A 57671-nucleotide genomic window follows, 5' to 3' on the forward strand; every position below is an offset into this window, starting at 1 on the left:
CAGAAACTGGCCATTTGGTTTCCTGGGAGAATGATATTAGATTTGATGTAGCAATCATGCCCAGTCAGGCTCCGGCCCCATGGGGCCGAAGCCTGACTGGGCATGACACAGTTTATTTTACAGACCCTCTGCATCATTGTCTTCAAGAATCAGAATTTTGGGATCGGTCATCATTGTGGCTACCTTTCAGATATTATATTTTACGGTGTGTGGCCTGATTGCTTTACCGGCATTGTTATTTTTTGGCTAATGCGACGGCTGACTCAGGATCATCCAATACAAACCGATCTCTTTAATCGCATTAAAAAAGTTATCACTATCCACCGGTTTAACGATATAACTATTGGCACCAAGTTCAAAGCATTTTTCTATGTCCGGCCCTTCATTTGATGAAGTAAGCATAACTACCGGTATCGATTTGAGAACAGGGTCTGACTTAACTGTTTCCAATACCTGTATGCCCGATACCTTTGGCATTTTAAGATCAAGCAAAACCAGTTTGGGATATTGTTTTTTACTACGCTCCGCATAAATACCACGGCAATATAAAAAATCGAGTGCAACAGCACCATCTATAACATGATGAAGCTTGTTAGAGAAACCACTTTTAGAAAGTGCCCTGATGGTTAAGACAGCATCATCAGAGCTATCTTCCACGAATAAAATTTCAACATCGTCGTAATTCATAATGTGTTCTTTAAATAGATTTTGGTAAACTAAAATAAAAGCAGGTGCCTTCGTCTAAAACTGATTCCGCCCAAACAGTGCCTCTGTGTCTGTTTACGATCTTCTGCACAATAGCCAGCCCAATTCCGGTTCCTTCAAATTCCTCCTGTGAATGCAAGCGCTGAAATACACCGAATAATTTATCATAGTATTGCATGTCAAATCCCGCCCCGTAATCCCGAACGGAATAAACTACCATATTCTCGCTCTCGTAAGCATTAATTTCTATTTTGGTTGTTTGCCTGTATTTGGAATATTTAATAGCGTTTGAAATTAAGTTAACCCAGACTTGCTTAATTAAAGATTTATCTCCCTTAGCAGGCAGGAGGTTACCGATAATGAAGACGGGGATATTATCCCCTCCTTCAAAGATTAGTTCATCCCTAACTGCTTGTACAAGATCAATCATGGACACTTCAGCAACGGTAACCTGTTTTCTTCCCAGTTTAGAGAAAGCAAGCAGATCATCGATCAGCAAGCCCATTTTTTTGGAATTGTTTATGATAGAAAGCAAAACCTTGTTTCCTTCATCATCAAGCTTGTCGGCATAATCTTCAGCAAGTATTCTGGAATAACCGTTAATGGCTCTGATCGGGGCTCGTAAATCATGAGAAACAGAATAGGAGAATGAGCCCAACTCTTTGTTAACTGTTTCCAACTCGGCTGTACGGTCAATTACTTTTTGTTCTAATTCTTCATTTAATTTGCGAATATCGTCTTCTGCCTTCTTTAATTCATTGTTGGCGGTTAGTAATTCTTGAGCCCTTTTTTCCTTCTCCGTATTTTGAAAAGCCAGCTCTTTATTAGCAATGATTAATTCGGCTGCACGGGCTTCCTTTTCGGCGTTCTGAAAGGCAAGTTCCTTATTAGCGATGATCAATTCGGCAGCGCGCAATTCCTTCTGTTCGTTTTGAAAAAGAAGCTCTTTGTTGGCGATGATCAATTCGGCAGCACGGTCTTCTTTTTCGGCATTTTGAAAAGCAAGTTCTTTATTCGCTATGATCAATTCTGCCGCTCTTAATTCCTTCTCGTCATTTTGAAAAATAAGCTCTTTATTCACTATGATCAATTCGGCTGCGCGGTCTTCTTTTTCCTGTTGTTGGAAAGCTATTTCCCTATTAGCAATTGATAATTCATCTGCATCTGTTTTTTTCATGCCCTAAACTTGCGATCTATTTAATGTGATTATGAACAAGATAAAAAAGTTGAAATAGCCCCTATGATAAAGTACGCAAAGCTAATATAATATCCGCTCACCGTTTAGAAACCTATATGTGACAACTATAAAACATTTTTGCATGCGTGCAATAAATTCATATTACTACCAATACGGGCGATCAATAACGTCTGATAATCAATTATGAGATAGGTGTCGATACCGGGGCAGAAAAAGGCGCTGCATTTTGGTTTATACTGCCAAAGGATATTTAGCCCAATATTAACTTTCTGATTTACAAAAAATTAAGTGTAATTTACGTTTCTTCTCTATTTAGTTTAAATCTTTTACTAAATCAACCCTTACCATGCCAGTAAACGAACCCCACCACATCATTGCCATTGGCGCCTCTGCAGGCGGCATGGAAGAGATCAATACTTTTTTTGACCATACCCCGCTGGATGGCGTCGCTTATATTATTGTACAGCACCTATCTTCAGATTTTAAAAGCAGGATGGTTGAACTGTTGGCTAAACACAGCAAGCTGGAGGTTGTAGAAGCAGCAAATGGTGCTGCCGTTGAGGTCAACAAAGTATTTTTAATTCCGCATGATAAATTCATGACGATTAAAGAAAACAGATTGTATTTAACGCCAAAGGGTAAAACCAAGGGCCCGCATATGACCATTAACAGGTTCTTTGTTTCACTTGCTGTTGAGTGTGGTAAAAAAGCTATCGGTGTTATTCTTTCGGGACTTGGTTCTGACGGCACCGACGGTATTAAATCTATTAAAAAAGGCGGGGGAATGGTGATCGCACGCAATCCCGAAACATCGGAATTTGGAAGTATGCCTGCACATGCGATAGCAACGGGCATGGTAGATTTTATTTTAGAGCCAGATCTAATGCCGGTTGCTATTGAGGATTATGTAAAATATGGCACTAAATTATTTTCGGATTCAAAAGATGATGAAAAGAACATCAAGGCAATTGTCGGGCTTATCAAAGAAAAAATGCCTTTCGATTTTACCGATTACAAGTTGACGACTTTGTTAAGGAGAACAAAACGCCGGGCTGCATACTCCAACTTTACCACCCTTGGTAATTATTTGGATTTTTTAAAAACTGATCAAACAGAGGTTCAAACGTTAGCCAAAGATTTTTTGATCAGTGTGACATCGTTTTTCAGGGATAAAGAAGCTTTTAATTATATCCAGGCTCAAATTTTTCCGGATTTATTAAAAAGGCTTGAACCCGATGAAGAACTAAAAATGTGGGTGGCAGGCTGTGCTACCGGCGAAGAAGTATACTCCCTGGCTATTTTATTGGCAGAATTGTTAAAGGACAGTTATAAAGGACTTATTATAAAAATATTTGCGACTGATATTGACAGCGCCGCATTGTTGCACGCCGGAAAAGGGGTGTATAGTCCCACGATTGCCAAAGATGTATCTGCGGAACGGCTGAAAAAATACTTTATAAAAGAGGGTGCTAACTACAGGGTGACACCTTTCATTCGCAAAATGGTCATATTTGCCCAGCATGACATGGTAAAAAATCCGCCATACTGCAATATGCAATTTGTAAGCTGCCGTAACATGCTCATTTACATGACCTCGGTTTTGCAAAAGAAAATCTACACCATGCTGCTTTTCGGGTTAAAAAAAGATGGCTATTTATTTTTAGGCTCAAGCGAAAACCCCATGCCTATCATGAAGAACCTGGAAGTGGTCAACAAAAAATGGAAGATATACAAGAATCTTGAATCCAAGCGGGTATTACGTTTTGATGCTTTTATGTTACCGGAAGTAACAGAGGTCAAACGCACAGCGTCGCCATTCTCCAGAAACAACACCGGAAAAAATATCACCGCTAACCTGGCGGAAGCTATGCAGGTCGATCTTGCTTATCAAATGGATTATCTCGCGGTTTGCGTTGATGAACATAACCAGGTAGTCAAATCATACGGGGATACCACCAAGTATCTGCTTCAGAAACATTTTACTGCTGATCTGGTTGAACTCTTGCCAAAACCTTTGGTTGTTGCATTCAATACACTGCGGAAGAAGGCGGAGAAAACTAACGAGAAGGTTACCATAACCGAAATAAAGATAAAAAACGGTCAGTACGTCAGGGATATAAATGTTACCGTAAGCCCTCTAATCGTTAAAGCAGGCGAGCAAAATCTATTTATGGTTACTTTCAGCGAGAACCGATCCGTCACATCTTCTCAGGAAGCTACTGTTTTTGACGAAAAAATTTACCTGGATGAATACACCGTCAACCTGGAAGAAGAATCTAAAGAGTTAAAGGACAAACTTCATAATGCTTATGAGCAACTGGACGCTTCCAATGAAAATATGCAGTCTTTTAATGAAGAGTTATTATCCGCTAATGAGGAAATGCAAAGTTCTAATGAAGAAATGCAATCCGTAAACGAAGAATTGGACACTATCAATGCTGATTACCAATTGAAAAACAAGGAATTGCTGGAGATCAATGATGACCTCAATAATTATTTCAGAAGTAACCTTAATGGTCAATTGTTTATCAATAACGAACTATTACTCATGCGCTTTTCCCCGGGGACAGTCAAGCAGATCAATCTGCTGGAAAGCGATATAGGCAGGCCTCTAAGTAATATCTCTACCAATATTAAATTTGAAACCATACTCGATGATATTAAAGAAGTTATATCCAAAGGAAACGTTATCACTAAAGAAATAGAAACTAATAATGGTAAATGGTATCAAATTATGACCATGCCATATGTGCATTCAGATCATAAGAACAGCGGCGCGATTATCACGTTTAACGATATCACTGAATTAAAAACAACACAATTAGACCTGGATAAAAAGAATAAAACCTTGCAAAGGATCAATGCTGACCTGGACCACTTTATCCATGCGGCGTCTCATGATCTCTTAGCGCCATTGGGTAATATTGAAACCAGTATTAATATCATGAATAAAATTAAGCTTACTGATGTTAAGCTGACGGACTTTTTGAAAATCATCAACGGCTCGATAAAAAAATTCAGGGAGCTGATAACAGATATAGGTACTATTGCCAAAGTCGAGAACGACATGATAAAAATGGAAGTTGTTGATCTCGATGACATTATCAATAATATTGAGTGGAGTTTAGAAAATAAGATCAAAGATTCAGGGGCAATCATCAACCGAGATTTAGAAATTAAACATATCTATTTTTCAAAAAAGAACCTGCGGAGCATCCTTTATAATTTAGTCTCTAACGCAATTAAATTCCGGCGCGACGAAATACCGGTTATCAATATTCGCACAGAAAAAAAAGGTGATTTTATTTTACTATCTGTACAGGATAATGGTAAAGGTATTCCAAAAGGCGGACTTGATAAAATATTTGACATGTACGGTCGATTAAACCAGGAAGTTGAGGGCCACGGCATAGGATTATACCTTGCAAAAAAAATAGTCAATGCTGCAAGCGGGAATATTGTGGTGGAAAGTGAGCCTGGTCAGGGCAGTAAATTTATGATTTATTTAAAAGAAGAGCCGGAGCATATCGCAGTTAACGCCTCTTTGAATTACGGATAAGCAGGATCGATTAATAGGTATCCCTATTTGACCATCCTTAAAATTATTCAGTAGTTGGCAAAAGCTCCGGCATCAATTCTAATATTGAGTATACCCAAGTCTAATCACATATGAAAATAGCCATCTTTAGTACCTACCGATATGATGAGGAATTTTTGAATCGGTTCAATACCGGTCATGACCTTATTTTTTTTACTGTGTCATTAAACGAACAAACGGCAGAACTCACCAAAGGATTTGAGGCCGTTTGCATCTTTGTGAATGATCTGGTCAACGAATCCGTACTCAAACGGATCCAGGCTAACGGTGTAAAACTGATCGTCCTGCGCTGCGCAGGCTTCAATAATGTCGACCTCAAGGCCGCGAAAGTGTTGAATATTCCAGTATTGCGCGTCCCTGCCTACTCACCTGAAGCGGTAGCCGAACACGCGATGGCCATGATCCTGACCTTAGACCGCAAAACCCATAAAGCTTATAACCGGGTTCGGGAAGGTAATTTTTCAATAGAAAAGCTAATTGGGTTCAACTTACATGGGCGAAAGGTAGCCGTCATCGGTACAGGAAAGATTGGGCAGGCTTTCTGTCGCATACTGAAAGGATTTGGCTGCTTGGTCAGCGCTTGTGATCTGTTCCCTGATACCGACCTGGCCGGGCAAGGTGTGATTTACGGAACCCTTGAAGAAACAGTGGAGGGAGCGGATATTGTTTCTTTGCATTGCCCCTTATCGGATACCACCCGGCACCTCGTCAATACCGAAACCTTGAAACTGTTTAAACCCGGCGCAATGCTAATTAATACCAGCAGGGGCGCCCTGATCGATACAAATGATGTGATAGAGGCATTAAAAAGTGGCCAACTGGGGTATCTTGGACTGGATGTGTACGAACAGGAAACCGCACTCTTCTTCCATGACCTCTCTGAAGATATCATACCGGACGAAATGATCAGCAGGCTTATTTCCTTCCCAAATGTGCTGATCACCTCTCATCAGGGTTTCTTTACCCAGGAGGCGATGGAACAGATTGCCAGGGTTACTTTTGTTAATATCGATGCATTTACAGATGGAACGGAACTGCTGAATGAAGTTAGCATCTGATCAGGATTACTGCCAATACCATTTCCTCTTGAACTTCTATTCATCAACACGCAAACATATTGATACCCTTAGTGTTCCCTTTTAAATAATATGGGAACTTTACAACACATAGAACACCAGATCTCGGCGATCAACGATCTGATCAAGATAAATAATGACCGCGTTGCCGGTTATCAAAAGGCGCTTTCTGCAGGTACAGATGCCGACCTACAAACGCTGTTTGAGAAATATATTCAACAAAGCCAGGATGCCGTTCGCGAACTCCATGAACAGATCCATACGCTGGGCGGCTTACCGTCCGATGGGACCACTGTTGCCGGTAAGTTTTACAGGACGTGGATGGATGTGAAATCTGTCTTTAGCGGTCCTGACAGGCATGCGATATTGTCAGACTGCGAACGGGGCGAAGATGTGGCCAAAGGTGCGTATCGTTTGGCATTGGATGATAAGGAACTGATCTGGGAAGATCCGGCCCTGGTAAAATTACTTACCGGACAGTTCGATGATCTCAAAGCTGCGCATGATAAGGTTAAAGCACTACGTGATTCGAAATAAATAGTTGATCTGTTAAGCACCCTTTCGTAAAATCCTTTGAACATGTTGGTACAGAGTTGTGTGATAAGAGTGCTTTGATCATTTTATTACGTAACCTTTATCATGCTGGATATTCCGCTGAAATAGACCAATGATTCATAGGTAATGAACCGGCTTTTCTGTTGACCCTTGCCTTTTAGTTGGAGATGCAGCTCATGTGCACAGCTCAGCATAGTTGTGGATTTTTGGCGCACTGGGTTTCTTGGCAGCGTTCGCGAGCCTTGCAGCATACGGAAGTCGCTGTGTATAGATCGGCGTATGCTGGCCGAAAGGCGGCGCATGACTGTCCAATGCCGTATGAACCGGTGTAAAGGGTTCTGCATTTAATTCAAATGGCGTTATTGTGAGGATAATAACGGGAAAAACTTAGCAGAAAGCGAAAAAGCATCAGCACCAAAATGTTTGTCTTTTACTTTAAAAGATTGTTTTGTGGTTTTGCAGCAATCGTCACCTTTGGATATTAGTTTTTCACTTCTTGATCCGCGCCAATGGTCAGACTGGTTGTTTTCAAAATACCAGAGCAATAAAAACGGCTGGCCGACACCCCGATAGCGGAGAGCAGGTAAACAGCGGTTAATAAAACGATGGTGATCTTTTTCACAAGGCTAAGATAAGTATTTTGATGTTCTTTATATTTGTAAGGTTTTGCTAAAACCTTACAAATAATCGTGTTATGTAAATTAACGTGAGTTCGGATAAGGAAACGAAAGAGAAGAGGATTCGATAATATATAATCAATTGAATGTCAATAAGTAAGCATATTTTGTTATATTTAAGTGTCGAATTTAATTATCACATCCTATGCTTACTCCCGATAAAATTATCGAAATATTCGTTAAAGTAGATGACTTCTGCAAAGAATTTGATCCGATACTCAAAAACAGCCGTGTAGAAACAGATATTGTTAAGACCAGGAACAGGTCGGCATCCCTTTCAGATAGTGAGGTTATCACCCTATTGATCGCTTTCCATAGTGGTCATTTTACCAACCTGAAACATTTTTATCTGAACCATATCTGTCCCTATTATAAAGCTTATTTTCCCGGTCTGGTGTCTTATAACCGCTTCGTAGAACTACAGCAACGGGTGGCTGTTCCGATGATGCTGTTCCTGAAAACACATTGTTTGGGAGCATCCAGAGGTATTAACTTTATTGATTCCACACATATCAAAGTATGCCATAACAGGCGTATCCACAACCACAAGGTATTTACCGGCGTGGCAGAAAGAGGCCAGTGCTCTCTTGGCTGGTTCTTTGGGTTTAAACTGCATCTGATTATCAATGATCAAGGTGAGATATTGTCCTTTTACCTTACAAAAGGCAATGTTGATGACCGGAATGTAAAATTGATGACTTCCATGACTCAAGATATATTTGGCAAATTGTTTGGTGATAAAGGCTATATATCAAAAGCTTTAGCAGACTTACTTTGGGGTAATGGCATACAAATGATTACTAAACCAAGAAAAAACATGAAGGAGTTTAATATCTCCCAAGCTGATAAGATCATGCTCCGTAAAAGGGCCATTATCGAATGTGTTAACGATGAACTTAAAAACATCTGCAAACTACAGCATACCAGGCACCGGTCGGTCAACAACTTCTTGATGAATACGATGGGCGCACTTTGTGCCTACCATTTCTTTCCTAAAAAACCATCCCTGAATATCGTTTTTGAAACTCCGGACAATCAATTACTTTTAGCCGCTTAACCCGAACTCACGTTAAATTAATTTAATGGAGGGTGACGACACGTCAGACCCTCCTTTAAATTTTTAATAAGTCAATGTTAAACCACCGCCCAATCCCATATCACTATCATAATGCGTTGACAGGGAGAAATATTTGGTAACGATATAGCGAAGTCCGGCTGCGTACTCTTTATCAGTATTCACCATAATGTTAAAGCGCATACGGCTTGAAATAGGAATGTCATCCCGTCCTAACTGGAAGCGCAGTTTGCCGTCACCGTCAATACGTGCATCCGCAACAAAAAGCATTGGCAAGGTATAAGCCACACCGGCTACTACGGTATGTCGGTCATTCTTGTTGCTTATCTGGCCGAACAAGTTTTTGTAGTCACTGCCAAATATGTTTTTTTCGTTGGGATTGAACTTTTTATAATGATAATCAAAACCAATATAAGGATATAACCACTGGTTACGACCAATATAACGGCCGACCATAGTTTCACTTTCATAACCCATCATAGCATCGGTGCCTAAATGCCACATGGTGCTGGCTTTCCAGCGGGTGTTGGAGAGCATAAATTGTGCATCGCTTCCATTACTTTCCAATCCGAGTTTGCCCATGAAATGCGGCATTTGGTCGTCCATATTTAACATCCTCCGCGCCAGCTTAGGATCAGGTATTTCCGGGTTAGGTGGTGAGTTTTCATAACTGAATATTCTGCCCATACCGCTCATCATGTGGTATAGAATATGGCAATGAAAGAACCAATCTCCGCCAGGTTCAGACGCGTTGAACTCTACGGTATCCCGTTCCATGGGCATAATATCCACCACATTTTTCATCGGTGCGTTTTCTCCCTGCCCGTTAATTATCCTGAAATCGTGGCCATGCAGGTGCATCGGGTGGCGCATCATGCTGTTGTTGTATAGGATGATCCTTAGATTTTCACCTTTTTTGATCAAGATCCGATCTGATTCGGATACCGTTTTGTTATCCATCGTCCATACGTAACGATTCATATTGCCGGTAAGATCAAATTTAAGTTCCCTCATCGGGCCTTTGGGTAATGTCGTATTATGAGGGTCACGGAGCATCCCGTAGTTAAGAGTCACAATATCCGAGTTGTCGGCCGCCATATTCATACCAGCCATGCTTTTATCATTTGCCATCTGCATAGCTGGCATAGCACTTTTTTTATCGTCGGCCTGTGGTTTATCCGCCCCGGTTATTTCAGGATACATTACGGTATTCATGTCCATGGTTTGGTTCTGCATCTTCATCCCATCCATTTGTACCATGTTACCGCTCATGTCCATCATGTCATTCATCATTTTCATACCGGCGAAGTATTTCAGTTTCGGCATTTTTTCTGCATAAACCTTTTCCCCCTTGCCTAACCAAAGTGAAGCTGATTTGGTGCGGTCTTCAGGAGTAACCAAAAACTCATAACTTTTGCTTTCCGGAATGGTGACTACTACATCATAAGTTTCAGAGGGTGCGATAATCAGTCTGTCCACTTCAACCGGCTGAACGTCATTACCGTCAGAAGCGACCACCGTAACTTTACCACCGGCATATTTAAGCCAGAAGTAGGAAGTAGCACCGCCATTGGCTATACGCAGCCTTACCTTGTCCCCGGCTTTATATTGGGGCTGCTCATTTTGATCTTTGCCATTGATCAGAAATTTATCGTAGTAAACATCACTCACATCCATTGCATTCATGCGCTTCCACTCATTCGCTACTTTAGTTTTAAAATGACCTGCTTTGATCGCCTCCAGATAACTCTGTGTAGTGCCTTTTTGTATCGCGAACCAATCGGATGCCGCGTGTAAACTACGGTCAACCTCTTTAGGGTTCATGTTTGTCCATTCGCTTAACACCACCGGTAACGTTGGGATATTCCATTCTTTCCGCTTATTCATGATAAAGGCACCATAGATGCCTATCTGCTCCTGCAAGCCTGTATGACTATGGTACCAGTGGGTGCCGTGCTGCTTGATCGGAAATTTATATAAGTGCGTTTCACCCGGCATGATCGGCATTTGTGTCAGATTAGGTACGCCGTCATAACGGTTGGGTAAATAAAGCCCGTGCCAGTGTAGTGAGGTTTCCTCTTTCAATTTATTATGCACATATATCTCGGCGGTATCGCCTTCGGTAAAAATCAGTGTCGGCATGGGAATGCTGCCATTCACAGCAATTGCCCTTTTTGGCTTACCTGCATAATTGACGATAGTATCTGCTATATAAAGATCATAACGAACAGTACGTGGCGGCACATTATTGACCAGTGTTTTGATGGGCCCTAACTTTGCTTTTGCGGTTTTCATATCAGTGGCCATTTCACCGGCATCGTTCATATTCATGCCATCCATTTTCATTCCGCCCATATCAACTGCTTTTTTACCGGTATCTTTGGCCATTTGCATACCATCCGACTTTTCAGCGGGTGACTTTTTCTGATCCATTTTCATCCCATCCATTTTCATTCCACCCATGTCATCAGCTTTTTTGTCGGCACCATTGGGCATTTGCATCCCATCAGGCTTCTCAGCGGGTGACTTTTTCTGATCCATTTTCATCCCGTCCATCTTCATACCACTCATATCGTCGTCCTTTTTACCGGTTACTTTGGCTGGTGTAGTTGCCGCCTTTTTCGCCATAGCTTTAGGTTTTTCTTTAACCAGTTTCATTCCGCATTTAGGGCAATTACCCGGCTTGGTCGAATGGATTTCCGGGTGCATTGGGCAGGTATAGGTGATCGGCTGTTTTTTTTGCATACCAGCCATATTTTGCATATCGTTTTGAGCGAACGCGACTTGCTTAAAGCAAAGCATCATCGCCACAAATAGTATTTTTTTCATCTTTAATTTTTTAGTAAAGGGCTATCGCTGTTCTGTTTAACCCAATTCATGAGTGTTGCTTTATCTTTTGTTGAAAGAATGGCATTCCTGTGAATGAGCGTATAGGAAGATAAGGGCATCGAGCCTTCTTCTAAACTTTCACCGATAGCCCTTAATTTACTTCTTTGTTTCCTGGAGGAATAGATCCCAAACTCATTAAAATTCAGCTCTTCCTTCCCCTTGCTGACGTGCCCGTCCATCATCAGCCTGATTGGCTGGAACCAGGAATACAGCGGATATTCGGTATGATTGCTATGGCAGTCATAACATGATGTTTTAAGAATGGCACCGACGTTTACCGGAACCGCATATACTTTGCTGATATCATTTGCCGGCATAGGTTCGCTTTCATTGTGATCGCGGGGGATGAACTGGATAATGATAAACAGACCAAATATTATAATTAACGAAATCTTAATTACACGTTTCATAACGGCTATTTTAATTCTTCCTGGATGGTACCACAGGTTGACATACTTGAACCCATATAGGGGTTTTTGATCTCTTTGGTTTCACTCAACCAGATGGCACCCTTTTTATCATTATACATTGGGCAATGGTCTACAAACAAAGGTTGTGCTGCGCCGAATAGTTTAACCAGGTCATACATATCCTTGCTTAACATATCAAAATGCTCCCGTTGATGTGGTAGTTTACCACCACTCATCCCAATATGCTCGGCCATTTCTTTTGCATCATCGGCGATGTCAGTAAAGGCTTTCTTTTGGGTGGGTGTTAATACGGATTGATCAAGTTTTGCAAAACCCGTTGATAGCGCTTTTCCAGCGGTAGCCGCATCGGTGCTATTATCTTTGGTCAGCGCGTTTTTTAGTTGTAAATAGTTTCCAACCATTTCCTTAACAGAAGCAGTAGTTTTGGGATCAACGCCTCCTTTTGCAGTAGTTGATTTTGTGTCGGCCGGTGCAGTATTTGTTGAAGCGGTCGTGTCCTTTGTGCTGTTAGCAGCTGATTTATTCGTGTTACTACAGGCGATCATTGAAAATGAAGCCAGGCTGATCAATGAAACAATGATTAGATTTTTCATGGTATGATTATAAATTATTGACCACCATGTGCAAATGAAAGCACAGGTGATCAAGTTATTAAGAAATAATTAGTTAATTTATTTGTTCAGGGTTTCGGTAACCTTACCGCAAGTAAGCATTTGGCTACCATAGTAAGGGTTTTTGATCGCGTCTTCAGAAGATAACCAATAACTCTTTTTCATCGGGCAATAAGAGTAATAAACAGGCTTATCGGTTAATTTTACAGCTTTAGCCAGTTTAAAAAAGTTAGCTGAAAAATTAGCGAAATGCTCCCGCTGATGGGCGATATCCTTACTCTCAGAAATATGCCTGGCATCGAACGCCAACTTTTCCTGTGCCGCCATAAAAGTTGACCTATCCGCTGTGGGCAGTGATTTCATATCAACACTGTTAACAGCTTTTAAAAACTCTCCTGCATGGGTAGCGGCATCGACACTGTTTGATTTGATCAAAGCATCTTTTATATCGTAATAAGATACCAATAAAGGGGTAAGCGAGGTTGACTTAGTATCCTGCGCAAAAAGTAGTTGGGTAGAAACCGTTGCTATTAAAGCAACTAATAAAAATATCTTTTTCATGATCTGAATTAATTATTAATGTAATAGAAAAATTGGAACATGGCAGAGCCATAGTTCGGAAAATCTATTAATTAATCAAATCTGAAAGCTTTGCAGCGCGATGCGGATAGGATATGTGGGAGGCCGTCGTCGTCCGTCAATCGATACGAATTGATTGGTTAGACTAACTGAAACCAGCTTTAAAAAGAATTGGTGATAAGTACCAATGTAAGTAAAGGGTGCCAGTAAAATAATGTGGCTTGACTGTGGAGTTACCTTGGCTAAAGTATTAAAATTGTTAACCGCTCCCTGACAACATGGATCATTGTTAGCCATAGCGGTTCCAGTAAATAATGGTTCTTCATGAGCTAAGAGCTGGGATAATTTGCGATGTTCATGATGATGTTCGGTAGCTTCATCGCCATTGTGGTGGTGATCGGTAACTTCAGCACTTGTATCATGGTGTTCTGTAGTTTCCTCCTGTTCATGAATAGACATACGTAAAGCGCAAGCAAACCCGGTAACGGTGTTTAGCAGGAATATGAATAATAATAAAAGCGCTTTACTTTTCATCTTCAGTCACAAAGTTAAACAACAGGCGTTTAAATTGTTTTATATAATTACGTTTTAAATTATATCCTATTGTAGGTTCTGTTAAATGACTGTCCGAGCTATCTTTTGCATGATAGAATGATTATCGCCAAATTTACATAAGGCATCGCAGTGTTGCCGCAGATCGCTAAAACAAATATACTTCATTTGCATATTTCCTTGCCTGATCGACGGTCGCGATAGCTGCATGATCACATCTTTTTCCCGCTGATCCGGCACCACGAGGTATAAGACCTCTTCCTTGTTATTCACACTGCAACTTAGATCTGTCAGTCTCAAAATACCGGAATAGATACTGGTACTCTTTTCGACCTCAAAAGCAGCGATAACTTTTGCCGTTCCTTTTTCAAACCATAGCACATCTATTAATTTAACAGTATTTAATACTTCTTTCTCTAATGTCAAGTCCGGGAAATCTGCCAGTGAAATAAAAGTAAACTTGTTACCGTTCCATGATTTAGAACGGTCATTGGAAGCTGCGATCACATCATATCCGAGGGAATGACCAATCTTCAATAAATGGTTCTGCATTTCATTGTGCAAGTGTTCGTCCTCAGTTTCAACCCGTTTGTCCTTATGCCGCTTTGCGATCAACTTTTCAAGCCTTGTGCGTTCCGTTTCTGAAAGGTATTCATCTTTACCTAACAACAGCTTTTGTGTTCCCACCTCGAATAACAAGCCTGCGAATGCACCCATATCTAAAGACAATTCATTGCAATGCTTGCGATTCATATCCATGATGATTTCCCTGATCTTGAGGTATTCGCTCCAGCTACCTAATTTCTTTTTGTCTTTGAAAAGATAGTTAAACCCATTAATGATCGCCGTATTAAATGGAGGCATCAAAGTTGGATGTAAAAAATATAGGATGCTTGCCACAGCAGGCCCCAACCCTTTGATCTTTAAAGCATCCAGTTTTTCAATTTCCCTGATGATCTGTTCTTCATTTTTTGCGTTGATACAGTTCTCCAAAAATTGGCCAAATGCTATCTTATTATTCTGGTTCTCATAAATATCAGGTATCCGTAATTTAGGTTTCCAATAAAAAGGATGCGATGCCCCTTCAAAAACTTGCTTTTGCTCTGTAATGCAACTTAATACAAATTCAAGTGACGTTCCTTTAAAATCGTTACCAAATCGCCTGGTCTTAATATCATCAATAACTTGTAATACCCCCCTGCGAATAGAGCGAAATGCTTTTAACCGTTCTTCGTTATTGATGAACCAGGTATTATAAACCGATTCCTGATCGCTTTTATATTGTGCAATAATGGATTGTAAATGTTCACTCATAAGTAGCGGATAAAATAAAGGTATCCGCAGTAAACGGATACCCTAAATTAGAAAAGTTCAGACAAATATATCTAAGCGATCAAAATAACCTGGAAATTATAATTCTCGTACCGCCCTTATCCTCCGAACAATCTCCTTTACCAGTTCCTGTTCGTCAATCGCCCCGGCGACAATTTCATGTGCGGCTACTTCAGGAACTTGGAGATAAGCGGCGATAGCCCCGTTGATATGAATATCAAAGCCCTCGCCATTTTGTACGATACCGACGACATCATCCTCCGGGCCGAATATGAAATATGGCGAGATATCATACAATGGGTGTTCCATGATCGCTGCAAGCTGCTCGTCGCTCATATACATGGTGCTTTCTGGATCATGAAGATCTTCCTCCTTTAAAACAGGCTGATTGTCAGCGTCATCAAACCATTCTTTCACATGATCCTGGATAATCTTCACCAGCTGCGCAATTTCCGTTTCGGCAAAGGCCTGTCCTTCATAACGCCATTCAAAAAAATTTTCGTTTAAAAATATCAGGTTGCCTGCAAACCCCATGTAGGTATCCATATCTACATCGGCGGTCTTATGTTTGAAAGGCTTGGGGATTACATAAAATAGCTGGAAAACACCTGTAATACTGGCGCGCCCGTTGAAGCCTGGAATGGTGCCGGGTACGATCTTGATCTCGGCATTCCCGCCAGATTTTTTTTGGATGGTATAAATAATATGCTGCTTCATATTCCTTGCCCCAGTTGAAGGTCTGACAATAAGCGGTAGCCGTTAATTGCGAGGAATGATTTGTATTGCAATGCAAATACGTACTTTATATTGACACACTCTTGTTCAGGGAACGCAGGTGTGCCGAGCAAACTTTCCAATAGAAAATGTGCCGCATTTAAAATTAAATGGGAATTCATGGTGGTAATTCAAGCTAAAAATGAGATAATAGGTATCCTTACCGGCAGGTCCGGCATTAGCTTGAATCAGATTAGAAGGGATTGGTTGGAAAGATAAATTGGCTGGCTGCGCAGAAAAGGTGGCCCGTTGGGCCTTGGCCAGCTAACCTTGTTCGCAATTTTTAACGGAATGTACAGACAGCTTTCAGTTTGCAAAAGCAATATACCTAAATCTGTCGGATGAAAACTAAAATGTGAACCGATCTTCGCATTTTCTTTTACGACATAAGTGCCATGATGGTAACAGCAGTTGCATTCACCATTACGGCAGTCTTCATCGCCTTCTTTTTCGTTATGTGCTTGGTCCTTATCTGTAACCTGAGCCTCTTGTCTATTTTCTAATCGAGTGGCAAGGTAGTCCGTAGCACAATGTAGCAAACAGGCATAGGCACCTGTTGAAAGCAACAGGTAAAATAAGGTCATGGCTATAGCACAAATTCTTCTCATGTAAGCGACAGCAATCAGTATTTAAAGATATCGATTAAAAAAGGTATTTACTGGATTAGAATATGTTTAATGCTGATTTATAAAAAAAATTAATGTTATTATAACAGTAGTGCTTAAAGACAACCTGTTATTTACCCATACGGGCCAGTATTTTTTTCATTTCGGCAATTTCCTTTTCCTGGGCTGCAATAATCCCGTCTGCAAGTTTTCTTACTTCCGGGTCTTTAATATGCGCGTTTTTGCTGGTTATAATTGCTATGGAATGATGTGGGATCATCCCTTTCATATATTGCACATCGCCAACAAAAGTCTGGGTCCGGACGCCAACAAGAGAAAGAATGAAAACCGCAACACTTGATAGAATGATAATGGTATTCAGCTTACGGTTTTTATACATAATCCGCATCATCGCTAACATCAAAACAGCCATAGCAGCTACCATCATTAATGTCATATAAAGGCGGGTCAGGCTTAAATAAATATGATCGGCCTGATCAACATTTAAAAACAGCACTCCGTACATGATGATAAATGACAAGAACAGCATCCAAACAAACATCTTGTAATTTCCCTTTTCCATGATTAAAGCTTTATCATTGAACCAGATACATGATTAATTTGTTTTGTAATGAATTAAATTTTATCAATGGCTTTTCTTTTCATTTTTTCAGAAGCCTTGAATTGGCTAGGCGTTAAACCGGTAATCGTTTTAAACTGCGTAGACAAGTGGGCACTGCTGCTATATCCCATTTTCCAGGTGATCTCGTTTAAATTTAATTCATTGTATTCCAACAATTCTTTTACTTTTTCTATTTTTTGCTGGATAATAAACTTTTCGATGGTGATGTCTTCATACTCAGAAAATAAACGGCTCAGGTAAGCATAGTCTTTAAAAAGCTGGGAAGAAAGCAGGTCTGAAAAATTGATGTGGCTTTTTGACAAGTCGGTATAATGAACTTGCTGAATAACCAGGTTCTTTATACGTTCAACGATCTGCTGCTTTTCGCTGTCGATCAGCTCAAAGCCCATTACCTTTAAAGAGGAAGCTATTTCCAGTAAAGTCTGTTCATCAGGATCAGGATCAATGGTTGCCTTCCCCAAAACAATGTCTGTTACCCGGAAATGTAAATTTTCTAATTGCTGGCGGACAACCATAATGCAACGGTCGCATACCATATTTTTAATATGAAGTATCATGTATATTAATTCAAGCGATTGTTAAAGTTAAAACAAAAGAATGCCATGCTGCTGAGATTGCAGAGATGCTTGAATCAAATAAGGATGGAACGAAATTTTATAACGATGGATTTACCGGATGGGTCCGGAGGCGCATGGCTTTCATGCCAGGACAAACGGGCAACCACTGGATAATCTTGTAACGAGCTTAGGAAAATTTGATGTTGGGCAATGATGGCGATCTGTGGTGCCTGAAAATCAGGGACTGGCGGAATATTTTCCTTGATCACATAATTATCGTGTTTATCGCAGCATCCACAGTCTTTATCACCACAATGCTTTTTCTTATTATGCTCATGCACGTCGTGATCCTCATGGTCGTCATCGTGCATGGCCATTTTCGGCTGTAAAAAGTACTCGCCGGCGCAGTGTACAATACAGACGAACATACCTGTTGTGAGTAACAGGTAAAATGCCGCTATACTTAAAACCGCCGCTTTCTTCATGGATACTACAAATGTAGGATATTCTTTAACAACTGCTTTTACAGAATTTTGTTTGATTATTACATAATTAGGAAATCGGTGCCAAATCCTCACGGCCAGCCGCTTTTGCGATCTTATCCATGATACGAGCCGAACAGAAGCTCCTTACGTCAGAATCCAATCTGAACGCGGTGATCGAAAATACGGATGCTTTTATCTATTCGCTCGATCGTGAATTCAGGTTCATCACTTACAACGCCAAACTGGAAAAAACGATGCAGGAACTCTACGGCATAACCATCTCGCCGGGTTACAATGTATTCGACTTTATCGGCGAATTTAATCCTACAGAATTCTCGGAATGGCAGCGCATATATGTAAAGGCACTCAACGGTGAAATCGTTCAATTTGAAAAAAGAGTTCCACAACGGCAGTTTTCGCAGTTATACCAGTTTCTCTATTCATCCTATTTGAGAAAAAGATATCGTTACCGGCCTGTCCTGCTTCGCCAATGACATTACTGCGCGTAAGATTTCCGAAGAGTTTTTGATCGAATCAGAAAAAAGATATAACAATTTGTTCCAGCTAAGCCCATTACCCAAATTAGGATTCGACCTGGAAACTTTACGATTCCTTGATGTTAATGAAGCAACCATTAACCAATACGGGTATAGCCGTGAAGCGTTTTTAAAAATGTCGATCACACAACTTCAGCCGCCCGGGTGATACACCCCTTACCGGCGACACGCTGATTGAATTAAGGAAACAACAGGTACAACATCGCATCACTCCATTGTCCATAAAAAAAAGAATGGTGAAGAGATCAGTGTTGATATCCAAAGCAACCCGGTCATTTATAAAGGAAAAAATGCCCGTATCGCTATTGCTACTAATATTACAACTAACCTTAATTATATTCACGCTGTAGAAGAACAAAATGAAAAACTGCGCGAAATTTCGTGGATGCAGTCACATGTGATACGGGCACTGCTCGCCAGGATCATGGGTCTAATACCGCTGATTAATAATACCGAGGGGCTTCCGGATGCAACAAGGGAAATGATGACCTATTTGTTACAGTCAGCGTTTGAATTGGACGAAGTAATCCATAATATCAGCCGCAAAACGGAAGTAGCAACCTTGACGAATGACATTTAGACACCTGTAACTACTATTTAATTTGAAATTAATGATCTGAACTTTATTGTTTATCTACTGACCTCTCTTTTATTATAATCGAAACTTATTACATTAAATATGCTTACTATAATACATGAATAATGCATTATACCCCTTAAAATTCGAACCTATCTATCAATACCGCCTTTGGGGAGGCAGAAAATTAGAGAATTTACTTTCTAAACCGCTGCCAAAAGAGGAACCTATAGGTGAAGCATGGATATTGAGCGATCGTAAGGATCATGCCAGCAAAGTTACTGAAGGTTCCCTAAAGGGTTATTCCATCACTCAATTGATGAAAGAATATCCTAAAGAACTTATGGGCAAACTGGCTGACCGATTTGATCATTTCCCGCTTTTGTTGAAATTCTTGGATTGCAAGGAAGTATTGTCGGTACAGGTTCATCCTTCAGACAATCAAAAAAGTTATATACCCAAAGGTGACACTGGAAAAACGGAAGCCTGGGTGGTTTTAGAAACAGGTAAAGACAGCCGAATATATGCCGGGCTAAAGAAAGGTACCGATCAGCAAAATTTGCGTCAGGCTATTCAAACCCATAGTGTAGCTGACAAACTTCATAGTTTTATACCAAAACCCGGGGATGCTGTATTTATTCATTCCGGCACGGTACATACGCTTGGCGGAACCGTAGTTTTTGAAGTGCAGGAAAACAGCGACGTTACTTTCCGCCTTTACGATTGGGATCGAACCGACTCTAAAACCGGAAAACCACGCGATCTCCAGGTAGATGAAGCGATGGCCTGCATTGATTTTGACCAGGTTGATATTGGGCCGGTAAAGCCGGTTATAGAAGCTCATCAAACGAACACCGAAAAATTATTTGATAACGAGCACTTTATATTATGGCGCATGAAATACAAGTCGCCTTTTAATGTTGGTTTCAAAAATGAGCCAACTATTTTAGTTTGTTTAGAAGGATCTGGTAAGCTTATATGCAATACAAAGGCATATCAGATCGGTAAAGGGGATGTTATGCTGTTACCGGCTGCTGTGGGAGGATGTGATCTTCAACCCAACGATGAAATTAGCCTATTACAAATAGGCATACCCAGTAAAGAAACCTCCGAACATTCATGAAAAAGCTAATAATTTTTGATTTAGATGGAACACTTGCCGAAAGCAAATCTGCTATAGATAACGAAATGTCCCTTCATTTAGGTCAGCTACTTGAAGTCGCCCATGTTGCCATCATATCCGGAGGAGACTGGCCGCAATTCGAAAAGCAGGTGTTAGATCATTTATCCAAAAAACAGTCGCCGAAGAAACTTTTCATACTTCCCACATGCGGCACCAAATATTATCAATATAAACACGGCTGGAAACAATTGTATGCCGAGAACTTTAGTGACGAGGAAAAAAAGAAGATCATCGATAATTTGAACCAAGCGGTTAATGAATCAGGCCTGGATATCAAAAAAACATGGGGAGATCAGATAGAGGACAGAGGCAGCCAGATTACCTTCTCGGCATTGGGACAAAGCGCACCGTTAAAAGAGAAAAAAGATTGGGACAACGATTTTGCCAAACGTAAAAGAGTTAAAAACAGGCTTGACAAATCACTCAAACATTTCTCTGTCGAGATGGGTGGCGCTACTTCCATCGATATAACTAAACCTGGCATTGATAAAGCGTATGGTATACATAAGCTTCAAGAGGTATCGGGCATTAAAATATCAGAAATGCTATTTATAGGTGATGCCTTATTTGAAGGGGGAAACGATCATCCTGCTATAAAAACGGGCGTAGCTTGTGTTCAGGTTCGTGATCCTGATGAAACGAAAAGAATTATCGAAACGATCGTTGCCTGTTTGGATAATAAATATAAAAGCAAAAAAGCATGATCCCATTCCAGCTACAACGCATCGGCACCATAATGGAGCCCGAACCGGGCAATGAATTGGAGACCGAGGGGGTACTTAACCCAGCAGCAACCCGTGGCCCGGATGGTAGCCTTTACCTTTTCCCGCGTTTGGTGGCAAAAAACAATTACTCCCGTATAGGCATAGTGAGAATAAAATTTAATGAAACCGGCGACCCGATTGGCGTAGAACGTTTGGGCATAGTGTTACAACCTGAAGCCGAATATGAAAAACGCCCCAACGGTGGAGGCGGTTGCGAAGATGCAAGGGTGACTTATGTAGAACCATTACAGCACTATATAATGACCTATACTGCCTTTGGGCCAGATGGGCCGCGTATTGCTGTGGCAAGGTCCAAAGACTTGTTTAAATGGGAACGCTTAGGGCTGGTAAAGTACCTTTCGTATAAGCACATTAACTTTAATGGTATTAATAATAAAGATGCCAGCATTTTCCCTTTAAGTATTCCTAGCCCTCACGGACACCCTTCTATCGGTATGTTGCACCGCCCACTTTTTCCGGGCACAACCCCGGAAGAAATCGTTAAACATGGGGGTAGTGAAATGGATTCACATAAAGAGAGTATCTGGATCTCATATTATAATTTAGGAGAAGACACTACCATAGAATATGCAAAATTCACGTCCAACCATCGTTTGGCTCTGCCCGAAGAACCATGGGAGAACTTGAAAATTGGTGCCGGTGCGCCACCTTTATTAACCAAACATGGGTGGCTCATGGTATATCACGGAGTACATGAATTGGAGGGATCAACGGCTTCCAAACCCCAATTATGCTATTCCGCCGGGGTGATGATCCTTTCAGAAAAGAATCCGCAAAAAATATTGTATCGTTCGCCTAACCCCATATTAATTCCCGAATTACCGGAGGAAACAATTGGAACTATCGCGAATGTGGTGTTCCCGACTGGTATAGACCGCCGCGAGGATATTGGAGAACCCAACCGAATTGATGTTTACTATGGGATGGCTGATAACCGTATAGGGGTAGCCAAAATGATCATTCCCGATATCCTGCCTGGTATTATATAATAAATACAAGGTTCAGCCTGTCAATAAACAATTAAATTATAATCAAGATGAAAGCTTTCGAAAAATTATCCTACGCCGAACAACAGGAATTCCTGATGTTTCCTGTTTATATTTCTTTACTGGCAGCTAATGAGTATGGTCCGACGGACGATGTAGATATTAAAGCTGCCGTCGAATTTGATCACATGAAGACTTATACCTGCGTTCCACTGCTCAGCGGGTTTTATGCGAAAGCCGACGAGCTATTTAAAGACAATTTCACTAACCTGGATGCAGAATTGCCAAAAGGTAAGTTAGCCCGCACAGAGGCGATTAAAGCCAAGTTGGCGGAATTGGAAATATTGTTGTTAAAATTTGATAAAGACTATGCTGCCGCCATGCATCAAAGTATGAAATCATTTAAGGATCATGTGTCGTCAGCACACTGGAATGTTTTGGACAGCTTTTTATTCCCCATCCCGATAAAGGGAATTTCATATTAGCCTATCTGGAAACCTTGATTCTAAGACGTCATCTAACTTTGAATACATCAACGAACTTGCAAAGTTGGTCATAACCAATGCCGGACTTCGCCGTTACACAACCTAATAATCAATTTCAACGCTGGTAAATAATCTGTTTGGCGTTAAAATTAATTATTAAAGCTTTTGATAATTACCTATTTTCAAATCGTCCGGTTTTTTTACTTACTACGATCTTGTAAATAATCAATTCAACAGTAGTCCCGATATCACCTTCTTTATCAACGAAGCCGTGTTCACGGGTAATTGAATCATCCATTATGTACGGTGTAATTCTGTCTGTCAACTTTTGGAGAACTTTTTGTTTTTCTTCCATTTCCGTGATCTCTTCAAACTTTCCCCAGGCGATGACACTTTCCCAGTTGGTAATTTCTTTGATGTTATCCACTTCAAAATAAACTAATGGATTCTCGCGCATCATTTCAATCTTCATCCCCTTAGCAGAATGACAATAAATATCTGTACCGTCATATAAATAATTTACCGGAACAATGTAGGTAACGCCAGCTGCGTGGCACCCGATTCGACCGACCAATTGATCTTTCAATAAGGTGTCTATTTGATAATCATTTAATTCTCTTAACATCTTCTCTTTTTTAGTTGTTTACTTTATTTACATGGAAAGGTTTATTACTCGCATTTTTCCTTAAGAAAATCAATTAAATGACCTTCCAATAATGCTGAGTCATAATCTATATTTTCTTCATTCTTTTCAAGTAATACCTCATCAACGGAGGCGATAACGGTAAAGGCGATACCGTTTATAACTTCGGGAAATGAAATATTGATCACGTCATAAACATGCGCATATTCAATTGTTAAACCCGAATCCAGTTTTGAATTGATGTAAGGGGCAAATTCCTTTTTTAGCAGGTCGAAAAGTTCTTCTGCACTTAATGGTTTGATGTTTTTAATTGTGGTCATATCGTTGTTTGATAATAATGATTTATGTTATTGATGTTCTTTCTTTAAAGCTTCAAATCCGGAAACGACATCGAAAAGCTCTTCGTCGATCATGCTTTGACGTAGTCTCTGGAATTTCTTGCCTAAGCTTTCCAGCATATCACTTATGCTTTTTTCAGCCCGCTGCATCGCTTCCAATCGACTGGCATTTTCTGCCGCCAATGACTCTGTACTTGCTCTAAATACCGAAACGAATAGATAGGCATTGATAAGTGCGCTTAGAGTGGTCACCGTATTGCCAATAACTTCGGGTATAGTATTTGTCGGCCATTGTATAGCCATCAGATCCTGCATCCATTTTTCGTCAAGCGGTAATAACCTTTGCAAAACCGGCTCATAGCTCGACCCTGTTTTGGGCTGATTATGAAATACATAAAACTGCTTTAGATGCCTGGTTTCACGAATTTCCTCAATTTCGATCAAAAGACTTTGAATTAACGGTGTAACGGCATCAATAGAAACAGGAACAGCGTAAGACTTCGTAATATTAAGCCCTGCGTCTGCTAAAAGCGCCTGAATACGTTCGCCGATCACCCAAATTTCCTTTTTACCGGTAATAACATTAAAAGATTGTTGCACGAAACCGGATAGCAGGTCATTGAACTGGCCTACCAGCCCAAGATCCGATCCGAAGACAATAACACAAACTGTTTGATCTTCATCTTTTCCGGCTCCCGGATTTTCAATTACCGTTTGTATTTTTTCCGCTTTTAAATAAGCCTTAATACCCAGTGTAACGGTATGATAGTAATCGCCAAGTGAAGCTACCGCCGCTTCATATTGTGAAATATTGGCAGCAGCCATAGCCTTCATGGCTTTAACAACCGATTTGATATCTTTTGCACCATCCAATTTCCGGTTCAGATCTTCCAGCGTATCCATTACTTCGAGGGTTTATCAGGTTCTGGTTTTTCCGCTTCCGGCTTTTCGTTAAAGGGAGCAAGAAGTTCGCCGGCGATTTTCAGGATCGTATCATGGTCTGCGTCGTTTAAAGGTTTGTCATCAAAAAGCCGTTTGAGCACTTCGGCAGGAAATCGTCCCATATCTTTAAGAATAACCGCTTCGGCATCGGCGATCTTATCTACAGGTATAGCATCAAAAAGCCCGCTCGTTAAAGCCAATAATACGACTATTTGTTCTGAAACCGTTAAGGGATGCAATTCGTTTTGTTTGAGGCAACATCGGATACGCAGGCCATGATCGATCACCTTTTTAGTATTGTCATCCAGACGGGTGCCAAAGCGAGAAAAGTTTTCCAGCTCTTCAAATTGCGCGTATTGTAATTTCAAGCTGACAATAGATTTGTAGGCGGGTAACTGTGCAGCAGACCCGACACGGGAAACTGATTTACCCACATCAACTGCCGGTAAATTTCCGGCTTCAAATAGTTTGGGCGATAGATAGATCTGTCCATCGGTAATAGAGATCAGATTGGTTGGGATATAGGCGGAGATATTTTGCGCTTCAGTTTCGATAATAGGTAAGGCCGTCAGCGATCCGCCTTTTAATTGAGCGCTCAGGTGCGTAGCCCGTTCCAGCAACCTGGAGTGAATATAAAAAATATCACCCGGAAATGCTTCTCGTCCGGGTGGTCTGCGTAACAGCAGCGAAAGTTCACGATAGGCCCGCGCGTGATGCGTAAGATCGTCATATACAATGAGCACGTTACGACCCTCTTCCATAAAGTGTTCGGCTATGCTGGTTGCCGCGTAAGGCGCAATATATTTCAATCCCGCAGCATGGTTACCTTCGGCCACCATAACTACGGTATAATCCATAGCACCTTTTTGTTCCAGGTTGGCGATAACCTTGGCGACAGCGGCAGCGCGTTGCCCAATAGCACAGTAAATGCAAACCACATCTTTTCCTTGCTGGTTAAGTATGGTATCAATTGCTATTTGTGTTTTGCCGGTTTGCCGGTCGCCCACTATCAGTTCACGCTGGCCGCGGCCAATTGGAATTAGTGCGTCAATAACTTTTATGCCGGTTTGTAAAGGCGCATTTACGGCTGTTCGGTCCATGATAGCGGGCGAAGGCCGTTCAATGGGTAACCTTTTGTTGGTTGCGATATTGCCTTTCCCATCAATGGGTATCCCCATGGGATCAATTACCCGGCCGATCAAATGGTCGCCTACCGGGATATCCATCACCCGGCCGGTACGCTCTACTTCGTCTCCGGCATTCAATAAGGTATCTTCACCAAGCAGGATAACGCCGATCTCATCTTCATCTAAATTATAGGCAATGCCGTACAGGTCTTCCGAAAATTTAAGCAGTTCTTCAAAGCCGGCACCTTCCAATCCCGAAACTTTTACAATACCCGTGGCCACGCTGGTCACATAGCCAACCTCGCGGGGTGCGAATGCGAATACATGCTCCGCCAAACCCTTATCCAACTGGTGGAAAGTGTCGGCTATACTGTTTTTTAAAGTACTTGAAGGCATATTGTTATTACTTTACAGCTTGATGAGTTTTGTTTATTGTCGTCACTACACTCTTTTCCAGTGAATTAACATACGCGGCTAAACTCCAGGATAGTTTGTACCCATTAGCTGCCAGTTCGATCCCGCTGATCATTTTAGGATCCGTCTTAAACTCATATTTAACTTCATCTCCAAGTATATCCGCAATTGCGGATCGTATGCCTTTTTGATCCTTTTCAGCTAAGTCATAAGCACTTTTAACCTTTATCGGGGCCGAATCCGAATGGAAAGCGCCGATGAACTGTTTTTTATCTTTGTCAGTGATCGCTTTTATCTTCTTGATAAAAACATGAACGGATTGTTCTTCAAGGTCAGTTGAAGCCAATTCGGCGAGGGCTTTTTTTGCGATAGCGAAAACCTCATCCTGTGTTTTCTTTGAGATCTCATCGCTCAAATTTTCTTGTAATTCCTTTGATGCTGCTTCCAGTTTTTCTTTTACACCCGCAGCTTCCTTTTTTGCAGTATCCAAAAGCTTTTCCCGTTCCTTATCAGCATCTGATGTTGCCTGGTCCATTAGCTTCTTTTTGTGCTTATCAAAATCGTTGTTTTTTTGTTGAAACTCATCCTGTTCTTTCTTTGCCTCAGTCATTTTGCTTTTGGCGTCCGCAAGCTCAGCAGCTATCTTTTTTTCGCGCTCATCAATAGCCGCCAGAATAGGCTTATAGAGATATTTTTTCATCAGCCAAACCAACACCAGGAAATTGACGATCTGCGCGATTACCGTAAACCAATTAATTTGCATGGTGTGTTATTTAGCAATAATGTGTGTCCAGAATGGGTTTGCAAAGATCAGGATCATGGAAACCACGAAGCAATAAATGGCTGTTGACTCGATCATGGCCAGGCCGACAAACAGGGTCCTGGTTATGGTGGGCGCCGCGTCCGGCTGTTGCGCTATGGAACTTAAAGCGGTTGCTACCGCCTTACCTTCACTTAATGCCGGGAACATACAACCGATGCCTGTTGTAAGGCCGGCTGTAATAATTGATGCTACTGCTATTACTGATACATTATCCATTTTTATCTATTTAATTGGTGCTTTTATTTACTAATTTTTTCTTTTTGATGCTTTCCTGTACCGCTGCCGCGATATAAACCGTAGCCAGGATACTAAAGATATAGGCCTGTACCATCCCGGTAAGGAGGCCAAGGGCCTTCATGACAATAGGAATAAATAAAGGAGATATGCTTAACAAAATGGCGATGATCATTCCACCGCTCATAATATTCCCAAATAACCTGATGGCCAGTGCCAGCGTTCTTGATAATTCGCTGATGATATTGAAAGGCAACATGATGAAAGTCGGCTTGATGTAGGTCTTCAGATAGGCGAAGAAGCCGCTCTTTTGAATGCCAAAAAAAGGCACGGCCAAAAACACGGCGATCGCCAATGCGGCAGTGGTGGAAAGGGAACCTGTCGGCGGCTGATACCAGGGTAAAACGATCCAGAAGTTACACATGGCAATGAATAGAAAAAGTGTACCGATAAAGCCAATGTATTGTTCGGGGTTTTCGAGCCCGACTTCTTTGATCTGTTCATTGATGCCCGTTACGATCATTTCGAGGATACACTGCCATCGGGAAATTTTATGCGTAGTTTTCAACTTGCGCGTAATCAGTATGGCACCGATCACCATAAATAACATAACACCCCACGTAGTTACGATGGTGAGGTTGATGGTGATAAAACCATTACTCCAAAATATGGTCTGATCTGGCGTTAAATTCATAATGGGCTGCTTTCTGTTACGATAACTTGCTTTTGCTCGATCTGCCTGGTGAGCCTTAAAATTAAAAGGCGGCCCGCAATAAACCCGGCGACACTTACCAGTAATTGTAACAAACTGCCCTGGGCCATGAAATAAAACCCGGTTAATACAATACCCGTTCTTATCAGTGAGCTTCCCAAAAGCCATAATGCAACGTATGGCGAACCTAAAGTTCTTTTTACAGTCAGCCATAAACCGCCAAAAAACAGGATGCCTAATATCAATCCGCCTATTAATGCTACTACTATCATCATCAAATTATTTTATACTATTTATCTTCTTTTATTACCCAATTCCAGGCGATAATACAACCTACCACCAAGCCTGTTATCAGGCAGGTTACTGTCCATGAGAAGGATTGGGGATAATTTTTATCCAGCCAAATTCCGCCCATTGTGCTCAAAAAAGTTGGTGCGGTAACCGACCAGCCAACCATACCGAACATGCCGAAACCAAACCACTCCGCTCTTTTTTTTTCATCGAGTGCCTTTAATTTTCTTTTTTCCTTAGTCGAGATCATCCGGCCAAAAAAGTCGGCCTCATTTTCCGGTTGTGCCATTTTATAGTTGTTGAAATTTCTTTAGCCTGGAAAGAAACCCACTTTCCAGTTGTGAGGCCATGTGCCGAACTTTTTCTTCATTTTCATCTGCATTCTTAAACTCATTTTTTACCGTTTCGGCTAATTTTCCTAACTCAACGCCGCCAACCGCATTTCTAACGGAAACCAGTACCTGCGACCCGGCTTTTACAAAAAGGCCTTCGTCCACGGCTAAATAATGTACCTTGTCTGTTTTGTAACTGAAAATACCAGGGACTAGTACCGCAACGCAATCCAACCTTTGCGGCAGAAAGCCAACAGACCCTTCGATTGTCTCTGCAACGATGTTACTGACGTTTTTTACATCGGCAAAAACTTTATAGGGAAGTAATATCTTAAGGTCCATATTTTTCGCTTCTATTTGATCACAGGTTTTGTGGCAACCGGGCCGTCCTTATTGACGCCTTTATTCTTTATTGCTTCGTCGATATTTCCGATCATGTAAAAAGCATTTTCAGGCAAGTCTTTAAATTCGTCTGCCAAAATACGTTCACAACCGTCGAGCGCATCTTTCAAGCTAACCACTTCTCCTTTTACGCCACTAAATTGTTCGGTAGCAAAAAAGGGTTGTGTTAAAAACCGCTCCAGCCGTCTGGCGCGGTTTACAACGAGCCTGTCGCCTGTTGACAATTGCTCCATACCCAGCATAGAAATAATATCCTTCAGGTCTTCATATTGTGCCAGCGTTTGCCGGATCTGCTGGGCGAGCTGGTAATGCCGGTCGCCAATAATTCCCGGCGTAGCCATTTTTGAATTAGATTGCAGGAAATCAATAGACGGATAAAGGCCTTCGCTGGCCCTTTCTCGTGAAAGCACAATAGTTGCCGAAAGATGCGAAAACGCGTGGACGGCAGCCGGGTCGGTTAGGTCATCGGCCGGTACATATACCGCCTGTATGGATGTAATCGCTCCTGCATCTGTATTAGCGATCCTTTCCTCAAGGGCCGACAATTCCGTCTCCAGTGTAGGCTGATAACCCAAACGCGATGGCATTTGCCCCATTAAACCTGAGACCTCCATACCAGCCTGGATAAACCGGAAGATATTATCGATCAATAATAAAACATCTTTATGCTCATCATCCCGGAAATATTCGGCCATGGTTAAAGCAGCATGCCCAACCCGGAAACGGGCTCCAGGCGGCTCATTCATCTGCCCAAACATCATGATCATATTTTTAAGCAGCCCGGCATCCTTCATCGCTTCATATAGCTCGTTTCCTTCACGGCAGCGTTCGCCTATGCCGCAAAACATGCTAACCCCTTTATTCTGGCCCACCATATTGTGGATCATTTCCGTTAATAAAACTGTTTTGCCTACGCCTGCTCCACCGAATAAACCGGCTTTGCCGCCACGCTCCAACGGTATCAATACATCTATTGCCTTAATACCTGTTTCAAAAACCTGCGAATTAGTCGCCCTTTTATCTAATGGTGGGGGGGATTGGTGAACATTTCGTTTTTCGCCTTCTGCCAAAGGTTTCAAATGGTCAATAGTATTTCCGAACACGTCGAACATCCTGCCAAGCGTACGTTCGCCAACCGGCACCATTAATTCGTTTCCGTCAGTTTCTATATGCATACCGCGCGCAAGCCCCTGGGTAGGTGTTAGCGCTATTCCCCTTACAGTGTGCTCATCCAATTGTGAAAGCACTTCGATGGCAATTTCCCGTTGTTCGCCTGCGTGGAGCAGGGCATAAACGGCAGGGAGAGAGTGGTCAAAACGGGCATCTATAACGCTGCCCCGTACCGAAACAATTTTGCCGCGATTTAATTTCTCGTTTGTATCTTTTGGAATAGCTTTCATTTTTTGGATTGGTGTTATTGGAATAGCTTTTCCTTTATGTTTGATAAAAGCATGATGGGCAGGGTAAGAAACAGCAACACGTAAAAGCGTTTCTTAAAGTCTGCTATCATCATCGCATGGTGATCACGCCCGTTCATCTGCATGTGGGGATTCGCCTTATCGGTTTGTTTATCTGCTGAATATTGATGATCCATATTTTATAAAACGATTGATTGTTAAACTATGTTTTCCATTGTATTATTATATTTACCCATAGAAGCCGCCCGGTTACATTTAGCACGATGATATAATGCTTCTTGAGCCGCCAGAATATTTGAATTATCCCCACGCCATATTTCTAAAGCTGGTTGCTGCAAAGCACGGCCAAACGAAAACGTAAGTGCCCAGGGAAGAACGGCCTTGTACTGTTTATTCATCTGATTAAGGCGGGCCGAAGCGAGTTCGGTAGATTGACCGCCTGATAAAAATGCGATGCCCGGAACTGTCGCCGGTACAGCCCCTAACAAAAAATTCACAGTGTTTTCAGCCACTATCTTTTCAGGATCTTGAAACTTTGCCGCCAATCCTGACAATATCATGTTAGGTTTAAGCAACATTCCTTCGAGGGAAACATGCTGTTTGTAAAGCTGCTCAAAAACGGTGTGGAGTACTTCTTTTGTTACCGCAAGGCATTGTTGCAGGGAATGTGCGCCATCCATTAGCACTTCAGGCTCCACGATAGGAACCAATCCCGCTTCCTGGCATAATGCAGCATATCGGGCCAATGCATGTGCATTGGCTTCGATGCAGCCACGGCTGGGGATGCCGTTGTCAATCGCTATCACCGCTCGCCATTTGGCAAAACGTGCACCCATTGCCCTATATTCAGCAAAGCGGGCACGCAAGCCGTCAAGTCCTTCGGTTACCTTCTCGCCGGGAAAACCGGCCAACGGTTTGGCCCCCATGTCTACTTTGATGCCAGGAATAATGCCGGCATCTGATAGCACTTTAATAAATGGGGTTCCATCTGATTTTTGCTGCCTGATGGTCTCATCAAACAGGATAGCCCCACTGATGCTTTCGCCAAGGCCCGGTGTAGTAACTATCATTTCTCGGTAGCTGCGCCGCATTTCAACTGTTTGCGGTATGCTGAGTGCTGCAAAACGTTTATTACAGGTTCCCACGCTTTCATCCATAGCCAAAAGGCCCTTGTGGTTTGCAACAAGGATCCGGGCAGTATTTATCAGTTGTTCTGTAATCATTGGCTATTTTTATTACTATTCCATTTCAATTAAGGATCTCTGGCATGTCCATGCCATGCGCGTCGATAAAGTGTTTATGTTGTATGTTCACTTGCCGATTGCATTTTCATCAGATCGACAACATTAACCACCCGCGCCTTCTTTTGCAATAATTCAGTCGATAATGTTTCAACCTCGGGGTTGCTCAATACTGATTCCATTTTATTTATTGTTTAATGTTGTAATTCAAAGTGGTACATACTAATCTCGCAATTATTAATTCTTCATTAGTTTTAATCACCCTGACCAATACCTTGCTGGCATCGGTTGAAATGACCGTATCGTTGTTTGTATTTTGTTTCTCATCCAGCGCAATCCCCAAAAATTGGAGCCCACTACATATTCGCTCCCTTATCTCGGGTGCGTGTTCGCCAATACCACCTGAAAATATAAGGGTATCTAAACCACCAAGCACGGCGGTAAATGCACCTATCCATTTGATACACTGGTAGCAAAAAAAATCAACGGCCTTAGCAGCACGTTTATCTTCATGCTGCATTTGGAGTAATTGCTGCATGTCGGCCGTAGTTTCCGAAATCCCTAATAAACCTGATTCATGATTAACCAGATGGTTAAATTGCCCAGGAGTAAGCTTTTCAAATTTTTGTAAATACCAGGCTACGCCCGGATCAAGGTCGCCGGTACGGGTGCTCATCGTTAAGCCCGATGCAGGTGTAAATCCCATGCTGGTTTCTATACTTTTACCATTTTTTACTGCGGCAAGGCTTGCCCCACTGCCCAGGTGGGCAATAATGATCTTTCCATTTGCTTTTTCAGCTCCCGCGGTCCGTTCAAACTCTTCCATCAAGTAGGAATAAGATAGACCGTGGAAACCATATCGCTTAACCCCTTTATCACGATATTTTGCAGGGATAGGTACCAGTTTGGCAATATCGGGCATTGAGGCATGGAATGAAGTGTCGAAACAAGCTACCTGGTGAATACCCGGGTAGTGTTTTCTAAATACTTCGATCAATTTTATCTCGGCAGGCAAGTGTTCAGGGTCATAAGGGCTTATGGCTTTCAGTTCTTTCAATAGCTTTTCGGTGATCTTTTCTGGCACGGTATGCTCCATACCCTGGACTATGCGATGGCCTATCGCCTTTACCCGTATAAACTCGGTTTCCTTTTCAAGCCAGTCCACGAGCCAATTTCCAGCCGCAGTATGGTCGGCAACAGGGATGTCAATATGATGCTTAGGGCCACTTTTTAAGTGTATAAAACTGAGCTTGGCTTTACCACTTCCAATGTCTTCCATTTCGCCGGAAAGTAATTGATTAAGTGTATCCTTAATTTCATATAAAGCATATTTTATACTGGAGGATCCTCCGTTGATGGTAAGTACACAGTCTTTTGCCAGTCTATTCATGGTCAGCAGTTAATATATCTATTCCCCAGCGGTGCAATTTCTCGGCTGTTGAATCGTAATCCGTATGGCAGATGCCATTCATTCCAAAGCCTTCCGCTATCTTCACAAACATGGGTTGGTTATCAATGTAAATGCTTTCAGCTGTTTTTACCTGCGCGATATCCAAAGCCAAACTAAAAATTTCGGCATCCGGCTTCCTCAAATTCACGATAGAAGAGGAAATAAAAAAGTCTATAAATTCGTTGAGTTTGAATTTTTTTATCCGGTACTCATTAAGTTCCCGGCCTTCGTTACTGATGACAGCGATTTTCAGGCCATGCTCCTTTTTTAAATGAATAATTAATTCGATCATTTTTGGAAAGGGTTGGGATTGCTGATACATAAAAGGCTTAAACTCATCTGGCGAGAAATCTCGCTTTTGATAGAAAACGACCCGGTCTAGATACGTATCCAGCGTCATTTTGCCGAGTTCATAGGTTTCAAAATTGAGATGGTGACGGTCCTCCATCTCGTCATGATCGACATGGAATATTTTAGCGGCTTCTTGCCGTGAGTTCCGGTCCCAGCCATCGGTAAGCAATACACCGCCGATATCCAGAAATAAGGTCGATATGTGATTATCTTTATTCATGAGTATTTCATAATAACAGCCCCTATGGAAGGACTGAGTAGGATGCCATAATTGTATAAAACACCTGCGGCAATGGATACAGCAACCAAGTTAAAACCCTTAGGCCTTATAATTAATTTGGTTATTATCCCCGGCTAACCAGATAGATTTGACCTGGTTAATCATGCGGCAAAAATATTTTCACCTAAAAAAACACTTACAATTAAGAAGGAAGCTTTTGTTTTTCTTCATGATTTCCAATCTTCTTTCTTAGCAATTGCGCATTTATGGCGACTATTACTGTGCTTAAACTCATAAATACGGCACCAACAGCCGGGCCCAATACAAACCCTTCTTTGTACAAAACACCTGCGGCTAATGGAATAGTAATCAGGTTATAAGCTGTTGCCCATACTAAATTTTGTATCATTTTATTATAGGTAGCCTTCCCAAAGAGGATGAGATTGGCAATGTCTTTTGGATTGCTGTTAACTAAGATGATATCTGCTGTTTCAGCAGCCACATCAGTTCCTGACCCCACTGCTATGCCCACATCAGATTGAGCAAGTGCTGGTGCATCATTGACCCCATCACCAGTCATGGCGACAAATTCACCTTTGCTTTGCAGGTCTTTTACGATTTTTACCTTTTGATCAGGAAGTACTTCCGCAAAATAGCCATCTAAACCTAACTTGTCACTTACAGCTTTGGCAACTTTGTCATTATCTCCGGTTGCCATCAGTACCTTGATCTTATTATTTTTAAACACTTTAATTGCTTCGGCACTTTCCGGCCTTATCTCATCAGCCAAAGCGATATAACCCGCAAGTTTCTCATCAATTATAATAAAGACTACCGTTTCTGCATCACTGCTATAGGCGTCCGCAGGAATTTCTATTTTTTTGTCTTTCAAGTAGCCCGGACTTACCACTTTTACATTCTTGCCTTCTACAGTAGCTTCAACTCCTTTTCCTGTTATCGCGTTAAAGTTCTCCAATTTGGGAATGCTGACCTTTTTCTCTTTCGCTTTGCGAAGGATGCCGATAGCAATCGGGTGTTCTGAACTTTGTTCCAATGCGCCTGACAGACTTAGCAATTCATCTTCCGACATTTTGTTAAGCGAAACAATCCGGGTTACCCCAAAGTCCCCTTTAGTAAGTGTCCCTGTTTTATCAAACAGAATCGTAGTGATTTTCCGGGATTCTTCAAACGCAGTACGGTTTCTAATCAATAAGCCATTTTGTGCTGATACAGCCGTAGAAATTGCGACAACCAAAGGTATGGCAAGACCCAAGGCATGCGGACAGGCAATAACCATTACCGTCACCATTCGTTCCAATGCAAACACAAAAGGAAAGCCCAAAATAAGCCAGGTAGCCAAGGTTCCGAAACCAACTGCCAATGCCCCGTAAGTAAGCCATTTAGCTGCGCGGTCAGAAAGATTTTGCATTTCCGATTTTGACTTTTGGGCTTCTGAAACTAGTGTTATTACCTTGTTGAGGTAGCTGTCTTTTCCGGTATGCTCTACTTTAATTTTTATAGAACCGTTGCCATTAACCGATCCTCCAATTACCTTGTTTTCCAGCTCTTTTTTTACCGGTTTAGATTCACCGGTAAGCATTGATTCGTTTAAATAACTGCTTCCTTCTACAATGATACCGTCGGCCGGTACTTTTTCGCCCGGTTTTATCAGGATTACGTCGTTCAATGCTAATGCTTCCAGTTTCACATCCTCTACCTGTCCGTCTGCTTTTACGCGGTGTGCTTCTGCTGGCATCATACTAACCAATAATTGCAATGCCTTTGATGCACCCAATACTGATTTCATTTCAATCCAGTGACCTAATAACATGATCACGATCAGGGTAGCCAATTCCCAAAAAAAGTCTACACCTTTCAAGCCTAAAACCGTTGCGGCACTATAAAAATAAGCCACACTAATTGCCATGGATATCAGGGTCATCATGCCAGGAGCACCCTTCTTTATTTCACCCCAAAAACCCTTCAAAAAGGGCCAGCCACCCCAGAAATAGACGAAGGAAGAAAGCGCAAGGAGAATATATTTGTTCCCCGGTAGTAAAAATTTAAAATGAAAAAATCCCTGGATCATCGGTGAAAAAACAAGCAGAGGTATGGTTATTGCTAAACTTACCCAAAATCGCTTTTTAAAATCTTCAATCATCATTTGATGATGGTCATGCCCTTCCATTCCCATCGGTATATCATCACCATGATCCATTTTTGCATGTTCATCTTTGGTCATGTCCATTTTAGAATCTTCCTTCTTTGCGACATCTTCAGCCGGTTCTTTTGCCGGAGTTCCTTCCTTTTGGTCATCTTTAGGCGTACTTTCTTCTGCCGCTTTGTCTTCAGGAGCTTTGGCTTCCGGTTCACTCATTTTGGCATGTTCCTCTTCAGACATATCCATTTTCGATTCATCTTTCTTAGAAGTTTCTTCCTTAGGAGATTCTTCCGGAGCCGCATCTTCCTTGTGTTCTTCTTTCGGTGTTTCTTTTTCAGCGGGTTTGGTTTCCGGACCGCTCATTTTGGCATGTTCCTCATCGGTCATATCCATTTTTGCATCGCCTTTCTCTGAAGTTTCTTCCTTGGGGGTTCCTTCTTCCGGAGGGGCATCTTCTTTGTGTTCTTCTTTCGGTGTTTCTGTTTCAGATGGTTTGGTTTCCTGTTCGTTTATTTTGCCATGCTCATCTTCTGGAATATCTTTCGCGGCATCGTCTTTTTTTGAAGATTTATTTGCAGCAGAATCTTCATTCTTAGGACTACTTTCCTTCTGATCATCTTTCGGGACTTCCTTTGTTGAAGTCTCTGCTTCTGAAACATCGGCATCATCAGTTTTAGTGATAATCTTAGGTTCCTTATCCTCTGTATCGATAGTAATAGTGATTTTTGCCATTTCTTTATGTTTTTTTAGGATAGTTCATTTTTAAATTTTCAAGTGTTTCTACTATTGTTTTTGCCACCAAATAATTGCGATACCATTTTTGATCTGCGGGTACAATGATCCAGGGATTTTTTTTGCCGCATCCATCCAGCATGGACTGATATGCTGCTATGTAATTATCCCAAAGCTTCGCTTCTTTTTTATCCGACGGATTATATTTCCATTGTTTTTCAGGGTCATTCAACCGTTTATTGATTCTATGGCGCTGTTCTTTCTCTGAAATATGCAGGAAAAATTTCAAGATAACTGTATGGCTATCTTGTAAATGCGCTTCAAATTCATTGATCGCTTTGTGACGTTCCTGGATTTCTTTTTTATCAATTAATTCATGCACAACAGGAAATAAAATATCCTCATATTGTGAACGATTGAAAATTTGAATCATTCCTTTTTCAGGCAGGTTAGCATAAACGCGCCAAAGAAAGTCATGTGATTTTTCTTCTTCTGTTGGTGTCTTGAACGATTTTACCCTGCATCCCTGGGGATTAATACAGGAGAAAACATGCCGAATAGTTCCGTCTTTGCCGGAACTATCCATTCCCTGGAGAATAATCAGCAACGCACGCTTTCCATCTGCATAAAAGAGGTTTTGTAAAGAAAATATATCTTTACGCATTTTCTTCAACTGTTTATTTGCCTCCGACTTTTCAATGTCGTCCGGCGCATCGGTTGATATGTCATTTATGTTTTTCAATGTCAAGTGTTTAAAAATGAAGGATTTTCAATCTGAACTTGGGTACACATAGCGCAGCAATGATTAATAAGAGGACGGAAATAATAAAGTAGGGTAGGTGAACAAACCAGATCATTATGACCGAACCAATTACAACGCCCAGCACTTGTCCTAAACTATTAACAGAACTAAAAATACCTAAAGTTGTTCCATATTTCTTTCCGGAATCTTTAGTGATCAATGAAGCAAGGCAAGGTGTGAGAATAGCCATCCCAATAGAAATAAAGGAAACGAACAGCAAAATGAATTCCATTTTATTTGAAAGCATCAGCAATGACATACCTATGCTTAGCATGACCAAACCATAAGGGAGCAGGGCACCTTCCCCTTTCTTCTTAATTAACCAGTTAACGGGTCCTAATTGCAATAACCCCATCACTGAACCGCAAACAATAAAAACAATACTCATTTGTTTGGGGCCGAATGCGAAAAGCCGTTGGGAGTGTAATGCAAAAGTGCCCTCGAACATGGCCAGTGAAAGTTGGCTGATGAAGGAAAAAATGAGCAGAAAAATAAATGATTTTTTGACTGTCCTTAAAAAGGAAAATATAGATTCCTTTGTGATTTTCTTTGTTTGAATAATTTGTCGAGTACTGCTAATTTTCGATTCTGATAACGCGAAGAATAAAAACAAACAAACTATTAATACCAAAATGGCAGAAATAGTAAATGGTAATGAGAACCTGTCGAATGTTAATTGGTCGAAAGAGATTGTAGCTTTCGAAAATAAATTTCCTATTAATGGCCCTGCAACCGCGCCAAGTCCGGTAGCGCTGACTAATAGAGCCATCCCGCCACCTCTTGTTTTTTCAGTAGTTTTATCAGCTATGTAGGCACTGGAAGCAGTTAAAAAAGCAGCCGAAAATAAACCGGATAATAAGCGAAATAGGTAGAGAAGAAATATACTCCCGCTAATTGAAAACAAAAACATCGTAATGGAATACCCAAAAAGCCCCCACAATATTAGCGGCCTTCTTCCAATTTTATCTGACAATGAGCCAAGATAGGGTGAAAATAAAAATTGAATGAGGGGATAACTGCCTGTTATTAAGCCAACATGCAACCAGATTTTTTCAGAAGAAATCCCTTCCGCTATTGAAAGTTTTTGAATATAAAAGGGAAGTAATGGTAGGGTTATTCCAAATCCTACCATTACTAAAAACAATCCAATTAAGAGAATTATCAGATTTTTTTTAAAGGTCATCATTCAATACATCATTAATTAACCCATTTCCAATTTCTAATTTCCGGCATATCTTCGCCGTTTATATCGATGTATTGTTTGTGTTCAGTAAGTTTATCCTGAAGTTTTTGCTTCAGGTAAGTACCCTTGCTGCCAGTTTGCGGTAAGCGGTCTATTGCGTCCATAACTAAATGGAAACGATCCATCTCATTGAGTACAGTCATATCAAAGGCTGTAGTAATGGTTCCTTCTTCTTTATAGCCTCGCACATGGATATTGCTGTTATTGGTGCGGTTATAAGTCAATCGGTGGATCAACCATGGATAACCGTGGAAAGCAAATATTACAGGCTTGTCTTTTGTAAATAAGGAATCAAAATCCTTATCGTTTAAGCCATGGGGATGTTCTGTTTGCCTTTCAAGCTTTAACAGGTCAACTACATTTACCACCCTGATCTTCAGATCGGGCAAATGTTCCTTCAATATGGATACAGCTGCCAGCGTTTCAAGCGTAGGCACGTCGCCGCTACAGGCCATTACCAGATCAGGTTCACAATCCTGGTCATTGCTGGCCCAGCCCCAAATACCTATTCCACGTGTGCAGTGTTCAACGGCTTCATCCATGCTAAGCCATTGGGGAGCAGGGTGTTTGCCTGCAATAATTACATTCACATAATGGCGGCTGCGCAGGCAATGATCCATTATAGATAAAAGGCAATTAGCATCAGGGGCAAGATAAACACGGACGATCTCTGATTTTTTGTTGATCACATGATCAATGAAACCTGGGTCCTGATGGGTAAAGCCGTTATGATCCTGCCGCCATACCGTTGAGGTGAGCAGTATATTTAATGAAGCTATCTTTCTTCTCCATGGAATCTCAAGCGTCATTTTCAACCATTTGGCATGCTGATTAAACATGGAGTCAATAATGTGTATAAAAGCTTCATAACAATTAAAAACTCCATGCCTGCCCGTAAGTAAATAACCTTCCAGCCAGCCTTCACACTGATGTTCGCTTAGCATTTCCATCACCCTGCCGGTTGGAGCGAGAAATTCGTCATTATCCTGAATTAGGGTATTCCATTGGCGGTTAGTGACTTCAAATACCGCTTCGAGACGATTGGATATAGTTTCGTCCGGTCCGAAGATCCTGAAATTACGACTATCCGCGTTGAACTTGATCACATCCCGCAGAAACCGACCGGTAACATGAACATCTCCTTCGCCATCCACGCCATGAACAGCTACATCTACCGCGTAGTCCCTGAATTGTGGCAATCTAAGGTCGCGCATCAAGATGCCACCATTGGCATGCGGATTTGCCCCCATCCGCCTTTCGCCTTTCGGGGCAAGTTCAGCCAGTTCCGGTTTTAACCTCCCGTCTTCATCAAAAAGCTCTTCAGGCTTATAACTCTTCATCCAGTTTTCTAACTGTATCAAATGATCTTCGGGGGCTGATGCCGAAACTGAAAGCGGTATCTGATGAGACCTGAAAGTGCCTTCAACTTGTTTGCCATCAACCTGTTTTGGGCCTGTCCAGCCTTTTGGCGATTTTAAAATGATCATTGGCCAGCGAGGCCGCGTTCCCTCATGAAGATCATGAGCTTCATATTTTATTTTTTTGATCTGTGCTATCGCCTCGTCTAATGCCGCTGCCATGGCTTGGTGCATAGCCTCCGGCTCGGAGCCCTCCACATATATTGGTGTCCAGCCATAGCCCCGGAATAACTGATCCAGTTCTTCGTGCGAAATTCTGGCTAAAATAGTAGGGTTAGATATTTTATAACCATTTAAGTGCAAAATGGGCAATACCGTACCGTCTGTAACCGGATTAAGAAATTTGTTGGAATGCCAGGCGGTAGCAAGAGGAGCCGTTTCCGCTTCGCCATCACCTACGACACAGGCAACAACTAGTTCAGGGTTATCAAATACCGCCCCAAATGCATGACTTATGGAATACCCAAGCTCACCGCCTTCGTGAATTGATCCGGGGGTTTGCGGGGATGCGTGGCTTGAAATTCCACCGGGGTAGGAGAATTGGGTAAATAACCTCTTAAGCCCCTCTTCATCTTGTGTGATCATCGGGTATACCTCGCTATAAGTACTTTCGAGATAAGTGCCTGCAACAACTGCCGGGCCGCCATGTCCAGGGCCAGAAATATAGATCATGTCGAGATCATGCTCTTTTATTACCCTGTTAAGGTGGGTATAAATAAAATTTTGGCCTGGGGTAGTGCCCCAATGTCCAAGCAGCATGTTCTTTATGTGCTCTAATTTTAGCGGTTCCTTTAATAAGGGGTTATCACGCAGGTAAAGCTGGCCGACAGACAAATAATTAGCGGCACGCCAATAGGCATGAATATTCCTTAACAATTCCGGCGAAAGTGGCTCTTTCTTATAGGTATCAATCCCCGCGACATCATTTTGTTCCATGATTTTAAATTTAGTAACTATATACAAGTTGGGACAAAGCTATCCCTCACAATTATGTTAAATTCACTGTTTTTATTAAGCGTTTAGTAAACCTTATTGGGATCACCAAGAGGATTTCTGGCTTGTCGAAGTAATTCAGTCTCACTGTTTGAAACTATACTTACCAACGACTTATCTGGAACGGGCGTATTCGTTCCGTCGATCTTGGGGTTCGCGATTTTCTTTTTTTCGCCTGCTTTGTTTTTGTCCATAGGTCTGAAATTATATAGTATTTATTGGTAATAGCATTATCAATCGACAATTTTAAAGGTTAGCCGCCTTTCGTCAACTTCGTCATGAATATTAACCTCACCGTTTCTTAAAAGAATAATACATCTTCAGTTGTTGCCATTAAAACATATAGGCCATTATTTAAAGCCCTGTATTTTATTAGATCGTTGGCATCAAGAAATCTCTTTGCATTTTGATGCCAAAATGCAATATCAAAACTCCTTATGCAGGACCGCTTAGCCAGCCGATAATAAATATGTTTTTCATTTTTGCAATAGAATAAACCTACCTAAAAATAATGTCTTTAAGCTGCTATGTGTTACACAAATAGGCAAATAAGTTACCTAATTCACATGTTTTGGAAGTTGTTCTTACGCTGGCGGTGAATGATTTAAGCACGTGTTTAATTTATTTTTCATGACTTGGACTTATTTTTTTGCCAAATCATTTTCCAAAATTGCTTTGTGTTCCTGATACTGTTCCTTTGTTAATTGACCTGAAGCAAATCGCTTTTGCAATAGGTCAAGAGGAGAATCTTTCCTTCTCCTCTGGCCGGGAATATCATAAGGTGTAGCAAAAATCCAGAATATCATTATCATCCAAAGGAACCACCATATTAGGTTCATTCCCCCAAAACCGTTGTTATACATCATGTTTATATAATTATTAGTTATTATTTACAGATTACCTAAGTTTATAAAATTACTGGGGTTTTAGTTCTGAAATGGTATAACTATTATTACCAAGTGCCCCCTGAAGCACACTGGTGTCAATTAGATGCGTAGATGAAATCTCAGCTTGTTTGGCTCCGAGGTCCACTTTTACTGCTGTTACACCAGCCACGTTAGATAATCTTTGTTTAACTGCTGCGGCACAACCACCGCAAGTCATACCGCCGATATGGTAGGTATGTGATGTTGAATTTTCCATGACTTATTTAAAATTGTTATTAATGATTTAAAATTCGTTTTCTGTTTTTAGTAAATGCCAATTAGCTCTTTGCTTTGTTAAGTCCGTAGTACGGCAGATATTTTATATTCCCGGCTCATGATCTATCATGCTTCCAGCCCGCCGACCATGATCGCTGGGCCGAAAATCTGTTTCCGCAATGCCAACTTTAGGAAACCCATGCGGAGTCGGCGGCGTAAGGTCCTGGATTTCGCTATAGGAGTCGGCAGTACTGCTTTGATGCTCGTCATGTTGCAACTCATCTACAGCATCTGATCTTTTATGTGCTGGTTTCTCTTTTTTGGGGATTTCGTTAGATTTCTCTTTGCTTTTCGGTGTTTTTTGATCTTTAGTTTTCATAGTTTTTCTGTTTATTAAATTGACTCATTTTAATACAGTAGCCAATAAAATAAAGGTACAGGCAAGCTAAGTGCTGGAAGATGACCTTTATCATGTCAATCTATGATGTTAATCACTAAGTTGTGAAAGCCTACAATTTAAACGAATGCGCACCTGTTAGGATACTGTACCTGTATGTAGCGAACATGTTTTCGTAGCATAAACATTTTACTGTTCTTGATCTTTTACTTTAGGGCAAAATATCGGGTAAATCGAGCCGTGCTACACCGATCCTGTTGTCGGCCATGCCATAATAAACATCAAAGCGGTCAGGCGTTCCAAGGTCGTCCCGGCGATCTATTCCCGTTGGAAAAACCACGTCAGCGATAATACCTACCTGTTCCTCCGGCAGCTCAGGTTTTAGTATTGGCTGTACAGTACGATAAATAATATCCATTACATTGCTCTCGGAAAGGATCATCAATCCTGCTGAATAACAAAGCTGCGTTTTGTTTCCTGATCTTACTTCTTCCTTAACACCATGATAAAGAAACATCCAGCCGAATTTGGTTAATATCGGAGGGGTACCGGCACCAATTTTAAGCACTTCCCATGCCGAAACAGGCATTGCCAGTGGACGATGGGAAGTAAATTCAGGGCTTAGCCATTTATTACCGTTCGCCGGGTGGGTATGGCAATACGATAGCCAAATACTTTCTTTGTGGAGGTCAATTTCTTTATCCCAGGGTTGATGCCGCTTTTCTTCAGGGCTTGTTCCAGGGAAAAGCGGCCTGTGCAGCATACCTAAACAATTATGCCCGTGAGGGCTGGGCACTGCTATCGGGAAAAGACATGCATCTTTGTCGTTAATGCCGTTAAACTCAATATCCTCATAGGGTAGATAGGTAGCCAGTCCCAATCTCTCCCAATGGAATAGATCTTTTGACTGCGCCATGGCGATTCGAGGGCCGTTTGGCGTAAAGGCGGTATAAGTCATCATATAATGGCCCAATGGTTCGACATACGTTATCCTTGGATCTTCGCATCCTCCGCCGCCATCAGGACGTTTCTCGTAATCCTCTTCAGGCTCCAATGCAATGCCGAGCCGTTCAACACCGACAGGGTCCCCATCCTCGTTGAATTTAACCCTCGAAATTCCAATTCTGGAATAGTTTTCTTTAGTAGCAATGCGGGGAAAAAGGTAAAGATTTCCGTCCTTGCCCCTGATTGATGCGGGATTTAAAACGCCTCCTTCTTCCTGAATGTTTCCCGGCTCGGGTTCCATGATCACGCCGATGCGTTTCATCTTAAATTCATTCATATATCTTTTAATTGGTGGAAATTTTAAAGAAAATCAGCTTGATTATATTTTATTAATGAATATTGGGGGTTAAAGTTTCTGAACGGGGCGGGTCTTCTGCTGTCCACCTGAAATCGCATTTATCGGCCCCGCCAGCAATACTACCTGTTCTCTTCAGTTTAGCATGCCATAGTTGTGCCAAAGGATAATCCAAAGAACACCAGGTTTGTGTGCAAAATTTTGATAGTCTTTTTGATTGAAAATATTCGGCTACCGGGCATTTTAAACAATCAAACCCCACTACATTGTCCGCTATCTTAATATCTTGCCATTTATAGGACGGGCTATTAAACGGAAATGCCCTGAACAACTGCGTTGTTTTTAGTAACCGTCCATAATTATTACGATTACGCCATCCTGCTAACCACCAGGACAACTTGCCCATCTTTATATAAACCTTCCATGCTATGTCGTAAAATATTTTGGCAGTTGCTTCTTCATTTTGTCCCCTGGTAGTTAATTCATGGTAGAAGGCGGTTGACAGGGCTGCAAGATGCACCGTGACATAGCCGCCCAAAGTAGGCATAACCGGGACATCAGGTTTTAACTTTTGATACCTCTGCCAATAAGAGGAAAGTATTTGTTTTACCGTTTCAATATCATAAAGCTTAATAAGTTCAATTTTAGCTGATTTGGCAGCTTGTATTTTAAACCAGTATAACAGAAGGTTTTTCATGGGTTATTTACATTTTCATACCCGACATTGGGTTTGCGCCATTTTTAAAAACATATTCGCTGTTCAGTAAATACGCGCCCGTGATAACTACCACATCGTGATCCATCAGCCCGGAGGTAATTTCTATCCGGTCACCGGTCTCCATCCCTACCTGCACCATGGCACTTTTATAGGTGTGAGCACCTGTTTTCAGCCATACCGTTGCGGCTTTTCCGTCTCTTATTACGGCGTTGACAGGCAGGGAAAGCATGGCATGGCTTTGGTTCTTAATAATAACATACGCCGCCATTCCTGGTTTCAATAGATGGTCGTTATTGGGGATTTCTACCCGGATAAGGTTTATCTGAGTGTCGGTGTTGAGCTCTGAGTTAACAAATTCAACTTTCCCCAAAAAAGCTTTTTGACCTAAATCGGGTATCCTAACTTGAGCTGTCGCATTTTTTTCTATTTTAGAAAGCTCTGAACCATATACCTGCGCTTCAGCCCATACAGTAGAAAGGTCTGCCAAATGTATAACCGCACCGCCCTCCATTACATAATCGCCTTCTTTAACATCCAATGCATTAATGTATCCGCTGGCGGTACTGTAAAAGGCAGTTTTCGTTCCTGCGCCTTTCGTCGAAACTAATTGTTTGATTTCCGATTCTGACAGGCCCCAAAGCAATAATTTATTCTTCGCGCTGCTGATCAACTGATCAAAATCAATGACTGAATTATCAAGTAGCGGCTTGTTTTTTATTGCCAGCAAGTATTCTTTCTTCGCATTATTCAAATCTTCGCTGTACAAATCATAAAGCCTGTCGCCCTTATGAACATAAGCCCCATCGGTTTTAAAATATAGCTTCTCGATCCTGCCCATTATCCTTGAACTGATCGTCGTAATTTTAGCCTGGTCAAAATTGATGGTAGCTGTCAAAACAGACTGGCCGCCTGACATGCCGTCGCGGATCGTATCGACGCTGATATTTCCCAATTGCGCCTGCTGGTCACTCAGGGTTATTTCATCCTTCTCGATTGACCTGCTTTGTTTTACCGCTATCAGTTTCATTCCGCATATCGGGCAATTACCCGGAATAGGCTCCATCACCTGGGTATGCATAGAACAAGTGTAATACACGCCCGGATTTTTGGCAATCTTCGCTGGCTTACCTTTACAGGCAGCTAAAAGAACGATCAGTAGGATGAGGTATATGGGTTTCATGGTTATTCTTTTACTTGTATAAAACTTTCACTATCCATTAAAAACTGCGCGTTAACGGCAACTTTGTCTGTAGGTGACAGCCCGCCCAGGATTTGCACCCTGCCTTTGTAAGTTCCGCCTATTGAAACTTTCTGCGCCCTGAAACCATCATCTACTTTTTTGAAAACAACCTGGTCTATGCCGAGCGACACCACCGAACCGGACGGGATGGAAGAAATTGTTTTTTTTGTACTATAAATGGTAGCCTTTACCTGGCTCCCTACCGGTATGGAAAGCTTTTCGTTATTAAAATAAACCCTTGCGGTCATTGTTTTGGTATCTTTACCATAAAAGGGTTCGATAAAATCAATTTTCCCGTCGATTATTTTGCCGGTCGTAACATCAGAAACAAAATGTACTGGATTACCTGTTTTAACCATACCCTGGTCATCGGCATAGATACTTAACAGCGCCCAAACCTTACCGGTGTTGTAAACGCTAAATAACTGTTGCCCTTTTTGCACATAAGTACCTTCCTTTATCGTAAGCGGCTCTGTCACCAATGAATTATCACTCATCGTGACCTTACCATTACCCATGTTCTCCGGGCCTGCTTCATGGATATGCCCGCTATAATTACTATACTGGGTAACACTATTGATTAGTTGGTGGGATTCGATGATCGATCCGATTTGACCCGCACTTACCCCCAATAGCCGGAGCCGTTCTTTTGACGCGTTAATCATAGCCGAATTGGAGGGATCATTTTTTAACAGGAATAGCAAGTTTTCCTGTAAGGTCATTAATTCGGGACTATAAATATCCATGACCTTTTGTCCCGTACTTATTTCCTGGTATTTGTATTGCACGTACAGCCTGTCAATCCGGCCGGATACCCATGCAGCGATCACACCAACCTGTCGGGTATCATAGGCAACAACACCCAGTGCTTTAATTTCGGGGCTTATTTCGTCATCGTTAAGGGAGGTGGTTGGAATGGATGAAATGACATAGGCATTAGTAGGCTTTAGTAAAGAATTAAGGTTAATGCTAACCTTACTATCTGCTACCCTCTTTTCTTTTTGTTTACACCCGTATAATAATGCAGATAAAATGCAGATTGCAAAAAATGATCTGATAAACATGGAAGCGTTGCGTTTCATCTGCTATTTTTTTATCTCCAATAATCTTTCCAGTTCACTCTGCATGATCAATAACTGGCGCAACTGGTCAATGTATTCCAGCTGTGTCATATTTAATGTTTCCCATGCATCAAAAAGCATAAACATTTCTTCGGTATTCTGCTGATAGCCTAACTGCATGGTTTGGTAGTTCCTTTTTAGGGCTGGGATGATATTGTCTTCATATAATTTCACCTGCCTTTTCTTAGCTATAAAATCAGTCAGCATCGAAGCAGTCATCCCCTGAGCTTCGTTGATCACCATTAGTCTTTGCAGGCTAAGCGCTTCGCCTTTCCATTTATAACTTTCAATTTTGGCTTTGTACATTTTGGAAGACCATGGCGCGATTGGGATTTTAACCATTGCCATTAATGAAAAGCGCAGCGGGAGATTACCAAAAGCGATCATGTGATCATATTTAATACCGAACTCAGGTTTTAATTTTGTTCTCTCCAGCTTGCGCTGCAAGTCATTTAGTTGAATGCCTCTTTCAATCGCTTTAATGTCACTGCGCACGTTGACAAAAGTGCCGCTGTCGAGCGCTATGCCCGAATAGTCTTTGATCACATATTCCGTATCAATCTCCAATGGCTGTTGTTTATCCCTGTACATTAGCGCATTAAGCACAATCCGATTCTGACTGATCTCACTTTCAAGCATAACCGTCATGTTTTGCACCTTGCCTAATGCTGCCTTTGCCTTGTAATAAGCGCTGATCTTTTCCATGCCGTTCTTATAACGCAATTCGGCATTTTCAATCATGAATTGGAGCAGTTTTCCATCCTGTACCAGGATTTTCAACTTCCTTTTGTCCATTATCCAGCCATAAAAATCCTTTTTCGCCTCGGCGTTCAATTCGTTAAGCGAATAGCTTTTTTTCTCCTTTTCCACCGAAGACATGGCTTGCATGTAATTTGATTCCGCGTTTAGCCGGCTCCGGTTTGGGAACATTTGTTGGGCAGAGATCATAAATTGTCCCATACCCGGGTTCCCCATACCACCGGCCTTCCACATTTTAGTGTCATACGGCGTCATAAAAAAGCCAGCGCCGACTTCGGGAGGCATCCAGCTCTTAGCCCCTTTGGCATCTTCATCCATCGAGCGGATATCAGCATCGTACATTTTCATTTGCGGGTTTACCCTTTGAATTTCATTCAAAATGCTATCGAGTTTTATTTGCTGTGCTTTCACAGTGGTATAAGCCATGAATAAAGCGATAATTAATAATTTACTTTTCATGGTTTAATGTTTTATTTCGATTACGTCGATTTTCTTATTTTTTCGCAACTCATATTCTTTGGTCATTAAAAAAGTAAGCGGGGTAACCAAAAGGACATAGGTAGATGATGTTAACACGCCGCCGATCATGGGCAATACAATAGGAATCATTACATCGCTCCCAACACCGGTACTCCAAAGGATCGGGACAAGGCCAAAAAGCGAAACGCAGACGGTCATTAATTTAGGCCGTAATCTTTTGGCTGCCCCTAAAATGACATATTCCTTCAGGTCTTCCTTTGTAATGGTTTCGCTTGAGTTACCTTTTAACGCCACTAATTGCTGCATGGCGTCGTTGAGATAGATTACCATAACGATATTAGTTTCTACGGCAAGGCCGAATAAGGCTATAAAACCAACAGCAACAGCCACCGAGAGGTTTACGCCCCAAAAATACACGATAAAGGCACCGCCGATCAAAGCAAATGGGATGGATATAAGGCTTATCAACGCTTCCCTTGCAGACTTAAACGCCAAGTACATACAAAAGAAAATAATCAATATCACTACAGGCATGATCATTTTTAAGGTTTTTTCACTGCGTACCAAATTTTCATACTGCCCGCTCCAGTCCATAAAATACCCCTTGGGCATTTTTGAAAGTGATTTATCCAATTTATCTTTTGCTGCCTGTACTGTACTGGCCAAATCCCTTTCCCTTACATTAAACAGCACGGTACCACGAAGCATGGCATTTTCTGAATTGATCATGGGCGGCCCCTCGGTTATTTTTATATCAGCCACAGCTTCCAGCGGGACCGGCCCAAAATTCATGGTCTGTACCTGTAAGTGTTTCAGAGCCCCTAAATTATTTCTAAAGTCCTGGCCAAATCTTGCATTGACCGAAAAGCGCTGCCGTCCCTCAATGGTTGTCGTTAAATTCATTCCGCCCAAAGCGCTTTCTACAACCGCGTTAACATCGTCAATGCTCAACCCGTAGCGACCGATCTCATCGCGTTTAGCAATAATATCAATATACTTGCCCCCGGTTATCGGTTCTACATACAAGTCCTTAATGCCTGGTATCCCGTCCAGTTGTTTCTTGATTTTTTGGGCAAATGCATAAATCGTATCCAGATTTTGTCCATACACCTTTATGCCCACATCGGTCCGAATGCCCGTTGAAAGCATATTAATACGGTTAATGATAGGTTGCGTCCAGCCATTGGTAACTCCCGGTATCTGCAATTTTGAATTTAGCTCATCAATGATCATGTCCTTTGTCAATCCTTTGCGCCACTGAGATTGAGGTTTTAATAATACTATGGTTTCTACCATGCTTATAGGCGAGTTATCTGTGGCTGTATTCGCCCTGCCTGCCTTTCCTAACACATTTGCTACTTCCGGTACAGTTTTAATGATCGCGTCCTGTACCTGTAAAATCCTTTTTACCTCTGAATTTGAAACATCGGGCATCAATACCGGCATAAATAGCAAAGAGCCCTCGTCTAACGGCGGCATAAATTCCGAACCCAAACGGATGATCATAATTCCGCCAATTATCAGGGCTACAAAATTTATGGCAATCGTTGTTTTTCTCCATTTAAGGCAAGAACGGATTAGCGGCTCATATAATTTTTCCAAAAAGCGATTGACCGGGTTTGCGTTATCCGGAAGAAACCGACCTTTCATAAAGAATGAAATAAGCACAGGGGCGAGTGTAACCACCAAAATGGCATCTACAATTAAGATAAATGATTTTGTCCATGCTAACGGACCAAATAATTTCCCCTCCTGTCCGGTAAGTAAAAAAACAGGTAGGAATGAACTGATAATGATGATCGTTGAAAAAAAAACACCACGGGATACCTGTTTGGAAGAACTTTCAATTATAGCTTTCCTAATATCTTCCGGTATAATACGATATCCCTTTTTTTTATCTGCTTTTGGTTTTGTTTTCTTGTTAAACATCCTGTCATTGTTAATTAGGTACAATCATTTGATTGCCATATAATTTATTTGTGTTCATCTTCCGGTTTGTTTTGCCAAACCGATAGATTCCGGTAGGAGTTTTCCGACATGATAATACCATTATCAACCACGACCCCGATTGCTAATGCGATACCGGTAAGCGACATCAGGTTAGACGATAAACCGAAGGCATCCAATAGAATAAAACTTATTGCAATTGTTATAGGCAGTTGAATAATAATACTAAGCGCGCTTCGCCAATGAAACAGAAATATGAGTACAACAAGGCAAACCATAATAATTTCTTCTAAAAGCTTACCCTTTATCGTTTTTAAGGTCGCTTCAATTAATGTACTTCTATCATATGCCGTTTTAAAAGTTACGCCATCCGGCAAACCTTTCTGCACGTCAGCCATTTTAATTTTTACCGCTTTAATAACCTGGTCCGCATTCTCGCCATATCTCATTACTACAATACCACCCACAACTTCGCCTGTGCCATTTTGATCTACAATTCCTAATCGTAAATCACCTCCCATCTGGACGCTTGCAACATCTTTTACCCGAACCGGAATGCCATTGTAATTCCCAACTGCAATGCTTTGCAGGTCCGCAATGCTTTTTACATAACCCAAACCCCGAATGATATAAGACATATCACTCATCTCGAACTTCCTTCCGCCCACATCATTATTATTGGCCCGAACCTTATTCATTACATCCATTAGCGATACATTATAGTATTGCAACTTTACAGGGTCTACGATCAGTTGGTATTGTTTTTCAAAGCCGCCGAAAGAAGCGACTTCTGATACCCCCGGAACTGTTTGGAGTGCAAATTTAATATACCAATCCTGCAAGGCGCGCTGATCCCCTAAAGGCATTTTCTTTGCATCAAGGGTATACCAGAAAACATGGCCAACCCCTGTCCCATCGGGGCCTAATGATGGTGTCACACCCTGGGGTAGCAGGCGCTGCGCATAATTCAGCCGCTCAAATACCCTTGTCCTTGCCCAATATAAATCTACATTATCATCAAACACGATATACACGAAACTCATTCCGAACATGGATGTGCCGCGTATATTTTTTATTTTAGGAATACCTTGAAAATTGGAAACTAAAGGGTAAGTCACCTGGTCTTCTATTAGTTGCGGGCTTCTTCCCATCCATTCGGTAGAAACAATCACCTGGTTTTCCGATAGATCAGGGATCGCATCAACAGGGTTTCTCTGTATAGAGAACCAACCCCAAATAAACAATCCGCTGGCAATTGTTATGACTAAATATCGGTTACGAAGCGAAAAACTGATTAACTTTTCAATCATAATAATTATTCTTATTTCTAAACCTGTTACAGCTATTCCTCTCCTGCAACGTCATTATTATTAGCTTTAAGTTTCTGCGTCAAACCTATCCGGGATATCGTGTAGCTTAGCAACTGTTAAAAAAACAATAAGCCTGAAAAATTCCAGGCTTATGTTTAACAGCTTGAATTGGATGCTTGATTAGTTTGCTTTTTTTTCTTTTTCGGCTTTGTCTTTTGCCTTTTGTAGAAAAAAGCAATGCGCGGCACATGCGTGTAGTTTGTAATTTTTGTGGACATATCCCCAGCTATGTCCTACAGGATCCAATATTTCACATTTTTCCGCATCAGTGTTCTTGAGTTGGAGCACGGTTTCGCCAGCATTGTTAACATAATCTCCGTTATTTTTAGCAAATCCCAGTTTATGACCTTTGGCATCAACCACGGTACCAACTTTGTCAATGGAATATAGGGTCTCCCTCTGGTTATTTTTGACAACGTTGTCTTTGGTAATATAACCCAGTTTGGTGCCGGCATGGTTATGGATGCCCCCTTTACCGTCAATAGAAATAAATGTGTACTTGGTTGAATCTTTCGCCTTTTGGGCGGATGCGTTAACGGAGAACAATGTGCAAACCGTTAATATTAAAAAAGATAACAGGCCGATTTTTTTCATGATCTTGAAGTATTAATAAGTTGTGTTTTTTATTTGAGTGAATTGCTTTCTAAAATTTTCTTATGATCCTGGTATTCCTCTTTTGTGATCTCACTAGAAGCAAAGCGATTTTGTAACAGATCAAGCGATGAGGTTTTCCTTTTCCGCTGTCCGGGGATATCGTAAGGCGTAGCGAAGATCCAAAATATCATTACGACCCAAAGGAACCACCATATCATGTTCATTCCCCAAAAGCCATCGTTATACATCATGATTTTATTTTAAGTGTTTTGTTATTTCGTAAAAGTATCCTGAATATGATCGATCAGGCATGACCATCGTCAGCATGAAAGGTGATATTGGTCACAATTAAAGTGACTAATTTTGAAACGCTATAAAATATTGATAATTAAAAACTTATAAATTATAACTAAAACTTTAACATGGTCTATTTGTCGTATAATGACACCATAATTAAAGATCAGAGAAGATGAAAAAAGTATTGATTGCCCTAACTGCTATTGTTTTAAGTTTTAGTGCCATGGCACAAACGAGCAGTATGAAAATGAAAGACGGCTGTATGATGAAAGACGGCAAAATGATGATGATGCACGACGGTAAAATGATGGCTATGGATAAAGACATGACCATGCAGAACGGTACTATGGTGATGTCCAGCGGTATGGTTAAGATGAAAAACGGCAAAACCATGATGATGAAAAACGGCTATTGTGTTGACATGAACGGCAAAGTGATCAAAGGCATGAAAATGAAAAGCATGAAAATGAAAGGGATGAAGATGAAAAGTGATTCAACCATGAAAATGTAATATTGCCAAATCATTAAAACAACAAAGCCTGAATTATTCAGGCTTTGTTGTTTTAATTAAACTGCTTGGGCATTATAGCCCTTGTTTTTAAGTGTGTTTATCACCTCTGTAGTTGTCAGGCCGTCTTCAGCCTCGATAGATAAGATCTTATTGGGATCAGCGGTATCTACTTTCCATTGTTTTACACCTTTTAAGTTGTTTAAAGTTGGGGTAACGTTAGCTATGCAGCCGCCGCAGTTGATATTTGTTTTGAATTTTAAAGTTTCCATGATTTCTATTTTTGAATTATTTTAAATTTATTAATTGAGTTTTGCGAGTTTCAGCCGCAGGCTGTTACTGACCACTGAAACTGAACTTAATGCCATTGCTGCTCCAGCGATCATTGGGTTTAATAAAAAACCGTTGATTGGATAAAGGATTCCTGCCGCCAAAGGAATACCGATCAGGTTATAAATGAATGCCCAGAAAAGGTTTTGCCTGATAGTTTGGACGGTCAGTTTAGAAAATTTTAAAGCTTTGGGTACCTGTAAAAGATCAGATGACACTAAAGTCATCTTGGCCACATCCATCGCAATATCAGAACCTTTACCCATCGCGATAGAAACATCTGCCTGGGCCAATGCCTGGCTGTCATTGATACCATCGCCGATCATGGCAACCGTTTTACCTTTTGCCTGTAATGCTTTTACAAAATCCGCTTTCCCGGATGGCAGTACATCTGCCTGGTAATGGTCTATTCCCGCTTGTTTAGCGATAGCGGCGGCGGTTACGCTATTATCGCCGGTCAGCATATAAACTTCAATGCCCTGACTTTTTAATGCTGCTACAGCTTTAGCTGAGTTTTCTTTAATTCGGTCTGTGATAGCTGCAATGGCCAGCACTTCTTTTTGGTTACCAAAATAAATCACCGTTTTGGCTTGTGCCAGCAATCCTTCGATACGAGTTTGCAAGTCAGCAGGTGTACTCAATTTCCTTTCGTCAACCAATTTATGGCTACCTGCCTGGTAAAGGTTTCCCTCATATTTAGCCTCTACACCAAGTCCTGTTAAACTTTCGAAGCTGGATATACGCAAAGGTATGCTGGTGCCTTTTTGCAGATAAGTGACAATAGCATCCGCCAAAGGGTGTTCAGATTGTTTTTCCATTTCCGCGAATATCACTTGCAAAGTGTCTTTGTCTACAATGCTTTCTGACCAAAACAGATCAGTCACTACCGGTTTACCTTCAGTGATCGTCCCGGTTTTATCTAAGATAATGGCGTTTACTTTATGCCCTAATTCCAGCGCCTCGGCGTCTTTGATCAGGATCCCGTTTTCAGCACCCTTGCCCATACCAACCATAATGGCTGTTGGCGTTGCTAAACCTAAAGCACAAGGGCAGGCGATCACCAATACGGTCACCATTGCAAGCAAACCCTGTGTAAACGCATATTGGCCGCCGAATATTTGCCAGATCGCAAAGGTAACTATAGCGATACCTATAACCACAGGAACAAATATGCCCGCTATTTTATCTACCAGTTTTTGTACTGGTGCTTTTGAACCTTGGGCATCCTGTACCATTTGGATGATCTGTGCCAGCAGTGTACCGCCTCCTACTTTTTCAGCGGTAAACCGAAAACTGCCTTTTTGATTGATAGTGCCCGCAAAAACGGGGCTGCCTGCTTTTTTTTCTACAGCGACCGGCTCGCCCGAGATCATACTTTCGTCAACAAATGAATTGCCTTCGTACAACAATCCGTCAACCGGAATCTTTTCACCAGAACGTACCAATATCTGATCACCGATCTGCACATCTGATATAGCAGTCTCCCTTTCCCCTTCGGTAGTAATTAATTGCACCGTTTTAGGTTGTAAGCCTATCAGTTTTTTGATGGCCGACGAGGTGTTGGATTTCGCCCGTTCTTCCAGCAACTTCCCAAGCATAATAAAAACGATCACCACGGCAGCAGCCTCAAAATATACATGTGGATGCAAACCCCTACTATGCCAAAAACCAGGATCTAGCGTATTAAATACACTGAATAAAAAAGCAATACCGGTAGAGAGCGCGACAAGCGTATCCATATTTGCCTTTCCATGACCGGCCTGTTTCCAGGCACCGATAAAGAAATTGCGGCCAAATAAAAACAGGACCGGGGCAGTTAAGGCCATCATGATATAATTGGCGTACGGTAACTCCATCCAGAACATACCGATCAGCACAACGGGAACCGTCAAAATACCGGCCCAAGTAATTTTAGTTTTTAATAACTGGTAGCTGCTTCGCTGAGCCTCTTCTTGTAATAGCTTCCCGTTCTCCGTATCTAAGATCAGGTCATAACCTACGGACTGTACTGCTTTTTGAAAAGCAGCTGGCTGTATGATATCTGGATGAAAGGCTACTTTAACAGACTGGCTGGCGTAATTCACTTCTGCTTTATCAACGCCCTTTTGTGCGCCGATCATTGATTCTACACTTGCCGCGCAGCTTGCGCAAGTCATGCCGGTAACCGGGAATATAAGCGTTTGTGTATTTTGCATGAACTATTTTTATATACTACAAAATTACTACAAAAGGGCAGGCCGGCTCTTATATGATTCTGCTTAAATTTTATAAAATATTGACTATTATACCCAATTTGCTGACAAAATTTACATATTACAGCAATCTTTAGGAATCTGATAAGATTAGAATCCGTCCAATGACGTTATAATCATTTTATATATCAACATAAATCATAACCCTAAAGGCTCTTAGCGCTTTAATATTGTCCACACCAATCTGCGGCTGCTGTTCTTTAGCTATTTTATCTATGGTGGAGGAATTAAATGATGCCAGTAAGATGACTCTAATATTTATAATTCTTGCTGTTTAAAGTGGCGCATTGGCATGTTGCTTGCTTTTTTGGTAACAGGTTCCTCGGATCAAACTTTTTATATGAGGGTATCATGACCGTTATTATTTTACCGGTTCTTTTTGTTTTTTTAATCCACGAAATCGCTTGAAATCTTAAAATGCTGATTTGGTGTTCTTGTTTATGCGGAAATCTTTGATGGATTGCGAACAATACCTTCCGACTTTTTGCAAAAGCTCATCGATTATTAAAAGGTTTATATATAAATCGTCAGCACATGCAGTATGCCAATGTTTTCGATATTTCTGTTGGCAGAAATCAGCCATCAAGGTTTTGTTATTCAAAGGGAAGAGCGCTGGTAGAACAATTTTAATTACAAGACGTTAACATTAGCGTTAAAGCAATTTACATTTATCTTTATTTTTTGCCATCGTAATTTAAACATTCCCTGACCATACATGTGCCCTCCCGACGATAATTTTGAGCCAGCTACCGACGAATTATACAACAGCCTGCTTGAAAGCAACAAACAGTTCGTGCAGAATGCACTTGATGCGGATCCCCAATACTTCGAAAAGCTGGCAGGCGGCCAATCGCCGCCCTTGCTGTGGATAGGTTGTGCAGATAGTTGCGTACCCGCCAACCAGATCACCAACATGCCCCCGGGTGAAATATTTGTGCACCGTAACATCGCCAACTTGGTAGTGCATTCGGATATGAACATGCTCTCAGTCTTAGATTATGCGGTGAATGTATTAAAGGTAAAACACGTGGTAGTTACAGGACACTACGGCTGCGGTGGTGTGATGGCTGCCATTACCAACCAACAATACGGCTTAATTGATAACTGGCTGAGACATATAAAAGATGTTTATCGTCTCCACGAGCGCAAGCTGGAGACAATTAAAGATATAAATGAGCGTTGCGATAAACTGGTTGAATATAACGTGATTGAAAACGTTTACAACCTATGTAAAACATCAATAGTTCAAAATGCCTGGAAAAACGGGCAAAGGCTCGGCGTTCACGGCTGGGTATACAGTATAAAAACAGGCATCATTACCGACATGAACGTAAGCACATACGATAACGAAAACATGGACATCGTGTTTAAGTTTAAATAGTTCATAGTTGATGGTTCGTAACCGTTTTGAGTTCATAGTTCACAGTAACTATCGTCTTTTCTATCTTAATTCTTAATTCTTTCCTCGCCGTCAGCTATTAACTCTTCCCTCAACAGTCCTGTGTAAAATCTTTTGATTTCCCGTTAGGGTGGTGAGCGAATTCCATTTTTCTGCGGATACAATTTTAGCGAGATAAACTATCTGCCCAATATGATCCTGTTCGATTCATGGTTATAGCACCAGTGCATTTGTACTTCCGTTAGCTGTACAGTGGCGCGGTCGCCTATAAATTTATAATAACGAAACTACTTTTTTGTGCTTGATAAGTAGTTTTCAGATTCGGTTTCCATGTATGTAATATATGTTTATAAAAGTTGGGCAAAATCAATGATATTTTAATTTATCTCCTGTCTGAATTTCTTTGGATTCCTTGCTATAAACTCTGAAAGAAACAGCTTCCATCATAGCTTTTGTTCATATAGCCTTTTTCAATATTATTTTAGCGAGATACCAAGTTTTAGAAATTTAAACATGTTGTAATCGCCCTGCGTATTAACTAAAGTGAGTTATCGCTAAAACTTCATAGTTAAGGATTTACCAGGCCAAGTTGGCGGTTTTCTTTGAATTTCTTGA

General features: G+C 41.3%; 60 protein-coding genes (1 of these 60 running past the window's edge). 12 read left to right on the top strand and 48 right to left on the bottom strand.

The annotated features are described in order from the left end of the window. Window positions 1-246: 246 nt before the first annotated feature. Both ABIX36_RS04265 and ABIX36_RS04270 read right to left on the bottom strand, forming a co-directional pair. Entirely contained in the window at window positions 247-687 is a 441-nt protein-coding gene (locus tag ABIX36_RS04265) for a response regulator (protein WP_348080924.1), read from the bottom strand. 10 nt (window positions 688-697) lie between these two features. Beyond that, window positions 698-1882 carry an ATP-binding protein gene (locus ABIX36_RS04270; protein WP_348080925.1) on the bottom strand — a complete coding sequence of 395 codons (1185 nt, stop codon included), beginning with the start codon at window positions 1880-1882 and terminating at the stop codon, window positions 698-700. A gap of 367 nt (window positions 1883-2249) precedes the next feature. Here ABIX36_RS04270 and ABIX36_RS04275 point away from each other — a divergent pair, with 367 nt between their 5' ends. The 3 genes from ABIX36_RS04275 to ABIX36_RS04285 all read left to right on the top strand — a co-directional run bounded on the left by ABIX36_RS04275 (window position 2250) and on the right by ABIX36_RS04285 (window position 7114). Next, window positions 2250-5462 carry a chemotaxis protein CheB gene (locus ABIX36_RS04275; RefSeq protein ID WP_348080926.1) on the top strand — a complete coding sequence of 1071 codons (3213 nt, stop codon included), beginning with the start codon at window positions 2250-2252 and terminating at the stop codon, window positions 5460-5462. Window positions 5463-5572: 110 nt separating this feature from the next. Continuing rightward, window positions 5573-6559: a 2-hydroxyacid dehydrogenase gene (locus ABIX36_RS04280; RefSeq protein ID WP_348080927.1), complete on the top strand. Its 987-nt coding sequence runs from the start codon at window positions 5573-5575 to the stop codon at window positions 6557-6559. A gap of 90 nt (window positions 6560-6649) precedes the next feature. Beyond that, the gene (locus ABIX36_RS04285; RefSeq protein WP_348080928.1) at window positions 6650-7114 is read left to right on the top strand and encodes a PA2169 family four-helix-bundle protein; all 465 of its coding nucleotides are present in this window, start codon (window positions 6650-6652) and stop codon (window positions 7112-7114) included. Between the two features lie 499 nt (window positions 7115-7613). Here ABIX36_RS04285 and ABIX36_RS04290 read toward each other — a convergent pair whose 3' ends face one another. Then, complete coding sequence (locus ABIX36_RS04290; protein ID WP_348080929.1) at window positions 7614-7754, bottom strand: hypothetical protein; 141 nt, start codon at window positions 7752-7754, stop codon at window positions 7614-7616. A 200-nt stretch (window positions 7755-7954) separates the two neighbouring features. Between ABIX36_RS04290 and ABIX36_RS04295 the strand changes: the two genes are divergently transcribed. Next, window positions 7955-8866, top strand: coding sequence for an IS982 family transposase (locus ABIX36_RS04295; RefSeq protein ID WP_348080930.1), 912 nt, complete (start codon window positions 7955-7957; stop codon window positions 8864-8866). A gap of 63 nt (window positions 8867-8929) precedes the next feature. Here ABIX36_RS04295 and ABIX36_RS04300 read toward each other — a convergent pair whose 3' ends face one another. The 11 genes from ABIX36_RS04300 to ABIX36_RS04350 form a co-directional block, all read right to left on the bottom strand. Further along, complete coding sequence (locus ABIX36_RS04300) at window positions 8930-11713, bottom strand: multicopper oxidase domain-containing protein (protein WP_348080931.1); 2784 nt, start codon at window positions 11711-11713, stop codon at window positions 8930-8932. Window positions 11714-11715: 2 nt separating this feature from the next. Continuing rightward, window positions 11716-12183 (bottom strand): heme-binding domain-containing protein, encoded by a 468-nt coding sequence (locus tag ABIX36_RS04305; RefSeq protein WP_348080932.1) that lies wholly within the window; start codon window positions 12181-12183, stop codon window positions 11716-11718. Window positions 12184-12188: 5 nt separating this feature from the next. Then, window positions 12189-12797: a DUF3347 domain-containing protein gene (locus ABIX36_RS04310; RefSeq protein ID WP_348080933.1), complete on the bottom strand. Its 609-nt coding sequence runs from the start codon at window positions 12795-12797 to the stop codon at window positions 12189-12191. Window positions 12798-12875: 78 nt separating this feature from the next. Beyond that, a complete protein-coding gene (locus ABIX36_RS04315; RefSeq protein ID WP_348080934.1) occupies window positions 12876-13376 on the bottom strand; it encodes a DUF3347 domain-containing protein in 501 nt (166 codons plus the stop codon). Window positions 13377-13451: 75 nt separating this feature from the next. After that, window positions 13452-13928: a hypothetical protein gene (locus ABIX36_RS04320; protein WP_348080935.1), complete on the bottom strand. Its 477-nt coding sequence runs from the start codon at window positions 13926-13928 to the stop codon at window positions 13452-13454. Window positions 13929-14009: 81 nt separating this feature from the next. Next, the gene (locus ABIX36_RS04325) at window positions 14010-15260 is read right to left on the bottom strand and encodes a hypothetical protein (protein WP_348080936.1); all 1251 of its coding nucleotides are present in this window, start codon (window positions 15258-15260) and stop codon (window positions 14010-14012) included. Between the two features lie 96 nt (window positions 15261-15356). Further along, the gene (locus ABIX36_RS04330; protein ID WP_348080937.1) at window positions 15357-15995 is read right to left on the bottom strand and encodes a hypothetical protein; all 639 of its coding nucleotides are present in this window, start codon (window positions 15993-15995) and stop codon (window positions 15357-15359) included. A 245-nt stretch (window positions 15996-16240) separates the two neighbouring features. Further along, window positions 16241-16636, bottom strand: a complete 396-nt coding sequence (locus tag ABIX36_RS04335) for a hypothetical protein (RefSeq protein WP_348080938.1) — start codon at window positions 16634-16636, stop codon at window positions 16241-16243. 151 nt (window positions 16637-16787) lie between these two features. Next, complete coding sequence (locus tag ABIX36_RS04340) at window positions 16788-17240, bottom strand: DUF305 domain-containing protein (RefSeq protein WP_348080939.1); 453 nt, start codon at window positions 17238-17240, stop codon at window positions 16788-16790. A 53-nt stretch (window positions 17241-17293) separates the two neighbouring features. After that, window positions 17294-17857, bottom strand: a complete 564-nt coding sequence (locus ABIX36_RS04345) for an AraC family transcriptional regulator (RefSeq protein WP_348080940.1) — start codon at window positions 17855-17857, stop codon at window positions 17294-17296. 74 nt (window positions 17858-17931) lie between these two features. After that, window positions 17932-18342 carry a hypothetical protein gene (locus tag ABIX36_RS04350; protein ID WP_348080941.1) on the bottom strand — a complete coding sequence of 137 codons (411 nt, stop codon included), beginning with the start codon at window positions 18340-18342 and terminating at the stop codon, window positions 17932-17934. 119 nt (window positions 18343-18461) lie between these two features. On the opposite strand from ABIX36_RS04350, the gene ABIX36_RS04355 reads away from it, so the two are divergent. The 5 genes from ABIX36_RS04355 (at window position 18462) to ABIX36_RS04375 (ending at window position 22915) form a co-directional block, all read left to right on the top strand. Then, window positions 18462-18836, top strand: a complete 375-nt coding sequence (locus tag ABIX36_RS04355) for a hypothetical protein (protein WP_348080942.1) — start codon at window positions 18462-18464, stop codon at window positions 18834-18836. A 758-nt stretch (window positions 18837-19594) separates the two neighbouring features. Next, on the top strand, window positions 19595-20599 hold the full coding sequence (locus ABIX36_RS04360; RefSeq protein ID WP_348080943.1) for a type I phosphomannose isomerase catalytic subunit: 1005 nt from the start codon (window positions 19595-19597) through the stop codon (window positions 20597-20599). Beyond that, on the top strand, window positions 20596-21363 hold the full coding sequence (locus tag ABIX36_RS04365) for an HAD-IIB family hydrolase (RefSeq protein WP_348080944.1): 768 nt from the start codon (window positions 20596-20598) through the stop codon (window positions 21361-21363). The genes ABIX36_RS04360 and ABIX36_RS04365 overlap by 4 nt, the downstream gene beginning before the upstream one ends. Continuing rightward, window positions 21360-22433 (top strand): glycosidase, encoded by a 1074-nt coding sequence (locus ABIX36_RS04370; protein ID WP_348080945.1) that lies wholly within the window; start codon window positions 21360-21362, stop codon window positions 22431-22433. The genes ABIX36_RS04365 and ABIX36_RS04370 overlap by 4 nt, the downstream gene beginning before the upstream one ends. Before the next feature lie 47 nt (window positions 22434-22480). Further along, on the top strand, window positions 22481-22915 hold the full coding sequence (locus ABIX36_RS04375; protein WP_348080946.1) for a hypothetical protein: 435 nt from the start codon (window positions 22481-22483) through the stop codon (window positions 22913-22915). Between the two features lie 172 nt (window positions 22916-23087). Here the strand turns inward: ABIX36_RS04375 and ABIX36_RS04380 are convergent, their stop codons facing one another. The 32 genes from ABIX36_RS04380 to ABIX36_RS04535 all read right to left on the bottom strand — a co-directional run bounded on the left by ABIX36_RS04380 (window position 23088) and on the right by ABIX36_RS04535 (window position 52521). Then, window positions 23088-23540, bottom strand: a complete 453-nt coding sequence (locus tag ABIX36_RS04380) for a pyridoxamine 5'-phosphate oxidase family protein (protein WP_348080947.1) — start codon at window positions 23538-23540, stop codon at window positions 23088-23090. A 44-nt stretch (window positions 23541-23584) separates the two neighbouring features. Then, complete coding sequence (locus ABIX36_RS04385) at window positions 23585-23878, bottom strand: hypothetical protein (protein ID WP_348080948.1); 294 nt, start codon at window positions 23876-23878, stop codon at window positions 23585-23587. Window positions 23879-23905: 27 nt separating this feature from the next. Beyond that, complete coding sequence (locus tag ABIX36_RS04390; protein ID WP_348080949.1) at window positions 23906-24799, bottom strand: F0F1 ATP synthase subunit gamma; 894 nt, start codon at window positions 24797-24799, stop codon at window positions 23906-23908. Further along, window positions 24799-26361 (bottom strand): alternate F1F0 ATPase, F1 subunit alpha, encoded by a 1563-nt coding sequence (locus ABIX36_RS04395; RefSeq protein ID WP_348080950.1) that lies wholly within the window; start codon window positions 26359-26361, stop codon window positions 24799-24801. Before ABIX36_RS04395 ends, ABIX36_RS04390 begins: the two co-directional genes overlap by 1 nt. Window positions 26362-26368: 7 nt before the next feature. Next, on the bottom strand, window positions 26369-27142 hold the full coding sequence (locus ABIX36_RS04400; RefSeq protein ID WP_348080951.1) for a F0F1 ATP synthase subunit B: 774 nt from the start codon (window positions 27140-27142) through the stop codon (window positions 26369-26371). A 6-nt stretch (window positions 27143-27148) separates the two neighbouring features. After that, on the bottom strand, window positions 27149-27418 hold the full coding sequence (locus ABIX36_RS04405; RefSeq protein WP_128532102.1) for a F0F1 ATP synthase subunit C: 270 nt from the start codon (window positions 27416-27418) through the stop codon (window positions 27149-27151). Between the two features lie 10 nt (window positions 27419-27428). Beyond that, window positions 27429-28130: a F0F1 ATP synthase subunit A gene (locus tag ABIX36_RS04410; protein ID WP_128532103.1), complete on the bottom strand. Its 702-nt coding sequence runs from the start codon at window positions 28128-28130 to the stop codon at window positions 27429-27431. Next, window positions 28127-28423, bottom strand: a complete 297-nt coding sequence (locus ABIX36_RS04415) for an ATP synthase subunit I (RefSeq protein ID WP_348080952.1) — start codon at window positions 28421-28423, stop codon at window positions 28127-28129. The genes ABIX36_RS04410 and ABIX36_RS04415 overlap by 4 nt, the downstream gene beginning before the upstream one ends. A gap of 14 nt (window positions 28424-28437) precedes the next feature. Then, window positions 28438-28728: an AtpZ/AtpI family protein gene (locus tag ABIX36_RS04420; RefSeq protein WP_348080953.1), complete on the bottom strand. Its 291-nt coding sequence runs from the start codon at window positions 28726-28728 to the stop codon at window positions 28438-28440. Window position 28729: 1 nt separating this feature from the next. Beyond that, window positions 28730-29113, bottom strand: a complete 384-nt coding sequence (locus ABIX36_RS04425; RefSeq protein WP_128532108.1) for a F0F1 ATP synthase subunit epsilon — start codon at window positions 29111-29113, stop codon at window positions 28730-28732. An 11-nt stretch (window positions 29114-29124) separates the two neighbouring features. Then, on the bottom strand, window positions 29125-30573 hold the full coding sequence (gene atpD / locus ABIX36_RS04430) for a F0F1 ATP synthase subunit beta (protein WP_348080954.1): 1449 nt from the start codon (window positions 30571-30573) through the stop codon (window positions 29125-29127). A gap of 14 nt (window positions 30574-30587) precedes the next feature. Beyond that, window positions 30588-30767, bottom strand: coding sequence for a hypothetical protein (locus ABIX36_RS04435; protein ID WP_348080955.1), 180 nt, complete (start codon window positions 30765-30767; stop codon window positions 30588-30590). Between the two features lie 21 nt (window positions 30768-30788). Further along, a complete protein-coding gene (locus ABIX36_RS04440; RefSeq protein WP_348080956.1) occupies window positions 30789-31814 on the bottom strand; it encodes a class I fructose-bisphosphate aldolase in 1026 nt (341 codons plus the stop codon). Between the two features lie 74 nt (window positions 31815-31888). Continuing rightward, window positions 31889-32014 (bottom strand): hypothetical protein, encoded by a 126-nt coding sequence (locus tag ABIX36_RS04445; RefSeq protein ID WP_348080957.1) that lies wholly within the window; start codon window positions 32012-32014, stop codon window positions 31889-31891. 5 nt (window positions 32015-32019) lie between these two features. Beyond that, window positions 32020-33222, bottom strand: coding sequence for an acetate/propionate family kinase (locus tag ABIX36_RS04450; protein ID WP_348080958.1), 1203 nt, complete (start codon window positions 33220-33222; stop codon window positions 32020-32022). Beyond that, complete coding sequence (locus tag ABIX36_RS04455; RefSeq protein ID WP_348080959.1) at window positions 33215-33853, bottom strand: HAD hydrolase-like protein; 639 nt, start codon at window positions 33851-33853, stop codon at window positions 33215-33217. Before ABIX36_RS04455 ends, ABIX36_RS04450 begins: the two co-directional genes overlap by 8 nt. A 202-nt stretch (window positions 33854-34055) precedes the next feature. Further along, complete coding sequence (locus ABIX36_RS04460; RefSeq protein ID WP_348080960.1) at window positions 34056-36746, bottom strand: copper-translocating P-type ATPase; 2691 nt, start codon at window positions 36744-36746, stop codon at window positions 34056-34058. Between the two features lie 4 nt (window positions 36747-36750). After that, the gene (locus tag ABIX36_RS04465; RefSeq protein ID WP_348080961.1) at window positions 36751-37488 is read right to left on the bottom strand and encodes a PPK2 family polyphosphate kinase; all 738 of its coding nucleotides are present in this window, start codon (window positions 37486-37488) and stop codon (window positions 36751-36753) included. Window positions 37489-37498: 10 nt separating this feature from the next. After that, a complete protein-coding gene (locus ABIX36_RS04470) occupies window positions 37499-38734 on the bottom strand; it encodes an MFS transporter (protein WP_348080962.1) in 1236 nt (411 codons plus the stop codon). Between the two features lie 11 nt (window positions 38735-38745). Next, window positions 38746-41145, bottom strand: a complete 2400-nt coding sequence (locus tag ABIX36_RS04475; protein ID WP_348080963.1) for a phosphoketolase family protein — start codon at window positions 41143-41145, stop codon at window positions 38746-38748. 698 nt (window positions 41146-41843) lie between these two features. After that, on the bottom strand, window positions 41844-42068 hold the full coding sequence (locus tag ABIX36_RS04480; RefSeq protein WP_348080964.1) for an SHOCT domain-containing protein: 225 nt from the start codon (window positions 42066-42068) through the stop codon (window positions 41844-41846). Window positions 42069-42117: 49 nt separating this feature from the next. Further along, entirely contained in the window at window positions 42118-42345 is a 228-nt protein-coding gene (locus tag ABIX36_RS04485) for a heavy metal-associated domain-containing protein (protein WP_348080965.1), read from the bottom strand. Window positions 42346-42447: 102 nt separating this feature from the next. Further along, window positions 42448-42723 carry a hypothetical protein gene (locus ABIX36_RS04490; protein ID WP_348080966.1) on the bottom strand — a complete coding sequence of 92 codons (276 nt, stop codon included), beginning with the start codon at window positions 42721-42723 and terminating at the stop codon, window positions 42448-42450. Between the two features lie 229 nt (window positions 42724-42952). Beyond that, a complete protein-coding gene (locus ABIX36_RS04495; protein ID WP_348080967.1) occupies window positions 42953-44023 on the bottom strand; it encodes a glycosidase in 1071 nt (356 codons plus the stop codon). A 52-nt stretch (window positions 44024-44075) separates the two neighbouring features. After that, on the bottom strand, window positions 44076-44738 hold the full coding sequence (locus tag ABIX36_RS04500) for an L-2-amino-thiazoline-4-carboxylic acid hydrolase (RefSeq protein WP_348080968.1): 663 nt from the start codon (window positions 44736-44738) through the stop codon (window positions 44076-44078). Window positions 44739-44745: 7 nt separating this feature from the next. Beyond that, a complete protein-coding gene (locus ABIX36_RS04505; protein ID WP_348080969.1) occupies window positions 44746-45939 on the bottom strand; it encodes an efflux RND transporter periplasmic adaptor subunit in 1194 nt (397 codons plus the stop codon). A 2-nt stretch (window positions 45940-45941) separates the two neighbouring features. Next, the gene (locus ABIX36_RS04510; RefSeq protein WP_348080970.1) at window positions 45942-47081 is read right to left on the bottom strand and encodes an efflux RND transporter periplasmic adaptor subunit; all 1140 of its coding nucleotides are present in this window, start codon (window positions 47079-47081) and stop codon (window positions 45942-45944) included. Between the two features lie 3 nt (window positions 47082-47084). After that, window positions 47085-48338, bottom strand: coding sequence for a TolC family protein (locus ABIX36_RS04515; protein WP_348080971.1), 1254 nt, complete (start codon window positions 48336-48338; stop codon window positions 47085-47087). A 3-nt stretch (window positions 48339-48341) separates the two neighbouring features. Then, window positions 48342-50288: an efflux RND transporter permease subunit gene (locus tag ABIX36_RS04520; RefSeq protein ID WP_348080972.1), complete on the bottom strand. Its 1947-nt coding sequence runs from the start codon at window positions 50286-50288 to the stop codon at window positions 48342-48344. A gap of 44 nt (window positions 50289-50332) precedes the next feature. Next, window positions 50333-51616 carry an efflux RND transporter permease subunit gene (locus ABIX36_RS04525; RefSeq protein WP_348080973.1) on the bottom strand — a complete coding sequence of 428 codons (1284 nt, stop codon included), beginning with the start codon at window positions 51614-51616 and terminating at the stop codon, window positions 50333-50335. 180 nt (window positions 51617-51796) lie between these two features. Continuing rightward, entirely contained in the window at window positions 51797-52270 is a 474-nt protein-coding gene (locus ABIX36_RS04530) for a 5-fold beta-flower protein (RefSeq protein WP_348080974.1), read from the bottom strand. A 29-nt stretch (window positions 52271-52299) separates the two neighbouring features. Then, window positions 52300-52521: an SHOCT domain-containing protein gene (locus tag ABIX36_RS04535; protein ID WP_348080975.1), complete on the bottom strand. Its 222-nt coding sequence runs from the start codon at window positions 52519-52521 to the stop codon at window positions 52300-52302. A gap of 218 nt (window positions 52522-52739) precedes the next feature. Here ABIX36_RS04535 and ABIX36_RS04540 point away from each other — a divergent pair, with 218 nt between their 5' ends. After that, complete coding sequence (locus ABIX36_RS04540) at window positions 52740-53078, top strand: DUF6799 domain-containing protein (RefSeq protein ID WP_348080976.1); 339 nt, start codon at window positions 52740-52742, stop codon at window positions 53076-53078. A gap of 56 nt (window positions 53079-53134) precedes the next feature. On the opposite strand, the gene ABIX36_RS04545 is transcribed toward ABIX36_RS04540, so the two are convergent. Together ABIX36_RS04545 and ABIX36_RS04550 are read right to left on the bottom strand one after the other, a co-directional pair. After that, a complete protein-coding gene (locus ABIX36_RS04545) occupies window positions 53135-53347 on the bottom strand; it encodes a heavy metal-associated domain-containing protein (RefSeq protein WP_348080977.1) in 213 nt (70 codons plus the stop codon). A gap of 30 nt (window positions 53348-53377) precedes the next feature. Next, window positions 53378-55600, bottom strand: coding sequence for a heavy metal translocating P-type ATPase (locus tag ABIX36_RS04550; protein WP_348080978.1), 2223 nt, complete (start codon window positions 55598-55600; stop codon window positions 53378-53380). Between the two features lie 772 nt (window positions 55601-56372). On the opposite strand from ABIX36_RS04550, the gene can reads away from it, so the two are divergent. Together can and glgP are read left to right on the top strand one after the other, a co-directional pair. After that, on the top strand, window positions 56373-57038 hold the full coding sequence (gene can / locus ABIX36_RS04555) for a carbonate dehydratase (protein WP_348080979.1): 666 nt from the start codon (window positions 56373-56375) through the stop codon (window positions 57036-57038). A 629-nt stretch (window positions 57039-57667) separates the two neighbouring features. Beyond that, window positions 57668-57671: the beginning of an alpha-glucan family phosphorylase gene (gene glgP / locus ABIX36_RS04560; RefSeq protein ID WP_348080993.1), read on the top strand. Its footprint extends 734 nt past the window's final position; 4 of the gene's 738 nt are visible here — the first part of the coding sequence; the start codon lies at window positions 57668-57670; the stop codon falls past the right edge of the window.

Origin of the sequence: Mucilaginibacter sp., from assembly GCF_039925265.1 — a bacterium.
Lineage (GTDB): Bacteria > Bacteroidota > Bacteroidia > Sphingobacteriales > Sphingobacteriaceae > Mucilaginibacter.

What these genes read in the sequence shown, in the direction of transcription:
- atpD (WP_348080954.1), bottom strand. Translation starts at nt 30,573, where the DNA reads ATGAAAGCTATTCCAAAAGATACAAACGAGAAATTAAATCGCGGCAAA.
- ABIX36_RS04355 (WP_348080942.1), top strand. Translation starts at nt 18,462, where the DNA reads ATGATACGAGCCGAACAGAAGCTCCTTACGTCAGAATCCAATCTGAAC.
- ABIX36_RS04370 (WP_348080945.1), top strand. Translation starts at nt 21,360, where the DNA reads ATGATCCCATTCCAGCTACAACGCATCGGCACCATAATGGAGCCCGAA.
- ABIX36_RS04450 (WP_348080958.1), bottom strand. Translation starts at nt 33,222, where the DNA reads ATGAATAGACTGGCAAAAGACTGTGTACTTACCATCAACGGAGGATCC.
- ABIX36_RS04295 (WP_348080930.1), top strand. Translation starts at nt 7,955, where the DNA reads ATGCTTACTCCCGATAAAATTATCGAAATATTCGTTAAAGTAGATGAC.
- ABIX36_RS04410 (WP_128532103.1), bottom strand. Translation starts at nt 28,130, where the DNA reads ATGAATTTAACGCCAGATCAGACCATATTTTGGAGTAATGGTTTTATC.
- ABIX36_RS04335 (WP_348080938.1), bottom strand. Translation starts at nt 16,636, where the DNA reads ATGACCTTATTTTACCTGTTGCTTTCAACAGGTGCCTATGCCTGTTTG.
- ABIX36_RS04345 (WP_348080940.1), bottom strand. Translation starts at nt 17,857, where the DNA reads ATGATACTTCATATTAAAAATATGGTATGCGACCGTTGCATTATGGTT.
- ABIX36_RS04305 (WP_348080932.1), bottom strand. Translation starts at nt 12,183, where the DNA reads ATGAAACGTGTAATTAAGATTTCGTTAATTATAATATTTGGTCTGTTT.
- ABIX36_RS04275 (WP_348080926.1), top strand. Translation starts at nt 2,250, where the DNA reads ATGCCAGTAAACGAACCCCACCACATCATTGCCATTGGCGCCTCTGCA.
- ABIX36_RS04510 (WP_348080970.1), bottom strand. Translation starts at nt 47,081, where the DNA reads ATGAAACGCAACGCTTCCATGTTTATCAGATCATTTTTTGCAATCTGC.
- ABIX36_RS04420 (WP_348080953.1), bottom strand. Translation starts at nt 28,728, where the DNA reads ATGGCACAACCGGAAAATGAGGCCGACTTTTTTGGCCGGATGATCTCG.
- ABIX36_RS04490 (WP_348080966.1), bottom strand. Translation starts at nt 42,723, where the DNA reads ATGAAAACTAAAGATCAAAAAACACCGAAAAGCAAAGAGAAATCTAAC.
- ABIX36_RS04445 (WP_348080957.1), bottom strand. Translation starts at nt 32,014, where the DNA reads ATGGAATCAGTATTGAGCAACCCCGAGGTTGAAACATTATCGACTGAA.
- ABIX36_RS04280 (WP_348080927.1), top strand. Translation starts at nt 5,573, where the DNA reads ATGAAAATAGCCATCTTTAGTACCTACCGATATGATGAGGAATTTTTG.
- ABIX36_RS04475 (WP_348080963.1), bottom strand. Translation starts at nt 41,145, where the DNA reads ATGGAACAAAATGATGTCGCGGGGATTGATACCTATAAGAAAGAGCCA.
- ABIX36_RS04380 (WP_348080947.1), bottom strand. Translation starts at nt 23,540, where the DNA reads ATGTTAAGAGAATTAAATGATTATCAAATAGACACCTTATTGAAAGAT.
- ABIX36_RS04395 (WP_348080950.1), bottom strand. Translation starts at nt 26,361, where the DNA reads ATGCCTTCAAGTACTTTAAAAAACAGTATAGCCGACACTTTCCACCAG.
- ABIX36_RS04455 (WP_348080959.1), bottom strand. Translation starts at nt 33,853, where the DNA reads ATGAATAAAGATAATCACATATCGACCTTATTTCTGGATATCGGCGGT.
- ABIX36_RS04285 (WP_348080928.1), top strand. Translation starts at nt 6,650, where the DNA reads ATGGGAACTTTACAACACATAGAACACCAGATCTCGGCGATCAACGAT.
- ABIX36_RS04480 (WP_348080964.1), bottom strand. Translation starts at nt 42,068, where the DNA reads ATGATGTATAACAACGGTTTTGGGGGAATGAACCTAATATGGTGGTTC.
- ABIX36_RS04500 (WP_348080968.1), bottom strand. Translation starts at nt 44,738, where the DNA reads ATGAAAAACCTTCTGTTATACTGGTTTAAAATACAAGCTGCCAAATCA.
- ABIX36_RS04520 (WP_348080972.1), bottom strand. Translation starts at nt 50,288, where the DNA reads ATGTTTAACAAGAAAACAAAACCAAAAGCAGATAAAAAAAAGGGATAT.
- ABIX36_RS04425 (WP_128532108.1), bottom strand. Translation starts at nt 29,113, where the DNA reads ATGGACCTTAAGATATTACTTCCCTATAAAGTTTTTGCCGATGTAAAA.
- ABIX36_RS04435 (WP_348080955.1), bottom strand. Translation starts at nt 30,767, where the DNA reads ATGGATCATCAATATTCAGCAGATAAACAAACCGATAAGGCGAATCCC.
- ABIX36_RS04325 (WP_348080936.1), bottom strand. Translation starts at nt 15,260, where the DNA reads ATGAGTGAACATTTACAATCCATTATTGCACAATATAAAAGCGATCAG.
- ABIX36_RS04320 (WP_348080935.1), bottom strand. Translation starts at nt 13,928, where the DNA reads ATGAAAAGTAAAGCGCTTTTATTATTATTCATATTCCTGCTAAACACC.
- ABIX36_RS04415 (WP_348080952.1), bottom strand. Translation starts at nt 28,423, where the DNA reads ATGATGATAGTAGTAGCATTAATAGGCGGATTGATATTAGGCATCCTG.
- ABIX36_RS04270 (WP_348080925.1), bottom strand. Translation starts at nt 1,882, where the DNA reads ATGAAAAAAACAGATGCAGATGAATTATCAATTGCTAATAGGGAAATA.
- ABIX36_RS04365 (WP_348080944.1), top strand. Translation starts at nt 20,596, where the DNA reads ATGAAAAAGCTAATAATTTTTGATTTAGATGGAACACTTGCCGAAAGC.
- ABIX36_RS04515 (WP_348080971.1), bottom strand. Translation starts at nt 48,338, where the DNA reads ATGAAAAGTAAATTATTAATTATCGCTTTATTCATGGCTTATACCACT.
- ABIX36_RS04505 (WP_348080969.1), bottom strand. Translation starts at nt 45,939, where the DNA reads ATGAAACCCATATACCTCATCCTACTGATCGTTCTTTTAGCTGCCTGT.
- ABIX36_RS04265 (WP_348080924.1), bottom strand. Translation starts at nt 687, where the DNA reads ATGAATTACGACGATGTTGAAATTTTATTCGTGGAAGATAGCTCTGAT.
- ABIX36_RS04350 (WP_348080941.1), bottom strand. Translation starts at nt 18,342, where the DNA reads ATGAAGAAAGCGGCGGTTTTAAGTATAGCGGCATTTTACCTGTTACTC.
- ABIX36_RS04460 (WP_348080960.1), bottom strand. Translation starts at nt 36,746, where the DNA reads ATGGCAAAAATCACTATTACTATCGATACAGAGGATAAGGAACCTAAG.
- ABIX36_RS04360 (WP_348080943.1), top strand. Translation starts at nt 19,595, where the DNA reads ATGAATAATGCATTATACCCCTTAAAATTCGAACCTATCTATCAATAC.
- ABIX36_RS04340 (WP_348080939.1), bottom strand. Translation starts at nt 17,240, where the DNA reads ATGGAAAAGGGAAATTACAAGATGTTTGTTTGGATGCTGTTCTTGTCA.
- ABIX36_RS04470 (WP_348080962.1), bottom strand. Translation starts at nt 38,734, where the DNA reads ATGATGACCTTTAAAAAAAATCTGATAATTCTCTTAATTGGATTGTTT.
- ABIX36_RS04315 (WP_348080934.1), bottom strand. Translation starts at nt 13,376, where the DNA reads ATGAAAAAGATATTTTTATTAGTTGCTTTAATAGCAACGGTTTCTACC.
- ABIX36_RS04330 (WP_348080937.1), bottom strand. Translation starts at nt 15,995, where the DNA reads ATGAAGCAGCATATTATTTATACCATCCAAAAAAAATCTGGCGGGAAT.
- ABIX36_RS04485 (WP_348080965.1), bottom strand. Translation starts at nt 42,345, where the DNA reads ATGGAAAATTCAACATCACATACCTACCATATCGGCGGTATGACTTGC.
- ABIX36_RS04400 (WP_348080951.1), bottom strand. Translation starts at nt 27,142, where the DNA reads ATGCAAATTAATTGGTTTACGGTAATCGCGCAGATCGTCAATTTCCTG.
- ABIX36_RS04310 (WP_348080933.1), bottom strand. Translation starts at nt 12,797, where the DNA reads ATGAAAAATCTAATCATTGTTTCATTGATCAGCCTGGCTTCATTTTCA.
- can (WP_348080979.1), top strand. Translation starts at nt 56,373, where the DNA reads ATGTGCCCTCCCGACGATAATTTTGAGCCAGCTACCGACGAATTATAC.
- ABIX36_RS04405 (WP_128532102.1), bottom strand. Translation starts at nt 27,418, where the DNA reads ATGGATAATGTATCAGTAATAGCAGTAGCATCAATTATTACAGCCGGC.
- ABIX36_RS04550 (WP_348080978.1), bottom strand. Translation starts at nt 55,600, where the DNA reads ATGCAAAATACACAAACGCTTATATTCCCGGTTACCGGCATGACTTGC.
- ABIX36_RS04530 (WP_348080974.1), bottom strand. Translation starts at nt 52,270, where the DNA reads ATGAAAAAAATCGGCCTGTTATCTTTTTTAATATTAACGGTTTGCACA.
- ABIX36_RS04375 (WP_348080946.1), top strand. Translation starts at nt 22,481, where the DNA reads ATGAAAGCTTTCGAAAAATTATCCTACGCCGAACAACAGGAATTCCTG.
- ABIX36_RS04545 (WP_348080977.1), bottom strand. Translation starts at nt 53,347, where the DNA reads ATGGAAACTTTAAAATTCAAAACAAATATCAACTGCGGCGGCTGCATA.
- ABIX36_RS04300 (WP_348080931.1), bottom strand. Translation starts at nt 11,713, where the DNA reads ATGAAAAAAATACTATTTGTGGCGATGATGCTTTGCTTTAAGCAAGTC.
- ABIX36_RS04540 (WP_348080976.1), top strand. Translation starts at nt 52,740, where the DNA reads ATGAAAAAAGTATTGATTGCCCTAACTGCTATTGTTTTAAGTTTTAGT.
- ABIX36_RS04440 (WP_348080956.1), bottom strand. Translation starts at nt 31,814, where the DNA reads ATGATTACAGAACAACTGATAAATACTGCCCGGATCCTTGTTGCAAAC.
- ABIX36_RS04525 (WP_348080973.1), bottom strand. Translation starts at nt 51,616, where the DNA reads ATGATTGAAAAGTTAATCAGTTTTTCGCTTCGTAACCGATATTTAGTC.
- ABIX36_RS04535 (WP_348080975.1), bottom strand. Translation starts at nt 52,521, where the DNA reads ATGATGTATAACGATGGCTTTTGGGGAATGAACATGATATGGTGGTTC.
- ABIX36_RS04385 (WP_348080948.1), bottom strand. Translation starts at nt 23,878, where the DNA reads ATGACCACAATTAAAAACATCAAACCATTAAGTGCAGAAGAACTTTTC.
- ABIX36_RS04495 (WP_348080967.1), bottom strand. Translation starts at nt 44,023, where the DNA reads ATGAATGAATTTAAGATGAAACGCATCGGCGTGATCATGGAACCCGAG.
- ABIX36_RS04390 (WP_348080949.1), bottom strand. Translation starts at nt 24,799, where the DNA reads ATGGATACGCTGGAAGATCTGAACCGGAAATTGGATGGTGCAAAAGAT.